Genomic DNA, 49,896 nt, shown 5'->3' on the forward strand with positions numbered 1-49,896 from the left:
CGCTCGGCAACAACGCCCAGCCCGAGGCAGGCACGCGCACGGGTGTCAGGCGCGGCGCCGGGCATATCGAGCGCCTGCCGATACCACTGCGCCGCCTCCGCCCACTGCTGCTGCCGCTCGGCGACAATGCCCAGCCCGAGGCAGGCAGCCGCACGGGTCGCGGGCGCGGCGCCGGGCATATCGAGCGCCTGCCGACGCCACCGCGCCGCCTCCGCCCACTGCCGCTGTGCTGCGGCGACATACCCCAGCTCGAGGCAGGCACGCGCACGGGTCGCGGGCGCGGCGCCGGGCATATCGAGCACCTGCTGATACCGCTGCGCCGCCTCCGCCCACTGCTGCTGGCTCTCGGCAACAATGGCGCGATGAAGCGCCAGCAGCAGCGCTTTGTTTGCGTCATCACCGCGCCGTTCCGCAGCGGCCAGCCCGGCTTCGAGCCATGTGAGCAAACAATAATCGTACATGATATACCAGTATGAGAAGTATGCATTGGCATAGATAACCAGTTCACGATCAAGATCCGGCGCCCTCTCCTGCGCTATTGCCTGGCTCTTGCGGATTGCCGCCCAATCACGCTCGAAGAGCGTCTGCGCTGTCACGTCTGATTCCTCGCTGTACTGCTGAGCCTTCTGCGCGTAGTGACGGGCGAAGGCGTCGCCGACCGCCTGTTGCTGATCGGGCGGCATTTGGCGGAAGGCATCCTGCGCGTGGGCGCGCACAATTGAGTAACGGACTTCGTAACGATGCGCCTCGACCTGGCGCAGGAGGCTCATCGCCAGGAAGTCAACAAGTTTCTTATCATCCACGGTGTCAACAATCGGTGCGAGGACCTGGCAAGCATCCGCTACATCGAACGAACCGGGAAAGATGCCGAGTCCGGCATACAGCGCCCGATCCTGCGCACTCAGACTCTCAATGATCTGCGCGAGGGCGCGCGTGGCCACAGGCTCCCATTCGTCAGAGGAGCCGAGGGAAGTATTATGATTGCCTGGAGTGTACTGAATAATTCCGAGGACAGAGGCGCTCAATCGCAAGAGCAGGACCGGCGCTTGTTCAGCAGTTGATTCGAGAAGCGCATCGCGGCAGCGACGCAGATGGATCGCCTCTGTCGCCAACGCGCTGACGATTGCCTGGCGCTCCGCCTGATCGCTCGCAGCACGGAAACGGGCTTCGGTCTGATCGGCAAGGTCGGCAAAGAAGGCGGCATACCGCGCAACGACCTCTTGCGGCTCATCGGGCGATTGATGCAGTAACGTGCGCGCGAATAATGCGATCGGGTCGTACAGGTAGAAGCGTTGGGAATCAGGCGCCCGCTCCACCAGACCACTCCGCAGGAGTTGCCTGAAGGTCTCGTCAGTTCCACTCCCAACGGTGACCGCCAGACGTTCGTCGAAATGAAGGCCGCTAAAGATAGCCAGCGACCGGAACATTCGTTGGGCATCCTCGGTCAACCGAACATAGCTGAGGCGAAAGACCTCTTCAACCGTTGCCCGGTTGGGTTCAGCACTATAGGGCAGCTGTAGCAGCCGGTTGAGAAACGCGCTGAATGTCCATGCGCCGGCCGCGTGGTCATGTTCCAGTTGAGAAAGATAACGTACAGCCGCTTCGAGACTCCCGCCATCTTCGGCTTCATTCTTCAACATCCGGCTGAGCACCAGCACCACAAGGGGAATGCCGCTGCCAAGCCGATGAATGCGCTGACAGACAGATCTGCCGTCGGGCGAGTCAGGATTCCATGAAATTGTCTGATCTGCTGGCCACTCCTTCTTGATGATGCGCTGTGACTCCGGCTCGTCCATCGGTTTCAGTCGAAGCTGAGGCATGCGCCGCAGTTTATAAAGCGGGTGTTCGGGCCGGGTAATGACTAGCAGCGCATTGCCCTCTGGTGGCTCAAATGCGCTTAAGTCCGCCGTATTAGGAGGATTGTCAATAATGATCAGTCGGTGTTGCCCGATCAGCGACCGGACGTATAACCTCTGTAAGAAATCTGTTACGTCAGGATCGTCTTTTTGAGCCGTCAGGCGCTCGAATTGCCTGGCTCGATCTTCTTCGCTGGCAGGCAGGCCAAGGCCCTGGTTGATCTGTTTGTTGTCAATCCCGGCGCCGACAAGGAAGCGAAACAAGACCTGGGCTGTTGTGTCACTGGCATGTTCAGGGTAGATGCCCGCAGCGTCAAAGTAGAAACGACCGCCAGGGTAAGCCTGTCTGATCCGCCGGTCATAACTGGTAAATAGTGCCAGCGACGTTTTCCCAATGCCGCCAATCCCGGTCACCACCGCAACTGGCACGCTCGCCGGACGAAACAGCCGCCGGAAGGTAATGGCATGGAGGAATGCCTTGAGCGCAGACTGTTTCGGCACGGTCAGGATCATGTCTGTCAGCGCCCGCTGCTCTTTCTGCCGGGTCGCCGGTATGAACTCACGAGCCTTCGGATCGTCACTGAGATTTTCAGGCAACTGCAAAAGACGGATGGTAGAGGCTTCCTTGAAACCGGATAGATCAGCATTCTCAGGCTGCTGTCCGCGATATTGCTGGTAGGCAATCCAGATCGCGCCCGCTGCCATAAAAGCGAAGATCAGGATGCTGGCGACGATAAAGCGAAGCGGATCGGCATTGTACATCTGCACGATCCAATCCCGAAGGGAATCGCCAAACAGTTGCACTGCGTTCGCAACGACGAAAGCTGTGATGGTAAGGATTGACGCCACTACCACATAAGGAGGAAACTTCTGTGCATTCATATCTGATCTTCGCGGGATTCATAACGAAAGCACAATCTTTCTTCCCTGTTTATTCTAGCATAGTCCATCCAAATAGCAATGGTCATTTCGACCAGACGCGAAACACAACTTATAACCAGCAGCCGTTTCATCGCGCTGTGCGAGCATGAACATACTAACATTGCCAAATCCGACCTAACGGGATACTAGGGTGTCGAAGGATACCCGATTCAAAGACAAATCTGTAGCATAGTTCAAGCAGCATCAGCTTGCTGTGTTGATATGTGAATCCCTATCGATACTGTACATCAGGGGTCTGAATAACGGCAAGCGAGGGCGTTCTCCAGCTATTCGGATAGGTTCTGAGTGCAGAAGCGCGGGCCTATAGCCCGCACTCCTAGACAAGAGACATTTTTCAGGCACACTTTCGTTTTTCCTCTTGACAGCACCCCGTTTTTCGTCGTACAGTAAAACACACGCGGAAAGGAGGCCGACGATGGCCATGGCACAACAACGTGCTCTTGAACCAGATGACCGTCGCTTAGCGTTGCTCTGTAAGGCGCTTAGCCATCCTGCGCGTATTCAGATTCTCCGCTACATCCTCCGACACCCCGGTTGTATCGGTAACCAGATTCTGCTTCACATGCCCGATGATGGCCCTCATGCCCAGTCAACAATCTCGCAACATCTGCGCGTCTTACGTGATGCCGGATTGATAGAGACGTATGATGATGGGGCGGCGGTCTGCCATTATGTCAATCCTGATAGTCTGGTCTGGTTACGAGCATATTTAGAGCAGTTGTGATCAGTGTTCTGCATACCACTTCTGGCGCGAGAAAGCAAGTATCATGGCGTCTGTGTACCGCACCGCTCCAATCTGTTTACCGCATTCCGCTCGCTAACCCATGAGGTTGCGCGCACGAGACCCGCTGGTCGCGACCTGGATAGAACGCAGCGTCACTGTAGCCCCCATTGTGGTAATCAGCGACTGACACGGGCCGTCGTGTCCTTTACAGGTTGACCCAACAGGCGAGTTAAGACTACAACGCTTTCAACGGTGTATTCGACCATCTTTAGCTCCTGCTACACCTCTCCACGCAATACCACAGCGTGACTGATGGTACAATACAGTGGTAAGGAATAACTGATCGGCAAAGGTGTAAAGCACTATGCCCATCTCGTACCGCGAGCAGGCCCAATTGACGTGTCCGCACTGTGGTGCTGATTTTGAAGCCGAGGTCTGGCTGATTATTGATACTGCTGAAGAGCCAGAAGCTGCCGCTGCTCTGCGGCGGGAAGAACTGAATCTAGTTGCATGCCCCCACTGTGGCAAGCAAGGTCCTGCTGGAGCACCGCTGCTGTACCACGATGCGCAGGCCCGACGGGTGATGTTTGCACCTGCTCCGGGTTCAAGCGATTACGAGATTCGCGAACAGGCTCGCGATCTACATGCCCTGCTGGTTGGTTCGATAGAACCCGAACAGCGACGCCCCTATCTGGCCGATGTCGATATTGCCCAAGATATGAGTGGTTTGGCGCTGCTGCTGCGCCGTCTTGACGCCCGCCGGTCGCCGCAACCGCCCTCAGCACCACCCTCGTCACCAGCACCACCAGCAGAACGTTCACCGCTAATGACGGCGATAGAGGCCCTGCTAGCCGCCGATTCCGACGCCGAGCTAGAACAAGTTCTGGCACAGCACCCCGAATTGCTCGATCCGGCAGCGTTAGCTACGCTCAATCAGTTGGCCGAGGTGGCCGTTGCTCAGGGTGAACGAGCCATTGCCCAGAGCTTACGCCAGGCCCGTGACATCCTGGCGCGGATGAGTCATTACGAGGTAGCCGAGCGATTAACGACGATTCCGCCAGCCGCGCTGCAAGAGTTGCTGAATGCCCACAGCGATACCGAACTCGAACAGGTGGTTGCTCGCCATCCGCTTCTGCTACGCCCTGAAGTTGATCAGTTGCTGGCAGAGGAGATTGAAGCGGCACTGGCTGCTGATGCCGAACGGCTCGCCCAGATGTTAGAAACACGCCGGGCAATGTTGGCAGCGCTGCGCAGTGCTCCTGCTGCAGAAGCTGAAACTGACCTGGAAGCAGCGATTGAAGCTCTGCTGGTCGCTGAAGATGAAGAGACGATTGCCCAAGTCCTGGACGATTACCCCGTCCTGCTGAGTGAAACTGCTGAACATGCCCTTTGGGAATTTGCAGCGGAAGCAAAAGCCGGTGGCGATGAAGAGTTGGCCCGCCACGCGATAGCTTGCCGTGAACTACTGCGCCGTGTGCGCACCGGATTGGAAGAAGACCGTTCATAATCGACGGGAACACGTATGTTGAAACGAACTCCGCTCTACAACGCGCACATAGCTATGGGTGCGCGCATGGTCGAATTTGGTGGTTGGGAGATGCCGGTACAATACCGTGGCATCATCGAAGAACACCACGCCGTTCGTAACCGGGCCGGATTGTTCGACATCAGTCATATGGGCCGGTTTATGGTACGTGGGCCACAAGCCGAACACTTCTTGCAGCGAATGGTTACCTGCGATGTACACGCAATTCCACTTGGCCAGGCAAGTTATGGTCTGCTTTGTCGCCCCGATGGTGGCATTATCGATGATGTCTTTCTCTATCACTTGCCCGATGAGTTTATGGTCGTGGTGAACGCTGCTAATCGGGCCAAAGACTGGGACTGGTTCCAGCAACATATCGATGGGTTTGAGGTGGAAATTGAAGATCGTTCCGACCGATGGGCGATGCTGGCGCTCCAGGGACCACAGGCTGAACATCTGTTGGCAGGAGCAGAGGACTCAACAACCGCCGATATTGGCTCGCTACCGTTTCACGGAGTAGCAATGACGACGATCTTCGGGCAGAATGCTTTGATCGCCCGTACCGGTTATACTGGTGAAGATGGTTTTGAAATCTTTTTTGAAGCCACCCACGCTGAACGTTTCTGGTATGGCCTATTGGCCCTCGGCGGAAACGCTGTACAGGCTTGTGGTCTTGGTGCGCGTGATAGTCTACGCTTTGAAGCCTGTCTTGCCCTCTATGGACACGAGATCGACGAGACGACGAACCCGTATGAAGCACGCCTGGGCTGGGTGGTCAAACTTGACAAAGGTGATTTTATCGGTCGCGAGGCGTTGCAGGCTATCAAGCAGACGGGCGTAAGCCGACGTCTGATCGGGTTTGAGATGGTTGGGAAAGGGATCGCCCGCGCCGGTTACCAGGTACAACGGCTAAACGGTGAGCCGGTTGGTTTTGTTACTAGCGGTATGCCCTCGCCGACATTGGGGCGTCCCCTGGGTATGGCATACGTTCCAACTGATCTCAGCAGTGAAGGAAGCGAATTTGATATTATCGTCCGTGAACGTCCAGTACGGGCACGTGTCGTCAAGATGCCTTTCTATAAGCCGCGCTACAAGCGCTAGAGGAGTTCACCATGGCTTACAAAACTCCAGCCGATTTACGGTATGCAAAAACTCATGAGTGGGTTCGGCAAGAGGGGGAAGAGGTTGTGATTGGGATTACTGATTACGCCCAACACGCACTCGGTGACGTGGTGTACATCGAATTGCCAGCCGTTGGCTCGACTATCACTGCCGGCGAGAGCTTCGGTATTGTTGAGTCGGTGAAGGCGAGTTCCGATTTGTATGCACCGGTCAGTGGTGAGGTCGTGGCAGTGAATACTGCCCTGGAGAGCGATCAAGCACCGATCAACAGCGATCCGTATGGTGCGGGCTGGATGTTGCGCGTGCGTCCGAGTGGTGAGAGTGTAGAATTGCTTGATGCTGAAGAGTATGCAGCATTTGTTGCTGAAATCGAACATTAGAAACTAGATGGAATGTCGTATGACTCACTATATTCCGATCACTGATGCTGATCGTCAAGAGATGTTGCGGGCAATCGGTGTTGAGAAGATAGAAGACCTCTTTACCGATGTACCGGCTGATTATCGCTTTCCACCGCTTGAGTTACCGCCACCATTATCAGAACCCGAACTGATGGCTGAACTCAACCGGCTGAGTGAAACAAATGCCCATACCCGTCGCTACAGCATCTTCCTTGGCGCTGGCGCATACAACCACTTTGTACCAGCCGCCGTCGACCAGATTCTGCGCCGTGGCGAGTATTACACAGCCTACACACCATACCAACCAGAGATCAGTCAGGGGACATTGCAGGCGATCTTTGAGTATCAGAGTTTGATCTGTGCCCTGACCGGGATGGAAATCGCCAACGCTTCGCACTATGATGGCGCAACAGCGCTGGCTGAGTCGGCCATCATGGCCCTCAACGTGGTACGAAACCGACGTAAGATTGTGGTTGCCCGTGGTGTCCATCCCCAGTATCGCGCCGTGCTACGCACCTACCTGCAAGGTCTGGATGTGACGATTGTCGGTGATGAGAACCCTAACGCGACCATCGCCGACGCTGTTGCGCAGGTCGATGAGCAGACGGCACTACTGATCGTACAGAACCCCGATTTCTTGGGAAGATTGCACGACTTACGTGGCCTGGGAGCGCAGGTACAGGCGCGAGGAGCACTGCTAGCCGTGCATTTTGATCCCATCGCATTGGGATTGTTCCAAACCCCTGCCGAAGCTGGCGCCGATATTGCTACCGGCGAGGGACAGCCGCTAGGGTTGGGATTGGCATTTGGTGGGCCGTATCTCGGTATCTTTACCACGCGCCAGAAATACGTACACAAGATCGCCGGTCGGATTGTAGGTGTCACGAAGGATGTCGATGGCCGAATGGCCTACGTACTCACACTGCGAGCACGCGAGCAGGATATTCGCCGCGAGCGGGCGACGAGCAATATCTGCACGAATCAGGGCTTGATGGCTCTGGCCTCAGCGGTGTATATGTCGCTCATGGGGAAACGCGGTATGCGCAAGGTGGCCGAGATCACGTATCACCGTGCTCATTACGCAGCACGCCGCATTGCCGATCTGCCTGATTACCGTGTGCTTACCGATCAGCCGTTCTTCCGCGAATTTGTAGTGCAATGCCCTCGTCCGGTAGCCGAGATCAACGCTGCATTGCGTGAACAGGGTATCATCGGTGGCTATGATTTGAGCAACGATGAACCACAACTGGGGAACGCGATGCTAGTAGCAGTGACCGAAATGAATACACCGGTGGAGATAGATCGCTTCGTCGCAGCACTGGCCGCAGCCGCTTGACGGTCTGCCGGCCTATGGTTAGGGGTATGATCGAAGACGTTTCATTGCTCCAAATCGAACGGATCGTTTCCCGCGCCCTACCGGGAACGCGGATACGTGACGTTGCGCCGCTTGGTACGCGCAGCCTGCTGGTTACGGCAAGTGACCGTCAGTTTGTGCTGCGATTGCCGGCTGGCGTCGATCGCTGGGCCGGTGAAGCGCTCCAGACCGAAGCCCTCGCCCTGCGCACGTTACAGGCTGAGATCGATCTACCACTGCCTTCGGTTTTAGGGGAAACCCCGGCAGTTGGCGATGATCCACCAGCATTAGCCTTAAGCTACCTGTCCGGTACTCCCCTATCAGAGATAATCACTGCCATCGACGAGGAATCGCGCTTTGCCATCGGTCAGGCGCTGGCAATGGTCATGGCGCGGGTTCACAGCTACCAGGCGCCATACTACGGTCCATTACAGCCCGATGCTCTCCCTACCCCGACGACCCAATCACCTGTTCCTGGCGCCGACATCACCTATCTTCAGCAACGGGTTGCATTGGCGGCCAGCGCAGCAGTTGACCAGAACCTAATGACAACCGAACAGCGCGATTGGCTGATGCGCCGTCTCGCCGAGTGGCTCACCACAACTGCCCGACCGGCATGCCTTGTCCACGGAGATCTGCATCCGCGCCGCCTCATTGTCCGTCGACGTGAACGAGACTGGCGATTAGTGGGGGTGGTTGGTTGGGGTTTCGCCCAGACCTGGCGACCAGGATGGGATCACGCAACACTTCAGATCAATTTTGCCGATCCCGACTATTTTGGTCTGCGGGTCGGCTATGGCACTACGTACAACGACACAACGGATCGTCGCTATGATCAGGTACGCGAGTTTGCCATCCTTCCGTACCGCATCACAATCTTGCTTGAGCGTGATGCGGTGGAACTGGCCCTGCACATTGCCACCGGCCTTGATGCAGTTCAGTCGCCGCCAATCGTAGCGACGCCTGATGAGAATGGAGCAAACAGCTATGAATAACGAAGAACCACCAATCTTTACCTATTCGCAGCCGGGAAAGATTGGCGTCAATCTGCCAGCAGTCGGTGTGGAACCGGCTCCCATCCCTGAACATCTGCTCCGCCAGGATGATCTGGCGGGTTTTCCCGAACTAACTGAACCAGAAGTCATTCGCCATTTCACCCGGATGAGCCAGCGCAACTATGCGATTGACACTGGGTTCTATCCGCTTGGTTCGTGCACGATGAAATACAACCCCAAACTGCACGAAGAAGCGGCTCGGCTGCCTGGCTTCGCCGCCGCGCATCCGCTGCAAGATGAAGAACTCAGTCAGGGTGCCCTGCAATTGATGTACGAATTGCAAAATTATCTTGCCGAGATCAGTGGGTTTGCTGCGGTCAGTCTACAACCAGCCGCTGGTGCTCAGGGAGAGCTGACCGGTATTCTGGTCTTTCGTGCCTACCACCTCGACCGTGGCGATACGCAGCGTACTGAAATCCTGGTGCCTGACTCGGCTCACGGTACTAACCCTGCCACGGCGGCAATGGCTGGGTTGAAGGTTGTTGAGCTGAAAAGTGATGCACGTGGCAACGTCGATCTCGACGATCTGAAAGCCAAACTATCACCGCGTACCGCCGGGATGATGCTTACCAATCCCAATACCCTCGGCCTGTTTGAAGAGCATATTGTCGAGATTTGCCGTCTGGTTCACGAGGCTGGCGGGTTGATGTATGGCGATGGTGCGAACTTTAATGCGATTCTAGGCATCGCCAAGCCAGGCGAACTAGGTTTTGACTTCATGCACTATAACCTGCACAAAACCTTCACGACTCCTCACGGCGGTGGCGGCCCTGGTTCAGGCGCTGTTGGTTGTACTGCTGAACTGGCCCCCTTCCTTCCCGGCCCGCGAGTACGGCAGCGGGATGATGGCCGCTACGAGTTCTTTACCCCTGAAAAGAGCATTGGCCGGATGAAGGCCTTTCACGGCAACTTTGGCATGTTGGTACGGGCCTGGGCTTATATCCGTTCGATGGGTGCCACCGGTTTGCGGGCAGTCAGTGAAACTGCGGTGCTCAATGCAAACTATGTACGGGTGATGCTCAAAGATATTTATCCACAGGCGATTGATCGCATCTGTATGCACGAAGTGGTGCTGCGCGGCCAGATCGCCGGTGCGCCTAAAGATGTACGAACGCTCGACATTGCCAAGCGGTTGATCGATTACGGATTCCATCCGCCGACGATCTACTTCCCGCTGATCGTCCCAGAAGCGTTGATGATCGAACCAACCGAGACCGAGAGTAAACAGACGCTCGATCGCTTTATCGCGACAATGCGTAAAATTGCCGGCGAAGCGGTCGAGACACCCGAAGTATTGCATGCCGCACCCACGAAAGCGCCAGTGCGACGTCTCGACGAAGTACGTGCTGCTCGTCAACCGATTTTGCGGTATGACGCTGCTGCGATTGCTCGCCTGCAAAGCGAATGATTGCGACTGTATAACAGGGGCGGATCTGGAGTCCGCCCCATAGTGGCTTACCATTTTGCAAGATACAAGATAGCGACGAAATACCAAACGTTTCCTGGGATAAGATGCCCTTGCGATTTGCAGAAACAATACTCTCGCCAGGAATGATAGCGGGTAGTATAATATCTAGTGATATCTGCGCATTTTATTTAGTACCGGCATTTCTCGTCGTCTGATGAAGAGGATGAGAGTACGAGAGGTATAGGGAAGGGGCTATGAGTCTCTACCGCAGCCGCCACATTGCGGCCCGTTTTGTGCCGACGCTGTTTAGAATGTTTGTGCGCCTATACGTGCGACCACGAGTTGAAGGGATTGAGCACGTTCCCCTGGAAGGCGCATGCATCATCGCAGCCAATCATACCAGCCATGCAGACACAGCGGTTATTTATTCGGTGCTACCCCGTGAAGTACGTGCCCGCTTTGTAGCCGCTGCCGCTCAAGATTACTTCTTCCAGGGTGGAATCATGCAGTTTCTCTCACGTATCCTATTTAACGCTATTCCCATAGCCCGTGATCGCCGTGGTGGACAAGACCCACTCCGTCATGCGGCTCGTGCTCTGCGTGAAGGATATGCGTTGTTGCTGTTTCCTGAAGGTACCCGCAGCAAAACCGGTGAAATTGGCCCATTTCGGAGTGGTATTGGTCGTCTCATTGCCGAATTTCCCGGTACACCAGTGATTCCGACCTATGTCGGAGGGACTCATCGGGTCATGCCGAAAGGAAAAGTGATTCCTCGTCCTTATCGCGTAACCGTTCGGTTTGGCGAACCGTTATACCTGAAGGCGCATCCCAAGCTGCGTGCAACCTGGCAGACTGCTGCTGATGAAGTGCGTGAAGCGATTATCCAGTTAAGTGGGGTAACCGTAGCCCACAGCATCGGCGCCGCACCCGATCAGGGTGAATAGCCCACTCTTTCACCTTCCTAGATCGGGGGCAGTCTGCGACGCGATAGTCATCAGTTCTCAGGGAGAAAGATGCATGACTGCTTTTCCCGATCCCCCTTCCGCAACGAAAGACTATCTACACCAGCATAGGTATCAACTTTTACGTGAGCTGATCGGGCTACTCCTGTTGATGGTGTTCAGCTATACGATTCTCGTACCTATCGATCCAACGCTGATCCCATTACGTCTGCTCATCGTTGTTCCACTTCTGGTTGTACTTCTTAGTTCATTACGATTGTTACAAAACAATTCTCTACGTGCTGCGGGTATCCTGGCTGTCGGCGCCCTCTGGCTAACGTTGATCGTCGCAGCGTTCATTGGTGGTGGGCTGCAATCACCAGCCTTTGTCGCTTTACCATTAGTTGTGATTATTTCCGGTATCTTGCTTGGTCAGCGTGGCGCCTGGCTGATAACAGTTCTCTCTATTGCGGTTAGTGCAGTGTTTGTCTATGCTGACGATCTTCTTCCACCCCATCCTGCTTCATCATCAGCGCTGTTTTGGTTCGTTACCTACATCTTCTACTTTCTCCTGGCGGCCCGTACTATCACGCATGTCATCAGTCATTTCTCCCGATCAATTCGGGAGGCGCAAAGAGAACTAAACGAACGTGAAATTGTTGAGCAACGGTTACGTATCTCGGAAGAAAAACTTGCCCGCCTGTTCGATTCCACACCGTTTGCGACGCTGATAGTACGTCTCGCCGATAACCTGATTCTGAACGCAAACGCGACCTGTCGTGAATTTTTTGAACTAAGCAGCGATCAGCTTATCAAGCAGCGGATCGATGAACTCGATTGGTCTCAATTACCTGCACAATGGTCAACCATTGTCAACACATTGCATCAGCAGGGAACGATCAGGGACGTGGAGTTCAGTTTTTGCCGTCAAGATGGAACAACGCATTTTGTGCAGTTGGCCGCCGAGATCGTTGAGTTGCCGGAAGGGTTATGCGCGGTCATTGCGTTTCAAGATGTTACGCCACTCCGCCGTGCGAATGAACGACTGGCCGAGCTGGCTGCCCAACAGGAACAGTTGGCGACCCTGGCTCGTGAAGCATTGGCTCATACGGATCTCGACACACTCTTTTCGGCTGCAATGAGTCAGACTGCGCAGACACTCCATCTCAGCGGGATTGCGTTGATCGACATCGATCCCGATGGTCTTGCTACGGTACGTCAGCGATGGGGTCAGGTACCTGACCAGCCGTTCCCAGATGATTTCTTCCGTCATTTACCCGCTGACCATCCTGGTTGGCGCCAATTACCCTCTGTCCTGGCCGAACGCTGTGCGCCAGAGACACCTCTGCACGGCGCGGTGATCTTTATTCGTGGGCAAGAACGGCGCTTCGGCGCGCTTATCGTGTATGCACCTGCACCGCTTGATACCGGCGCGATCTTCTTTTTGCAAAGTGTGGCAACAGTGTTAGCCGTCGCTATTGAACGCTTTTACACCGAACAGGAACGACGTCGCATCGAAAGTCAGATGCTCCAAACGCAGAAACTTGAGAGTCTTGGCTTACTGGCAGGTGGTATTGCTCACGATTTCAATAATTTGCTGACTGGCATCATCGGACATATCGGCCTGGCTTTACTCGATTTACCACCAAATCACCAGCTGCAGCCCCATCTGACTGCCATCGACCAGGCGGCACAACGGGCGGCTGAGCTGTGTAACCAATTATTGGTGTATGCCGGACGTGGACAACGCTCGTTAGAGATGGTCGATCTCTCAACGCTGGTGCGTGAGATGAGTGATATTTTGCGATTGCCAACCAATCGGAGTAGTAGTGGTCAGATCACCATTCACTACGAGCTTGACAGCAATCTCCCGCCAGTTGTGGTAGAAGCCAGCCAAATCCGGCAGATAGTGTTAAATTTGCTCACAAATGCAATTGAAGCGATCGGAGAGCGAGGTGGAACGGTCACGGTCCGTACTGGTGCGGTCATCCTCACGGCTGCCGATCTCCGTCGCTTGAATCTGATGCCGACCATTCAACCGGGTGAATATGTCACCCTTACCGTATGCGATACCGGTATCGGTATGGATGAAGCTACACAACGACGTATTTTTGATCCTTTCTTTAGCACGAAACCGAAGGGCCATGGGTTAGGACTGGCTGCTGTTCAGGGAATTGTTCGCCGACATCAAGGCGCCATTCAGGTCAATAGTGCGCCGGGGCTTGGTTCAACGTTTACCGTTTACTTACCCGCAACGCGCAAGGCCATATCACCTGCCGCCAAACCTCAAAGCATGCCTATTATTCTGCGCGGAACTGCACTCATTGTCGATGACGAAGCGGCAATCCGAACGACACTGAACCGCATTCTCGAACGAGCCGGTATGGTAACCATAGAGGCAGCGAACGGTCACGGTGCATTGACTCTGTTGACCGAAACAGCACTTGGGATTGATATTGTTCTGGTTGATCTGGCGATGCCGGGTATGAACGGGCTTGAGTTGCTGGCAGCAATTCGCCAACGCTATCCCAAACTACCGGTTTTGCTGATGAGTGGTAATCCCGGGCAAGTAACCGATGATAGCCTCCCGCTCGATCTGTATACTGACTTCATCCCCAAACCGTACCGCTCGCAAGACCTTCTGGAAAAGATGAGTCGTCTATTACAGCGGGTAACATCAGACTATACCAACTAGTCGCCGTATAATGTAAGAATGCTAGCACATATCTTGCAATTGGAGCTGTATGTTAATTCATTGGTTTCGGCGCGATTTACGGTTACGTGATAACACTGCACTGATAGCTGCTGCACACGCCGCTGGTGGGGCAGTCGTGCCGGTGTTTATCTTCGATGATGCAATCTTGAGTGGACGCTTTGCCAGTCCGGCACGTACTCAGTTCCTCCTCGATTGTCTGGCTGCGCTCGATGCCGAGCTACGCACACTTGGGCTGTATCTGGTGGTACGGCGCGGGGAACCGTTGTCTGAGCTAATCGCCCTGCTACGCGAAACCGGTGCAACGGGTGTGACCTGGAACCGCGATTATACCCCATACGCTATCCGTCGGGATCGTGCGATTAAGCAGTCACTACGTGCTGCCGGTTACAGCACGCACAGCTACAAGGATTTGGTCATCTTTGAGATGGATGAAGTGGTGACGGCTGAAGGTCGACCGTATACGGTCTATACACCATACGCAAAGCGCTGGCGAGCACGTTTGGCAACAGAACCGGTGCGCGTGCAAGAGATGTCAGGGTTAGCTACCATTCCTTTACCGCCCAGTAAACCGATTCCTCGACTCACCGAACTGTTTCCAGATGCTCCAGCGGAACTGCCGCGGTTTCCGGCTGGTGAAGCTGTAGCGCTTGCTGCTCTTGATCACTTTGTGCGCGGCCCGCTGATCGACTATGCTCAGGGCCGTGATCGGCTCGCCGCAGCCGGTACATCACGTCTGTCACCTTACCTGCGTATGGGTGTCTTGTCACCACGGCAGTGTCTTTCGGCAGCATTGAATGCGCCACCAGGGCCAGGCCCAGAGAGTTGGATCGGTGAACTGATCTGGCGTGATTTCTACATACAGGTGCTCTATCACTTTCCTCACGCACTCCGTGGGAGCTTCAAACCGGTGTATGATCGCATTGCCTGGCCGAATGATCCAACCCTCTTTGCGGCTTGGCAACAAGGTCAGACCGGCTACCCTATCGTTGATGCAGCGATGCGGCAATTGCAACGTGAAGGCTGGATGCACAATCGCGCTCGCATGATCGTCGCCTCTTTTCTGACCAAAGACCTGCTCGTTGATTGGCGTTGGGGCGAACGCCACTTCATGCACCTGCTGCTTGATGGCGATCCGGCAGCTAATAATGGTGGCTGGCAGTGGGCTGCCGGTACCGGTACCGATGCCCAACCCTACTTTCGCATCTTTAATCCGGTTAGTCAGGGGCAAAAGTTTGATCCCGACGGTGCGTATGTCCGACGTTATGTACCGGAACTGGCTCGTGTCCCAGCGCGTTACATTCACGAGCCACATACCATGCCGCTTGCCGAGCAGATAAGAGCCGGTGTGCAGATCGGACGTGACTATCCGGCGCCAATCGTTGATCATGCGACCCAGCGCAAACGTGCGCTTGAACTCTATCGGGCAGTAACGCACGATAATCCATCGGCAGAACGATATGCTTGACGATCTGACTCAACTCCATTTTCCGGCCAGTGGAATGACCGAGATACCGCTGATCTGGGAGCCGCAGGTGATACGCTGTCGAGCTGCCGGCCCCGGCGGGCGGCCACTCCTCGTCTTGCTTGACACCGGTACTGATCCTTCGGCCATCGACTTAGCGCTGGCACGTCGGCTTGATTTGCGCCTTGGTGATTTTGCCCTCGGCTCTGATGCAACTTCCGACGCGGTACCGTTCACCGAGACGGTTCTGCCGTGGCTGCGCCTCGGTGAGTTGACGCTGCGCAACCTCTACCTCATGGCAGTCGATCTGCAATCGGCGCCGTTCCCGGTTGATCTGGTATTGGGTTACAATGTCCTTCACCGGCTCAATCTGACCATTGACTATGTGAAACAAACAGCTCGGCTCTGTCACCCCGACCTGGCGCCATCACCACCGACAGCGAACGGTGCGACGTTACCACTACACTTCTTCGAGCACTTTCCGGCTCTAACCGCACAGATTATGTCCCCCGATACCGGTACAGCTCTCGATGTATTGCTTACAATAGACACCGGTTCAAACAGTGCGCTGACACTTAGCCCTGATCTTGCTGCCCGTCTTCACCTCAACGAACGACCGGTCCATGCAACTACCGGACACGGTTTCGCTGCCGCAACACCCGTGCTCTGCGGAACAACGGTTGAGATTCAGGTGGGACCGTTTCGCCTATCTGATGTCGAGGTTGATGTACCGGTAACAAATCACGGCGACCTTGGGCGACAGGGCCGGGCGAACATAGGAAACCGGTTCTTGAGTCGGTTTCGTCGGGTTACGCTCGATTATCGGCGAGAAGTTTGTATCCTGGATCGGTGAGCGATCATTATCTGAGCATCATGTATGCGCTTGTGGCTTGCTATCATATTGACAACGATTTTCCTTGTCATACCTAGATCACGGTTAGAGCTGGCAATTGCCCCTGCCCAGCCACCACCGATCCGCACGCCAGCCTGTCCGCAAGCAACCTACGCCAATACCGATGATCTACTGGCTGTATTGCGCCAGGCCAATTACGATTGTACCGAGCAAATCGCGATTGCGCTGCGACCGCGCATCAATCTGGATGATGTTGACCGATTGTTGGATATTGCCACCAGCAGCACCTTTGATACTCGCACCCGTCGTAATGCCCTTCGCATTTTGGGGCGTCTGGCAGAGAGCCAACGAGCAACACGCGCTGCAGAACTTATGAAACAGTTTCGTGCGTCGCAGACTCAGACGGTGGCGATAGAGCTGCTCGAGCGCGAGTACGATAACTTTCTCTTACAAGATGCTGTATGGTTACTCGACAGCATCTACTACCCGAGTCGGCAAGCTGCACCGGCACTGACTCACATCGCGCTTAGCGATACCTATGCGCCAGCACTGCGCTATCGGGCCGCTCGCGCCCGCGCCCGACTAATCGCTGCCGAGCGTGGTCTGATCAGCACAACATCACGACAGTTTCTGATCAATGCCCTTCACAGTGCTGATCCAGGCGTCCGCACTGCTGCCGCCGAAGCGCTTAGCTTTCTCCGCGATGATCAACTCGGCACCCTCGAACCCTGGCAGCAACTAGTAGCCGGTGTGATAGCTACCGCACCACCACTCGCGGTCGCCCAAGATGAGGGCGATCCGCGAGGAAAAGCACTTTTCACCTTCCTGGAGAGCAGCCCAACACCGCTGACTGCACACGCAGCACTGGCCCGCGCCGCCGATAGACTGGCCGGTGAATGGGCAACCGCACCCCGTTGGCATGCATTGAAAACCACTTATGAACAACTGGCCCTACCGGTTGAAGTTGCCACGACAACCGTCAAGCTACGCACCGGCCCAGCCGACACCACCGACAGCACAGAGCTGCTAACCATCGTCGCTCAGACCTATACACTGGCGCGGCAACTGCTTGGGACAGTCGGGGAAACTCCTATTCCTGGTGAGGAACAACAACCGCTACAGGTCTTGATCTTCCCCTCACAGGCAGCGTACCGCGACTATATGCGAGCCTTCACCCCTTTCACAGTCGATGTCGATGGCATCTACGATGCTGCCCAAGGCGTGCTCTACAGTTATCGACGCGGTGTCGGCCAGACTGCGAACTCACTATCTGAAACGCTGCGGCATGAGACGAGTCATGCAGTGACCGCCGCTTATGTCTTTCCTGGTCATTGGCGTAGTCCTGGTTATCACCAGGAACCTAAAGGCTGGTTCGACGAAGGATTTGCCGAAGTTCTTGCCATCCAATCACAGCACGCTAGCAAATTACAACCGCATCCGCGCCACCTCGCTACCATCTGTGGCTTATCCCTGAAACCAGTGTTGGCCGATCTGGTGGCACGTCGTGAAGGTTACGATCAATACGGAACGTTCGATTATCCGGCAGCGTGGGCGCTGGTCTATTTTCTGCTAACCGAACGACCAACAGCTATCACGAATATGACAACAGCCTGGCGCACCGGCAATTACCGTTTGGCCGATTGGCCGCGACTAGGTGGTTGGCGTGATTGGGAGGCTGCCGAAGCTGATTGGCATGCGGCTATAGAGCGCTGGTGCACAGCGTAGGGGAGTGGTAGCGCAGGGACGTATACCGTAAGCGTGTGACAGTGCCACGCCTATTCGTTCATCGTATCTTCCCCTTACCGCTATGTATAATGCGCAATAGCGATGGTATACTTTCCAAAAGAACGTCGTGCTCGCCTTCGACATTCAGACCGACGAATCCATCTGCACCACGTATTATTCCTTTACTGTCATTTTTGCACGGTGTCAGGCAGTGGGTGCAGTGAGGAAGTAAGGAAACGCTCATGCCAGCGCTAGATATTCAGCATTTGCAGCAGCAGATCGAAGCAATGATTCACACTCAACCAGATATTCGTCTTGTCTACCTCTTCGGGTCGCAGGTAAGCGGTGAGACCGGACCGCTGAGTGACGTTGATCTGGCGGTTCTGCTCAGGCACGGAGTGTCAGTAATACAAACAATATCACAGCTCGAATATCTCTTTTCGCAACTACTGGACGGGAAGAAGATAGATGTAATTATTCTTAATCAGGCACCAATCGAATTAGCCTATGCTGTCATTGCGCAAGGCAAGATCGTGTACCAACACTCAATTGCCGAACGAATCGAGTATGAAGCAGAGGTTATGAGTCGTTACGGAGATTATCTCCCTTTTTTGCGAGCACAGCGCCAGGAGATCGTGAAAGGGACAGGCAATGAGCGTCGAGTTCAGCGGTATCGAGAGGCGCTTGGACGAACTCTACGAGCGCTTGGCTCGTCTGACACCGCTACGCAGTCGACCACAAACTGAGTTTATGAGTGATCCATACTTGCGCGACATTGTGGAGCGCAATTTAGAGGTAGCAGCGCAATGCTGTATCGACATCTGTCACCGGATTATCGCACTGGAAGGCGCCCAGAAACCGAGTAGCTATTATGAGGCAATTCTTCGGATGGGAGAACTAGGGATAGTATCTCCAGCATTCGCCAGGCGTCTTGCACCAATTGCAGGTTTGCGGAATATCCTGGTTCACGAGTATCTCACCGTGGATTGGAATGAGGTGTACGCGAGTCTGGCGAAACTAGACGATCTGGCTCACTTTGCGGATTTGATCCGCACATGGTTGAGCAATCGCAGCTCGATAAACCCATGATACAACTGCTCAAGATGTCTTTTTGCGATGTTCAAATGTGATCAAAAAACCGGGTTATTGATCATGCTCGCAGTGCCTATCCGAAAATCGGAAACTGAGTCTCCCTACTGGAGCGAAACTGGTATTTCTTACCGCTCACTCCAGAAGGGTGTTTCGGATCAAACCAATAGAGGGGCAGTTTCCGCAACGCCCCCTACTAGACGATGGGTATCGGATGCACAGATCGGCAATGCAGGTGGTTCATCATCACCTATGCCGTTCGATTCTGTAGGGATACGGCGCTGCCGTGTCTCTACTCGTCGGCCCTCGGGTACTATCTATCGATCTGTCAACCCACTAATGCCCGATGGATCATACATTCCGTGGTAGCATAGCACTACCACGCTCCAGTGCCCCCATCACGGCGAGGAGTCTCCCCTGTCGGGTTCTACCTTTACACGCCAGCCTGAGCCGCACCGTGGCTGGTTATGTAGGCATACGCCATTCGTGACGTATTCCACGCCAGACCAACCTCACCATTCGGTGTCAAGACAATAACGCCCCCACGACCACCGGCAACTAGTTCGGCTAACAGATGAATCCCGCGCTCGGCAGCCACCTGCGGCGGCAAACCATCTTCAAGTAGCTCAACCACTCTTCGCGCCAAGGCCACTCGTGTGATCGACTCGCCCCAACCGGTACATACTGCTGCACCAACAGGAGTTGCGTACAATCCACACCCAACCAGGGGAGTATCGCCGACCCGACCCGGCAGCTTAAACGGCGTGCCACCGGTTGAATTAGCCGCCACCAGATTTCCTTCGCGGTCAAGGGCAATCGCGCCGACAGTATCGTGACCACTGGTAGGAGGGGGTGGCAGAGCGCCCTTTTCTTTCCATTCGAGCCACAAGCGCCGTTCACGTTCCACAATCAGCTCGGCATTCTCGCAAAGGGGAATGCCAACCGTTGCCGCAAACTCCTCGGCGCCCGTGCCAACCAGCATCGTTGCCGGCCCCTGCAACACATAGCGCGCCAGCGTGATCGGGTTGCGGATTCGGCGTAATCCGGCCACTGCACCGTAGCGCAGGGTTCGTCCATCCATCAGGGCAGCATCGAGTTCAACCGTACCGGCACTGGTCAATACTGATCCGGTACCGGCATCAAAGATCGGGTCATCCTCCATCACTCGTACTGCTGCTTCAACCGCCTCGAGTGCACTACCACCGTTCTGAAGAACCTGCCAGCCAGCGGTACGAGCAGCAACACAGCCAGCAATATGGGCTGTTACCTGATCATCAGGAATAGCCCACGCGCCACCATGCACAATGATCGCCTGTGATGATTCCATTGCCACCGGTTCACCTGCTATTTCCTTACAAGCTGAAAACAAAAGCGCCGCCACAAGGCGGCGAATTGATGGTGGTGGAGCCAAGGGGATTCGAACCCCTGACCTCAACACTGCCAGTGTTGCGCTCTTCCAACTGAGCTATGGCCCCTTACCCTGGTGGAGGTGAGGGGATTCGAACCCCTGACCTCGACAGTGCGATTGTCGCGCTCTTCCAACTGAGCTACACCCCCGCGCTCACGCCGTTTTATCTTACCACGACCGCAAGGGAATGTCAAACGACGCGATCAGGTTCGGGTAGCAGAGGGTTTCAGACATGCTCAGTTTTGGAGTACGTTCGATACGGTTCACCAGCAGAGCGATTCCAACACCCATCACCCTTCTGTTACCGATGACTCCCGCAGTGACCCGGGTGCGCGGGCCTCCGGCCCGCGTTATGTGACGAGAAGACATTGGCGCGCATAGGAGCACACCAGCGGGGGCGGGTTGGCCCCCTACCCTGCGCTAACGGATACCATCGGCATCCTCACGAGGATACTGGTCGCAACCACTTTTTGAATAGAAAGCTGCCGCTGCTGCGCATGTTTCTGCGCTCGTTTCACGTTCCGCTCCCTGCGCTCCAAACTGCTGCTGGGTGGTATGAAAACGTTGCAAATCCCTACTTCCGTATACCAGGGGGGGGCTTAACGGTGTACAAACCTTCTAACCGACGTATTATCTCTCCTATAAGGGACATAGAGGGACAGTTGCGGTGGGTTACAAATCCGTTTCCCTCATCCACTCCTATTCCCTCTCATACCTGTCACCGCATCGTAGAGTCGGGTTCCCAACCCGACCGCAATTGCGTACTGATTAACCGATGGGTTCTAGCCACGCACCCAGGTGATCGTATAGAAGTAGCGCACGTCTTATCATCACGCCTAGAGCATTGCTCACCTTTCCCCAACCCCCTTCTTTCCCTCCCACACGGGAATATGAAAGGGAAGTTCGCGACCACAACCGAACATCGAAAACTCTTACTCCCGTACCCGTTGATAGGTCGCCAATACCTGAGCAACCAACTGTTGAGGTGCGAAGCGCTCACGCATTGCCCGTTGACCACCGGCTATCAATCGAGTACGTAACGCGGCATCATCAAGCACCCGCAGCATGGCGTTCGCTAACGCAGCCGCGTCGTTATAGGGCACGAGTAGCCCATCTTCACCATCGCGAATGAGTTCATTAATCACCGGGATGTCAGTGCTGATAACCGGTACGCCGGCGGCCATACCCTCCAGGATGGGCAGACCGAACCCCTCGTAGCGTGATGGAAAAGGTAAGATAGCGCTGGCCCGCAAGAGCGCCAGCTTCTGTTCTTCACTCAGAGTACCAAGAAAGTGCAGATTAGCAGCCACACCAGCCTTCTCGGCAAGACGTTGTAATTCGGTGCGCTGAGCAGGATTATGAGTAACAAAGACAAAACTGGCTTGCGGGTAACGCGCAATCACTGCTGGCATCGCTGCCACCAGGAGATCGTAACCCTTACGCGGAGTTAGTTGTCCAATGTAAGGAATGATTGGTGGCGTTACATTCAACGCTAGCTCCGGTGATGGGCCGGTCATAAAATCCATGTCGAGCCAGAGCGGAATGACGGTCATTGGTTGCGTAAAACCGAGAGAACGCAGTACCTGCGCCTCATGATGTGAACAGGGAATGAAGGCAGTGACATCACGCAGGGGACGGTGAATGGCGTAGTTTCGCCAGTGATCACGCCAGTTTCCATCTTGCAATCCACGCCGGATGAGTTGCCGAAATGAGTAAATTAACCGTTCGGGGTGCACCGATGACTCATAAGGACGCTCACGGTCAGCAACCAGCCAACGATCATGATACGGGCCGAGCCAGGTCCACACTATCGGAATACCCCATCGGCGCAACCAACGCACCGCCTGCAAAGCCAATACGTTACGGGGGTGAATCACATGGGCAATGTCCGGGCGTGGTAGCGTCTCAAGGGCAGCAATGGTTTCATACCCAGGCCAGAGTTGCGGACGCACCCGTCGCACAATGATCCCGTCGATTTCCTCAACCCGTGCCGAAAGACCAAGATGTGGTTGATCGGGCTGCCAGTATGTGAGCGCCATCACTTCATGACCAGCAGCGACCAGAGCCTGACCTAACGTGCGTTCAGGCCAGTTCCGAAAATTGCGGCTGACGCCACCCAAACCAATAATCAGAATGCGCATACCGTGTTCACGAGATAGTCAATCCATTTGCGCCATCACGCATTCTGCCTGTAGAATCGGGAGCAGCGAATGCCGGTGCTCGTTCGCGTATCCGACTTCCGTACTTCCCCCGCTGGCAGAGAGGAATGTTGTTCTATTGTATCAAGCGTGTTGTTGTGCTGACTCTTGCAGCACTGCTCGATAGACTGCTTCAATCCGATCCACAATTGCCGGCCAGGCAAACTGTGCTGCCCAGACTGGTGCGGCGGCGGCAAGCGCTGCCCGTCGCACCGGATCGCTCAGTAACGAGTTTACCGCATTCGCCAGTGCTTCCGGATCACGCGGTGGGACCAGCAACCCGGTTTGACCATCGGCCACGACCTCAGGAAAGCCACCGAAACGAGTGGCCACAACCGGGAGACCACAGGCCTGTGCTTCAACCGGACCAATCCCAAAGGTTTCACTCGCGTGGCTAGTTGCTACCAGCAGATCAACCGAGGCATAGAACGTTGGCAGTTGCTGTCTGGGTACATTCCCCAGAAAGCGTACCCGATTGACCAGCCCAAGCTCATACGCAAGCGCTGACAGGCGTGGCCGGTCTTCACCATCACCGGCAATCAATAGAATCGCATCGTCGATCTGGGTCAATGCCCGGATCGCCGTCTCAACTCCTTTCCACGGCTGCAACCGACCGACGAACAGCAATAACGGCGCGGTCGGCGGCAAAGCGAGACGTGTCCGCAGCGTTGGATCGGGTGGTTGCGGGTGAAACAGACTCGTATCGATCCCGTTGAAAACCACTTCCGGCGTAAAACCGTAGCGACGAGCGATGGTTTGGGCGTTGAAGCGTGAACAAGAAACGGCACCATCAACCTGGCGGGCCAGCCATCGGTCGCCACGGTAGAAGTCTTCGCCATGGCAACCAAGAATCACCCGTGCCCCACTGAGCCGTCGCGCCAGCAAAGCAGGCGCCAGATCATACGGTTTTTGCAAGTGAATAATCTGATACTTCCCACGTACCAGTGTTGGCAACGCGGCAACCGCCATTGTCAACCGCTCGAGAAGCTTGGCTTCAGCGTAGGCACGTCGTAGCGGCGGCAACGCTTGCCAAATCCGCCGTGAAATGTAGGGAAAGGTGTAGACACGGACTCCAGGCGCGGCCTCACGTCGTTGCCCGACCCCACCCAAAATATCAACTGCATGGCCTCTTTTCGCCAGCTCACGGGCCAGATCCCAGACAAAGCTCTCAACTCCGCCAATTCTGGTGGTCGTTGTCAGATTGTAAAGGGCAATACGCATAGCTTACCAGATCGTGTAGAGCGTTAACTTCATAATGACGAAGAATGCCAGGGTTAGCCCCAGATAAACGATCAGACGCCGACGAAATTGCGTCACTGACCCGTCTCCAAGCTGACAGGCAACCAGTACGGCGACAAACGGATAGGTGAACATCCAGATTCGTTCGACCTCACGGTTAAACAGACCACTCAACCACATCCCAATGACTAACACGCCCAACGATCCCAATAATGCAGCCCATAACGGACGCCAGCCTACCGTACCCGCCTTCACATAAAGGCTACTCAGTGCCGCCAATACCCAAGGGGTAAGAAACGCCAGATATGCGACCAGATTAGCAGCGGCAAACCGTAGATAGTAGTCGTAACTCGGTGGCAGAAATGGTGTAGGCGGTGGCCCATATTCGCGAAAGCGACCCATCATTTCGCCGTTGATCTGGGTCGCAGTACGTGATGCACTGATCACGTTGAAACCGGTAGCGATGAAGAGGATGAGGTAGATACCGATAATGATCCCAGCAGTTATTGCTCCCTGGCGGACAACCCCGACCAATACAGTACGCCAACCCATGTGCGGAATATAACGGGCGAGGGCAAAGCTGGCTGCGGCTACACCAAAGAAGAAGAGTTGCGTGGTTGCATAGGTCATAAACAGAGCCGCTGCGATGCACAGACCGGCCACTACTGCGAGCCATACCCGGTACGGCGGTTCAAGCGCGAGGAAAAATGCGGCTGCGCCAGCAGCAATGAGCAGGCTGAAAACGCCATCGAGTGACGTGACACCGTAGATCATCTGACCAGGCAACACTACGGCCAACATCCCGGCAGCCAGAGCTAGACGACTGCCACCGATCTGCCAACCCAGCCAGACCGCAACCAGCGGGATGAGGGCTGTCAGTCCGATAGTGATCCAACTGGTAGCAACTGCTCCTGGTCCAAATATCTGTTCGATTAGCCACAAAAACAAGATAGCGCCTGGCGGATGGGTACTACCGTGCACTGACAGTCTCGGTGCAATCGTCTCAAAGTTTGCCAGAAATCTAAGTGGATCACCGGCGACCTGCGGAGTATCGCGCAGATATTCATAAGGACTGTCCCGAAAGAGCGCAATCGGTGCATCTACACCATGAACGGTTATGTCAAATAAAACCGGTAATGCCAGTGCTCCGCCCAGCGTATAGATAACAACCAACCCTGCCGAGAGCGGACGGGTCAGCCACCGTAATCCAAGTGCAAACCAGCCGATGGCTAGCACGATTGGGACGAATACCCACCAGGTAAACGACGGGTCGATCCGCGACTTAAGCGGCCAGACCCCACGATGACCGCTGATTTGTTGTAAGAGCCAGAATGTGACCAATATGACCACACCCCAGAAGAGAGTAGCCAGCAACTCGTTAAACCGGTTCTGGCGAAGACGGCGAGAGCGGGTGACCAGTAATCCAGCTCCACCGAGCCAGATACCAACAACGGTTGGTAATGACCAGCGTAGCGTACCAACCCCAAACGGCACCAGACCACTGATCAGACTATACCCAACCAGACCAATGCCGACAGCAACCATCGTCGTTGCTACCAGAAGCGGCACGCCACTCAGATGGAGAATGGTCAGCCATCCCAGCGCCAGAGCAAGACCGATCGCCAGTGAAATTGGATCAGGGATCACCGGCGCAGCCGCCGGTAGTGGCTGTACCTCCAAGCCGTAGAACGGTACACCCAACCAGCGGGGATTGTTCGGATCACGCACTGCATTGCTCTGAATAGTGAGGCAGACAGGCGTAGCCGATTGTTGATCAACGCCGGTTAAGAGCGTATAACGGCGCAATTCTGGCGCCAGCGCTACTGTTACCGGTACTGCACGACCGGCAATCAGTGTCACCGTTTCTGTCCCAAGTGAGCGTGCATACGCCCCCGCCAACCGCACACTTACCAGACTACGTGATGCGTAGCCAACACCTTCAATGCACAACCGACTCTCGCCAGTTGTCCAACGAAAATCGCCAAATTCACTCGGTTCAACCTGGTTTAATCCAACCATAAGCCAGCGGCTGACACTCGCCGGCGCCAGGGTTAATGGCCGAGCAACGTTCGCCATTAACCAATTGACACCAACAATCAGCAGGGCGATTGTCAGGTATGCCATGAATCCTTGCAGCAGAGCGATTCTTTGGGCATGGTTTAGCACAAGCCATGGACGGATGATCACCGTCATCAGGCGTTGGTCGCCGCGTATCATGGTCAATCCTCAAATCAGGCGTTGCAGCAATTGGCGGAAGGGGATGCGCCACTGGAGCACTTGCGTGCGATCAGCTTGCTCCAATCCACCGAACAGGCGCAGGGCAACGAGAAAGCACAATGCGCCGATACCCGCCAACAGTAATAATTGGATAGCCAGCCCCAGGCGTGCGATCAGATCAACTGTTCCGGTTGGTACAACGATCAGGTCACGCAAGACAGCAACCACGATAGTCATTAGCACAGTCGCCCCACTCACCCGCAAAGTAAAGCGCCACGGCCAACGCAGCCCTAGATAACGCATGCCAGCCAGTGTCACCCAGAGACCAGCGGCTATCCGTGCCAGCCCGAAGGTCAGCGCCATCCCGATTAGGCCAAACTGAGCCGGAAGCCAGAATGCAAGCACAATCACCGTGAGTAGCGCTGCCAGTCGAGCAGCAACCACCACTTTGAGACGTTCATTGACCATCAGCGCATTATGAGCAGTGGTCAGCATACTCTCGCCAAACAGACATGGGGTCAATACCCACACGATTGGCGCAGCGTCGAAATATTGCGGACTGATGACCAGTAACGCCGGTGCAGCTAACAAGATTAAACCAACACCTCCCGGTACCATCAACAACAACTGCAAGCGGATCAGCGACTGGTACGCGCCATTGGTAGTGCCACCTTCACCCTGACGTACCCGCGTAAAGAGTGGTACCTGCACGCCGACTAACGGCGTGTAGAGATAGCTGAGCGACATACGCACCAGCAATGCACCGGCGGCCAGTAACGAAACATCACGAATATCACGGTTGAAAAAATTGATAAACTCAAAACTGGCAATGAAATCGGTTGCTGTCATTAAATACGAGACACCGGCATAGCGGATGAAGCCAGGCGGCAGGGCTTGCCATAAATCACGTAATCCGTCACGCAGATCGGCAAGCAGGCTTGCACGAGGTTCGCCGGTTAGACCAGACTGTAAACGCCAGACTTGCCAGCCAGCCAGCATCACGGCAATGGCCGGTGCAACAATCATCGCGATCAACACACCTGGAATATCCCAGCGGTCAGGGAGAACCAGGATGGCGATCACAACCAGCACCTGCGGGAGCAATCCGGCTACCAACGTAATACTGTTCCAGGCCTTTTGGCGAAAGAAGCTACTCAGTACCGCCATGAGCAAGTCGTAGAGTGCTCCCAGCCCCAGCAAGATAACAATCGCTGCGATGATAAACCAGTGGAACTCGGCCACAAACTGGCTCAGCTCTGCTCGTGCAGCAGCTTCGACACTCACCTCACCGCGTAACAGACCCTGTAAATACGCTTCGATCTGACGGTGCGCCAGGGCTAAACCTGTGGCAATGATAACCAGAATCATCAACTGCAAGCTAGCGACCAGAAGAAACAGACGCCGTGCTGCCCGTGCGCCTCCGGTTCGTTCGGTTTCAGGAATATACTTCGGGAGAGCACGGGCAATCCCCAGATCGAGCGCAGTGCCGAACAGATTGCTGGCGCCACGTACCAGAGTAATGATACCGAAACCAGCCTGAGAAAGTTGATTGAGCTTAATCAGCGTGGCGATGACTTCAGCCAGTAATCGTAACGGTGCAAAGAGGGTATTCCACAACACCGCCTGCGACACCTGAGTCGCTAACGACGGACGCCGGATCGTCATACGCCCTCCTTGCGCAAATCTAGCTCGAACATACCGGCGTAGAAACGCCGTTGCCAGCGATAGGCAGTCTGCTCAAGCCCGATCCGGCGCAACACGCGCCGCATCGCCCGTCGTAGTGGTTTTCGACTCGGCAACTGACCGGCCAGCAACGCCTGTTCTCGTAAATCGGTCACGGTAAAGCCCAATTGATTGCACAGACGCACCAGATCGTGGTAGTGAAAGTAGTGCATTTCGCTCAGCCGCTGCATATCACGAAAGGCAGCCCCTCGTTTCGTGCGGCCACGCAGCTCGATCACCAATTCAGCCAGTGGTCTAGGCAACCAGTTGATCCCTCGCATGTGGTAATGCGGATCGATCCAGGCCCGGCGATTAATTGCCGTTATCAACGCATGACCACCTGGCCGCAACACGCGGGCCAGTTCGCGTAAGACCGCAACGGGATCATTGACATGCTCGAGCACATCCCACGCGACTGCCAGATCAAACGCCGCATGGGGCAATGGTAAGGCTTCGCCGGCAGCATTGATAATCGGTAGAGACAACCGGTAACGCGCCGCCCGCAGCCGAATAATTCGACAATAGTCAGGGTTGTACTCGCACGCTGTAACCCGCGCCCCGGCCAGGGATGCGGCAACGGCAAAGCCGCCCATGCCGGCTCCCAGATCGAGGATACGTAGCGATTGCACTTCACCCATCACCCGCCGAACCTGGGCCAGGCGTTCGGTTTGATAACGCTCTTGATGTAACCGACGCTCACGCCACGCGCTAAAGTCACGGCGCCAGGTCATATGTTGGAGCCACGGATCAATCGCCGCAGCCAGTTGTTCATCGATCGTTTGACTTGGATCGCTCATACCGTCAAGACCCTAATTCTGTACCGGTGAAATACTGATTCGCATGATCCACAACCAGAGCGCACTTCCCAGCGAAAGCAAGAGCGTCGCAAGTACAAACAGTCGGCTCGCCTGGCGCTCCCACAGGCGTTCGGCAATAATCGCCCATGCCAGACAGATCAGGGGAATGAGATAGAACAGTTGCTTATCAACCATTGAAATGCGATAACCGGCCAGCAAGAAGAGCAGCGCAACCGTGCCCCAGGTTGAAGCAACCAGCCAGAGCAGCGGTCGTGAACGCATCGCCCAATAGCCCGGCAAGAAGAAGATCAGTGGAATAGCCAGGCCATAATACAGGTAGTGATTCGGCCAGATATGATAGCCAAGATGTGGCACAAATGACCACAGATATTCGAGGAATGGCGGTCGTGAAACACCAACCGTCTCCGGCCCACGGGTAAAGACCGTTGCCAGGTACGGCACTGTTCGCTCAACAATAGGAAGAAAATACTGTCCGTAGTAGATCGCGATTGCCAGCCCAAGAGCAGCGGCTGTCGCAACCCAGAGTGGAGGCAACCCTACCAACAACGCCCGCCACTCGGCGCCGCGTCGCGCATTCAGCCAGACCAACAGCGTCAGAATGACCAGGAAGACACCAGTAAAGACACCGGTGACCGTGTAGACGAGAAAGGTAAGAACGAGCAGTGGAACAAACCAAACCTGGACTCGCCATTCACCGAGACGATCCCATGCCAGTAGAATCGCCGTCTGCACAAGCAGATTGAGCCACAGACCGGCCGAAGTCGGTACATTCCCCCAAATATGGAGCAAAAAGGTTACCGGTAGCACTGCATAGGTCACTCCGGCCAGCAGTGCCGTTCGCTGCGAAAAACCACCCTTGAGCGCAATTGCTGCGATCAGCACTACGCGCGACATATCCATCAGCAGGCTAACGAAATTCGCCGTCGTCTCCATCGGCCAGGGAAAGATCACGTAGCTTGTTGCCAGGATATGAAACCAGGGTGAATATGGAATCACCGGCGGGTTGCGTCCCCACTCGGCTACCGGCATTGTGGTCTCATTGAGCGGGCTATTCACACCATAGTAGAGCGGCAGCGCACCATCGAATATGATGCGGCGTGCTTTATCCATATGCCAGAAGACATCGATCCCGACAAAATAGGGGTAGAGCATGCCAATGCCTTTGAGCCAGAATCCGATCAGGAAGACGATCAACAGTGCGGCGGTAAACTCAGACGATACCGCCACCCCCGTCTGTCGAAACAACCAGTGCGTAAGTGGACGCATTAATAGCATTAATCCCAGACTCAGTACCGTCAATGCGGCTAGACGGTCGATCATTTGCCCACTGGGAAAACGATAACTGACGATTGCCCACCCTGCCATTGCGACAACCAGTGTCAGGCCGGCTGTTGCCCAACCGGTTGCATCGAGCCACCAACGGCGCTTGATGTCAACGGTCAGTAAGGCGAAACAGCCAAACAGACCGATAACGGTAAATAGTGCCAGGCCGAGGGCGGCTGGAGGTGGGATCAAGATTGTCAACCACGAGCTATCGGCAGGAACAATCGCCAGATCGGCAATCAACACCCCTAACGGTCGCGGATCGCGGTACGGATTAGCCTGTAACGAGATCCGCAGGTCGCCGCTCCCCATCAATGACGCTGGGATCAGGAGTTGTAATCGTCGCATCTGCGGTTGTTCAGGCAAACGGGCCAGTTCAACCCCGTTTACTTGCAGCCGCGCATTCACCGGCGAACCATCAGGGTGGGCAACGACCGCATCGAGTCGCAAAATCCAGCTTCCCTGCCCTAGACGCGGAAACAATATCTCGCTCTGGTCGGTGCTCCAGCGATAAGTACGGGCAGGTGCCAATTCAACCGCTAACGGCACACCAGCAGGCGGTGTTTCGCCACCGACCAATGCTGAAACCAATTCAAAGGTCAGGGTCGGCGCTGCCGCAATATGGGCTGGAATCTTTACGAACATCTCACGCCCGTTCCGGCGCGGCATCTCGACACGCACGCCATTCACTGCTGCTGCCGACTCACGTTGTAAGATGATCGGGTCAGCCTCCGGCCGTGCCTCAATCCGCGCCAGCCATACCCCTTTGCGCTGACCAGGGATCGTTACCGTTGCCGCACCTGCCGGCCATTCAAATCGCTCAAATGGACCAGCCGCATCAATTTCACGGGCGTTAAATCGCACTAAAAACGCGCTATCACGGTTATCCCCAACATCAACAAACACCGCTGGACGCACTGCGTAGCTCACGACGAGTACAGCAACCGTAACGATTGCCAGCCAGAGCATCGGCAGCACAACACCGGATACACGATGGGTCTGGAGATTGGTTGTAATCTCAGTTCGTCGTTTTAAGAGTGAAGGTGTCATCGCATCGCCCAATATGTGCAGATAGCGCACATTCCTTGTTTTTCTCACCGCCGCATTGTACCACGTTCGTTGCCACGGCCGTGCGGTTCTATTCTAACCCGGCAGAAATGCAGGATAGAGGAGCGAGCGGTAGGTGCGAGTTCCTATCCCGCTACGATCTTCCTCACACCGTGAGAGCAGAAGCAGAGCGCCAGGAGAAAGGTGAGGCAATCTAGCGCTCCCCAGCGCGAACCTCGAACTGTTCACGGATGATGAGCAATGTAAAGTGGGGATAACAAGGTTTACCGATCTTCCTCGTCAACTTACCGGTCAGGGTGGGTTCCTCGACGGTAGATTGATGTGGCGGCTGTCCCTTCCACGTACCCGTAGAAGCGACGGTCATGGAGTCGCACAGCGACGTGCTCATCCTCAAGTAGGAGAAGCCTGTCCATACCAGCCCTATCTGGGCGAACTGTCTATCATCCTGCTACTCTGGAATGTTATACCAGTTCTGTCAAGCTGAACCGCAGACAAGAGAGGAAGGGTTCAGCGTTCTCTGCTGGGTGTCACCGACGCACCAGAGGCAAAACTCTGACGAAGATCATGTCTACCAGATGCACAGGCCGCTGTCCCGCAGATGCAGTGGACGACTGTGATTTGAAAAGCATGACAGACAAAGAAAGGAGCAGTTAGATAGAGTGGTACCACCATAACATTTTCAGGTAAGTGATCCATACGCTTTGCAAAGCACAAAAAACAATGAAAACAGCGGCAGGTATAGTAGTACCACTATGCCGCTGTATCGTTGAGAATCTTGTCCTTCACCACTCCTCAGCGTACTGTTAGTGGGATGTAAAGACTAAAAGGAAGTGTGAGCTTGCTAATAAATACATCAGACGCCGTATTATACGTCGGGTCATATACCTCTGAAGTCGTCTGGAAATCTGCCGATGACGTCATTCCTACTACATATAAGTTCTGTTGAGTATCCAATGCAATACTCGTAACAGTTTCCTGATTACTCCCACCGATGAAAGTAGCAGCGGACAGTTTTCTCAGATCGCTACTTAACCTGACAATGAACCCATCAACATTGCCGTTGTAGGTTGGATCGATTGTCCCTCCTGAAATTGGAAAGTCTGGCGAAGAAGTATAACCTGCCACATAGATATTGTTTTGATTATCAAGTACAAGTGCCATAGCAAAATCACTACCAGTCCCACCGAGAAAGGTTGCAGCAGTCAGGGCACTCAAATCATTACTTAACTTGGCAATGAATGCGTCTCTAAAGCTATTCTTGAAGGGAGCAACCACGCCTAAAGTTGTTGGGAAATTACTGAATTGCCTGCAATGTAGATACCACCTTGATCGTCTAAAGTAATAGTGGTAGCCTCATCCCAATCGCTTCCACCGATGAAAGTGACAGCAATACGATTGCTTAGATCATTGCTTAATTTGGCAATGAACGCATCTCGATCGCCATTGTACCCTGTGTCCACTGCATTTGAAGTTACCGGAAAGTCAGCAGAATAGGTATCACCTGCTACATATACATACCCACTACTATCCAAGACAACAGTAGTAATTCCTCCGTCATCTACACTCCCACCAAGCAGGGTAACAGCGATAAGGGTGCTCAGATCGCTGTTCAATTTGGCGATAAACGCATCAGTTTCCCCATAATGAGTCGTGCTTGTCGTGGTTGGAAAGTTGGTAGATCTAGTATAGTCTGCTACATAAATGTTACTCTGAGCGTCAAAGTAGAGATCTGTGACCGCTTCATTGCTGTCGCCTCCGATGAAAGTAGCAGTGATTAGTGTGCTTAAATCACTGCTCAACTTCGCAACAAACGCATCTTCTGAACCATTATGGCTCGCATCTATTGAGATTGCAGTCATTGGGAAATTAACAGATTCGGTGTAACCAGCCACATAGACATTACCCTGTGAATCTATACCGATCGTATTACTTTTTTCAGAATTATTTCCGCCAAGAAAAGTAGCAGCAATAAGTGTAGTTAGATCACTACTTAACTTAGCAATAAAAACATCACGATCACCACCATTGTAGCTGGTGTATGCTGATCCCATAGTCGTTGGGAAAGAAGCAGAATCGGTTTCTCCAGCAACATAAACATTACCCTGCGAATCCAACGCAACGGCACTGGCAAGTTCATCAGCGGGCCCGCTTCCTGGACTCCCTAAAAATGTACTTGCTCCCAACAAATGTGACACACTGACTGGTGATGTTGTCCGATGTACAGGCCTCGCTGCGTCTGACAATATGAATGGAGCATTCATCTCGTGTGCATCTGTCACTGTTGGCGCTAGAAATCGTACTGCGCGACCTAATCTTTTATCTACCACCGGTAGCGGTAAATTCACAAGATGTTCGCCTACCTTCACAGCTAGTTCGCCACCAGTAACTCCAATTATTGTACCTCCTGTAATATGCAAACGTACCGTGTTCAAGTTAGGAGTGCCATCAGGAATTGCCTCTATCTGGAAGCGTCGCTCTTCAAAAGATAGAAGAAGCGTGAGTTGGGGTAGCAACCCTGTAATCCGAACACGCGACCACACCGAAACATTCGATTGCCATTGGTTGGGATTGTTGCCTCTAAGGAACGAAATCTTGGTTGAAAGTGGGTCGATGAGTGTAACTTCGGCTTGAGCAGTAAACCCATCGCTGTAGAAGCTCATTGTCAGCGGTGGTGCACCTTTTACTGTGAAGTGGAGCCGACCATCTCGACTAACGCCTAATAGAGCATCCTTTGCTAATACTACTGCTGCAAAATCATTAGGAAAATAACCATGATTCTCAATAAAGAAATTACTGTCGCTACGAGCAAATAACGGTTCTTTAGATGTTGGTAAAACTAGGTTGGGTATTGAGAATAAACGTACCTGACTTGCAATAATAAGGAACAGACCGACCAACCAAAGCAAAGGACTAGGGCGAACAAACGGAACAGTGTACCGCATACAATTACCTCTGTATCGTTCATGGTTTGGTTGGAGAAACGAAAATAGTATACACCATTTTGGACAAAGAGATTCCATACCGCTTTCCCTATACACCTAACCATCCTCCACTTCCTGTTACCGATTTGTTACCGCCGCGCAACCCGCACCTGCTACCCTTAACGGCAAATCCCCGGCTGTAAGCTGCGCATCTGCGCTATCGCGGCGGTGACGCCGCAGTTGACACATGGAAGTGATGAATCTTGGCGATTGGCTCGGTCGACGCGCCCAACTGTCACCGACCAGTGTGGCGTTGTTCGATGCCCAGCACGGTATGCGACCGATTACGTACCGTGAGTGGAATGAGACGGCAAATCGTACCGCTCATCTGCTGCGCGAGTTGGGAGTTTCGCGTGGTGATCGGGTGGCAACGCTGGCCCAAAATTGTGTTGATCTGCTCGATCTCTGGTTTGCATGCGCAAAACTGGGCGCAATTCTGCAACCACTGAACTGGCGGCTTACCATCCCTGAGTTGCGCGATCTGATTGCCGACGGCGAACCAAAAGTACTGGCGTATGGGCCTGAATACGTTGCAACAACGCTGGCCCTACGCATTCAGACACCGTTCGTTGCCCATTGGCTGGCGATTGATGCGGCACCGCCGGCCAATCCGTCCGATCCGACCATCGATCAACGTGCCGGGTTGCCAGCTCAGTTCACGCCAGTTCCCCTCAGTTGGGACGATCCGTGGGTGATTTGTTACACGGGTGGCAGCACCGGTACTCCTAAAGGCGCAATTCTCACCTACCGCAGTATTACTGCGAATGCCGTCAATACCGTTATGAGTTGGGGTCTTCGCCCTGATGATGTCGCGATCCTCAATGCACCCCTCTTTCATACCGGTGGGCTGAATGTCTTTACAGCGCCATTGGTTCAGATTGGCGGCGCCTCGATTGTGTGCCGTACCTTCAATGTCGATCAGGTTTTTGATCTAATTGACCACGGACCGGCAACGCTCTTTTTTGGTGTGCCAACCATGTTTATCGCTATGCAGCAGCATCCGCGCTGGCCGACAGTTGATTTTAGCCGGATGCGGATCGTGATCAGCGGTGGCGCACCATGCCCTGAACCGGTCTTCCATGCCTTCTGGGAGCGCGGCATTGATTTCAAGACCGGTTATGGTCTGACGGAGGCAGGGCCAAATACCTTTTGGCTGCCGCCTGAACTGGTGCGGGTGAAGCCAGGAGCCGTTGGCTATCCATTGATGTTTATCGATCTGCGCGTCGTTGCCGCCGATGGCCGTGAGTGTGGGCCTGATGAAATCGGTGAGTTGCAAATCCGTGGCCCGCATGTCTGCGCTGGTTACTGGCGTAAGCCGGCTGAAACAGCGGCGGCCTTCGTCGATGGCTGGCTGCGGACTGGCGATCTAGCTTGCTTTGATGCTGATGGTTGCTATCGGATTGTCGGGCGGTTGAAAGATGTGATTATCTCCGGCGGTGAAAACATCTATCCGGCAGAGGTGGAGAGTGTTCTGGCCGCCCATCCGGCCGTTGCCGAAGTTGCATTGGTTGGCATGCCCGATCCGCACTGGGGTGAAGTTGGCTGGGCGGCGGTGGTCGTGCGTCCTGATCGGGACTTTTCTGACCAGGAATTGCTGAGTTTCGCAGGTCTGCGCCTGGCCCGGTATAAGCTACCGAAACGGATTGTGACCTTACCCGAATTACCCAAGACCGGTGCCGGTAAGATCGATAAGCAGGCTCTGAAGCGGATGTTTCAACAGTTGCAATAACAGAGCGGAGATACATATGAGTAAGATTCCCACCTTGCCCGGTATTACGTCAACAATGGTCGCGACCAGCCGTATCCAAATGCACGTTTTGAGCAGTGGCCCTGAGACTGGTGAACCGGTGCTCTTTATTCATGGTAATGCTTCGTCGGCCACCTTCTGGGAAGAGACGATGCTCGCATTACCAGATGGTTTTCGGGCGATTGCACCCGATCTGCGGGGCTATGGAGAAACCGAAGACCTACTCATTGACGCGACTCGTGGCTGCGGTGATTGGGTCGATGATTTGCTTGCGTTACTCGACACCCTAGGGATCAACCGTTGTCATGCGGTTGGTCATTCGCTAGGTGGAGTTGTGCTCTTCAATCTGATCGCCACAGCGCCCCAGCGGATCAAAACGGCTACGCTGGTTGCAACCGGTTCACCCTACGGTTTCGGGGGGTGTAAAGGGTTGAACGGCGAACTTTGCTGGCCAGATGGTGCCGGATCAGGTGGTGGCACAGTCAATCAGACATTTGTTGAACGGATGGCTGCCGGTGATACAACCGAAGAAGCAGGGCCGGCAGCGCCACGGGTGGTGATGAACACGTACTACTGGAAACCGCCGTTCCGTCCGGCCCGCGAAGAGGCGCTGTTGGCCGCGATGTTGAGCGAGAAGGTTGGCCCCCAACGGTACCCTGGCGATTTCAAACCCTCACCAAACTGGCCAGGAGTCGCACCAGGGGTCTGGGGACCGATCAATGCGATCTCGCCACTCTACGTCGGTGATGCGGTTGAACGCTTTATCGCTGCTCATCCCAAGCCGCCGATTCTCTGGATACGCGGCGCCGATGATCAGATCGTCAGCGATATGTCGTTGTTCGATGTTGGCACACTCGGTCAACTCGGCGTCTTACCGAACTGGCCCGGCGCAGAACTCCATCCACCACAGCCGATGATCGGTCAGACGCGGGCAGTGCTCGAGCGCTATACCGCAGCCGGTGGCCGATTCCGCGAACTGGTCTTCGCCGAGTGTGGTCATACACCGTATATCGAGCATCCTGATCAGTTCAATGCTGCGTTCCACGAGCATCTCCGTCATAGGTAGGAATAGGTTTCGCAGTGGCGTGCTGGGAAACAGCAGCACGCCACAAAGTCGGGCAAACGTGTGAAAGGGTTTGCTATGCCAACAATACAGGCCGGAGACCTTAACGTACACTATCTCGACGTCGGTGATGGCGAGCCGATTATCTTCGTCCATGGAAACTGGGCCAGTAGTGGCTGGTGGCTGCGTGTGCTCGAACGGCTGCCTGCCGGCTACCGGGGCCTGGCCCCTGACCTACGTGGTCGTGGGGCGACGCAAGGACCAGATAGCGACTATCGGATGTCATCAATGGCTGCCGATCTATGGCGATTTGCCGATGCACTTGGGATCGAGCGCTGCCATCTGGTCGGTCACTCGCTAGGTGCAGCTATTGTCTTGCAGGCGGCTCTCGATCAACCCGACCGAGTCATCACACTTGCCGTGCTCGCACCGCCGTGGGTTGATGGTATGCCAGATGAGGTCTATCAACCTGACCGACAGCAATTGTTGAAAGATAACCCCGACTTTTTCGCGCAGGCGATTAAAGCAATGGCACCCACCGCGCCCGAAGACGACCTGTGGCGTGAATTGGTCATGATCGGCCACAGTCAGCGGCTCAGCGCCGCCAACGGCGCTATCGATGCCCTGCGCGAGTGGAAACCGGGTGATCGGTTACGCACGATCGGGGTACCAGCGTTGGTGATGGGTGGCGAACTTGATCCACTGGTCACCACTGAAACGGTACGTCGGGCGGCTGAAGCGCTTGGAGTTGAAGCGCAGATTATTCCAGGCGTTGGTCATTCGGCTAATCTGGAAGCGCCTGATCGCTTTCTCGCCTTGCTCTTGCCGCATCTGGCGCAGGCTCGTTCTTCCTGAAGGGAATACTGACAATGGATATGCTCCCGGTAGGTACACGCTATCAGCGCACACACACGATCACACAGGCGGAAATCAATCGCTTTGCAGTGATCAGTGGTGATACGAACCCGATCCATATCGATCCGGTCGTGGCAGCTACCAGCCGTTTCGGTCGCACGATCGCCCACGGTATGCTGCTATACGGCTATATACGGGCAGCGCTGCGGACGCTGGCCCCACAGGCAGTGCAGCGGACGCAAACGCTAAGCTTTACGCATCCGGTCTTTGCTGACGATCGGGTAACGGTTGAGGTAGAAGTGATAGAACGACAGGCAACTACGATCCGCTGTGCGGTGAGTGTTGCCCGTCAAGATGGAAAAGTGGCCTGTGGCGGGGAGACAGAACTAGAGATAAGGGCATGAATGACGCAGTTACCATGGTTGCCCATAGCCCGATTATGACACTCACGCTCAACCAACCCGAACAGCAGAACCGGCTCAATCCGGATTTGTTGACAATCCTGTTACGCCGACTCACCGAAGTACGCCAGCATCACGGTTTACGAGCTGTTGTGTTACAGGCGAACGGTGAGTCTTTTTCAGAAGGCACCGATCTGGCTGAACTGGTTGCTCAGATCGATCGCGTTGCCTATGCCGACCACGTGCTTAGGCTGTTGCATCAGGTTATGCTTGCGTGCATCGAGCTGCCGGTTCCGCTGATTGCCGCTGTACAAGGGCCGGTTAGTGGGAGTGCTATCGGGTTAGTGCTAGTAGCCGATGTCGTTCTGGTAACGCCAAAAACCTGTTTTACTTCTCGTGCAACGACCTTTGGTCTGTGCCCGGAAGGCGGTTGGACAGTCCTTTTACCCCGCCTGATCGGCTATCGCCGCACAACCGAAATTCTCCTGCTCGAACGTCCGATCACGGCTGAAGAAGCAGTCACGTGGGGATTAGCCAATCGGCTTGTGGCCAGTGGTCATCTTACAGAAGAGGCACAGGCCCTGGCCCACCAGATCGCTACGCAGATGCCGGGAAGTGTGGCATGGACGCGCCGCTTGCTTTGGGCCGAGCGCGATCAGATCATCGCCGAGCTACATCGTGAACGGGAACTTTTTTGTACGCACGTTCGGTCGATTGAGGCCGACATTGGCTTAAAGGCCTTCCTGGATCGCCAACGGGCGATCGTAACTACGGAGAGAGAATTATGACGTCACTGGCAGTAGGAATGCAGGCGAGTGTGCAGCGGGTTATTGATCAGCAACTGGTAGCCGAATATGCAGCCCTCTGTGGCGATCAGCCTCAGCATACCGTTCCCGAACCACTTATTGGCGCACTCTTTTCGCAAGTGTTGGGAGTTGAACTTCCCGGCGCCGGATCAGTCTATCTCCGACAGTTGTTCACTTTTATTGATGTTGCGCAGATTGGTGAGACCTTGACCGCTACGGTCACCATCACCCACATTCGACCCGATAAACCACTGGTCACGCTACGTACTACCTGTACCGGTAGCGACAATCGCCTCATCGTTGATGGCGAGGCGCTGGTGATGGTACCACAATCGTGAATCGTCACTATGTTCGGGCAACTGCCCGCCGGAATAATGCAGATGTCTATCAAAAAGGAGTTTCACCAATGCAAACTGTCCGTCTCGTCCGTCAACTGACTATCACCCTGCTGATAGTCTTCGTCCTCGCCTTGAGTGCGTGTGGCGGTGGATCAACCGCGCAGCCAACGACAGCGCCTGCGCCAACTGCTGCACCAACCGCCGCACCCGAACCAACTGCCGTACCAACCACAGCACCTGAGCCAACCGCAGCCCCGACCACGGCGGTATCGACCGGTGAACCGATTGTGGTCGGTCTGCTGACCGACAACTCCGGGCTGCTGGCAATTTACGGCCCAATGCTCGAACGCGGCTTTACGCTTGGGCTGGAGTATGCGACCAACGGCACCAATCAGGTTGCCGGACGCCCAATCAAGGTCGTGGTAAAAGATACTGCCAGCAACCCGGAAACCGGCGTTTCGCTGGCACGCGAGGCGATTGAGAGTGATGGAGCCGATGTGCTGGTTGGTTCACCCAGCTCGCCGGTGGCCCTGGCCGTCTCGGCAGTTGCTGCGGAAAACAAGATTGTTTACATTGCCGCACCGGCAGCAACACCAGCACTTACCGGCGAAAACTTCAACATCTATACCTTCCGCGCCGGCCGCACGAGTGTGCAAGACGCATTGACGATGAGTGCTGCGCTCTTGCAAACCGGTAAAAAATTCGTGCAGATTGCGCAGGATAACGCCTTTGGGCGCGGTTCAGCCGGTGCATTCTATCTGACGGTGAAGGCGCTAGGTGGCGAATTTGTGCTCAACGATACGCCTGAAGGTGTCGGTACCGTCTTTGCCCCACCGGATACCACCGACTTTACGCCATACATCAATCAGTTGCTCGACTCAGGGGCAGAAGTCTTAATCGTCACCTGGTCGGGTACCGGCTTCGTGCCAATGTTCCAACAAATGCAACAACTGGGCGTCTTCGATGTCATGACCGTAGCAACCGGTTTTGGCGATAACCAGACGATGGTGAACGGCTACGCTGATGCGATCGGTTCTGTGGGAGTGAGTGTTTATCACTATAGCCTGTTTGATAATCCGGTGAATAACTGGCTGGTTGAGCGTCACAAGGCCGTATACGGCGTGCCACCTGATCTGTTCACCGAGAGCGGTTTCAATGCGGCGATAATGCTGGTGAAGGCGCTTGAGAAGACCAACGGCGATCCGACTGCCGACGGATTGATCGCTGCTCTGGAAGGGATGACGTTCGATGGTCCGAAGGGTAAGTACACGGTACGGCCAGAAGACCACGTCCTATTACAGCCGATGACGCTGGTACGTCTGCTCAACACGACCGATCCCGATTTCAAGTTCTTTGAGCTGGTCACGCTCTTTACCCCAGAACAGACCGCACCACCTTGCGCAGTACCGGCAGCATTAGGACGCTGCAAGTAACAATGTGAGCACACCGCGCACACGTATTGGTGTGCGCGGTGCTGGTTGGCAATGAAGGAGTGTTCGTGAGCGAGTGGATCATTCAAACCCATGCGCTAACCCGCGATTTTGGCAGCTTACGTGCCGTTGATCACGTTGATCTGAAGGTGCGTAGCGGTAGTGTGCACGCCATTATCGGGCCGAATGGCGCCGGGAAGACAACGTTGTTCAATCTGATCAGCGGCTACCTGAAACCAACAAGTGGGCGGGTGATATTTCGTGATCGCGATATTACCCACCTCCCACTGCACAAGATGGCACATCTCGGCATCGGTCGTTCGTTTCAGATCACCAACATCTTTCCAACGTTGACCGTCCTGGAAAATGTGCGACTGGCTGCTCAGGCGCGTGGTGGCGACAACTTTCGTTTGTGGAAACCGGCAACACATTTGCGCCGATATACCGAGCAAGCCTACACAGCTCTGCAACAGGTCGGATTGCACGAGCGAGCATTACAGATCGCTGCCACCCTACCTCACGGCGATAAACGCCGTCTCGAACTGGCAATTTTGCTGGCCGGCGATGCCGAAGTGCTGCTCCTCGATGAACCAACCGCCGGGATGGCGACTGAACAGGTGCCGATCTTGCTCGATTTGCTGCGGCAGATTCGGCGAGGAACGAACAAAACCATCTTAATCGTCGAACACAATATGTCAGTGGTGATGAGTCTGGCCGAAACAATAACAGTTATGCATCAGGGGCGTGTGTTGGCTGAGGGTAGTCCGGCTGAGATCACTGCCAATCAGGTAGTACGCGAAGCCTATCTGGGAACGACCTTCACCGGAGGTCGGCAATGAGCGATGTACTATTGGAAGTTGAACATATTCACACCTTTATCGGGCAATTCCATATCCTGGAAGGGGTTTCGCTAAAGGTGCGTGCCGGGAGTATTACTGCCTTACTGGGTCGCAACGGCGCCGGGAAAACGACGACGTTGCGTTCCATCATGGGCCTGAACCCACCGCGTAGTGGACAAATCCGCCTGGCCGGTGAACCGATCCATGGGAAGCCAGCTTACGCCATTGCCCAACTCGGGGTTGGCTACGTTCCTGAACATCGCGCCATTTTTCGCGATCTAACTGTCGAAGAGAATCTTCGCCTGGCCGAACGACGACGCGGCGATCTGAGGCGACGCAGTGATTTTATTATGACCCTCTTCCCTGACCTAAAGCGGTTTTACCGCCACCCCGGCGGTAAACTTTCCGGCGGTCAACAGCAGATGCTGGCAATCGCACGAGCATTAGTAGCCGATAACCGTCTGCTGCTTATCGATGAACCAAGCGAAGGGCTGGCGCCGATTATTGTCGAGCAGATTATGGCCGCACTCCGGCAGATGGCGACCGAAACGACCATTTTGCTTGTCGAGCAAAACTTTGCGATGGCCGCCCAACTGGCCGACGAATACTATATCCTCGATGATGGTCGAAACGTTCAACATGGTCGGATGGCCGATCTGATACACGATCACGCTACGATCAACCGCTATCTGGGAGCAGGGTAGTGGTACATCCTGAGCGTATGGCGTGTGATCGCGGTCGGATTCGGTGTGTGTCAGGTAGAGAAGAAGTTAGTGCGATGGGTGAACTATTTGCCAATCATAGCCCGGATTGAAACGATAAAAACCTGACACCTGTGCTACCGAGGGGGAGACGGTCATTGGCTGAAAAAAACGAACAAAGCAATGCTGCAAGAATGAGGGTTGGCATGATCGAATGGATCAAGTATCGTCGTGGACTGATAATCGGGATTGGGGCAATAATTCTTTTTGCGTATTGGGCAACCACAACTTACGAGCCTAGGGTCCTTGCCAGTATTCTTCTTTCCGGGTTAACGCTAGGCGCGCTCTACTTTCTGGTCACATCTGGCCTCTCGCTCATTTTTGGCCTGATGGATGTGCTCAACTTTGCCCACGGCACGCTCTTTATGATCGGGGCGTATGTTGGCTTTACCCTTTACGCCAATCCACGCCTGCTGTTGAATACGGTGCCGTTCGTTATCGCAGTTGTCGCCGGTTGGTTGCTGGCTGGCTGGCTACCGGTGAAGCGAATCAGGACGCCAGGCTGGTTGTTCTGGATCGGTGCCGTTATCGTGGCAATGATGGCAGTCTGGGGCTTCGAGCTAGCGCCACTGGCAACCACAGCGCTTAGTTCTGGCGGACGGATACCAACCGAGCAGGCTCAGGCGCCGACCGCTATCTTCGTGATTCGCACATTGGGTCTGGCAGTGGCCGGTCTTATCGCTGGTATAGCGTTTCTTGTCGGTAAAGAGCACGCTCAACAACCATTGTCAGCAAAACTCCTCGTACCGCTTGGCATGCTTACCCTAGCACTTATCATTGCTCCAATCCGGCTGAGTGCCGAGGGCTGGCTCCTAAGCCTTAACTCGAACACTCGCTTCTTGTTAGCTCTCCTGGTTGGCGCCAGTAGTGGTGCAGCACTGGGGGGCCTCATGGAATGGAGCCTGATTCGCCCACTGTATAGCCGTCCGATCTATCAGGTCCTGGTTACGCTGGGCCTCGTCTTCGTGGGTACCGAACTGGTCAAAGCGATCTGGGGACCGGGTGGCTATTTTATGGAACTCCCTGAATGGTTTAGCCGACGCGGGCCAGGCTGTCCATCGCCAAACCTGATCGCCTGGCTACAAGATAACTGTGCGAGTATTGATGTGCTTGGACGTCCCTTTCCCAGCTATCGAGTATTCATCATTGCGCTTGGTCTCGTCATGTTCATCGGCACTGCCATTCTCTTGCAGCGTACTCGGCTGGGGATGATCATTCGTGCCGGCGTTCAGGACAGTGAAATGGTTCAAGCACTGGGGATCAATGTCCGTCGCGTCTTTACCCTCGTCTTTGCTCTCGGCGCCGGCCTGGCAGCACTCGGCGGGGTCGCTGCGGCGCCGTTTCTTGGCATCAGCCCCGGTCTCGGTCAGGAATTTCAATTACAGGCATTCATTGCCGTCGTGATCGGTGGCATGGGGAGCTTCACCGGTGCAGCGCTCGGTGCATTGCTCGTTGGCCTATCCCGCGCCTTTGGCGACCAGATTGTTCTGACCGGCATTCAACTGCCGTGGATGAGTGAAGCAATGTCTTTTTCACCCTCCATTGCCCGCGCATCCACCGTCTTAATCATGGCACTAGTGCTCCTGCTGCGTCCAGCAGGTCTGTTTGGCAAGAAGGAGTAGTTGATGCTGGCACGTCTCAAAGCACCACAATGGGCAGGCCTAAGCCTGATCGGTGGCCTGGTTATCTTTCCATATGTGATTGCCATGCTCACCGGTCAACCGGTTGACAGCGGCGTCCCCAAATTCTGGCAGGGTATGCTCATCCAGGTCTTCATCCTGGCCGTCTTCGCAATGAGCTACGACATCCTTATGGGCTACACCGGTATTCTCTCGTTCGGGCATGCGCTTTTCTTCGGTACCGGCGCCTATACGATTGGGATCCTGCTTAAGCACGCCGGCTGGGACCTCGGTTCGGCATTCGTGGCCGTTATTGTCATCGCCATTGTGCAGAGTCTGATCGTTGGTCTCCTCTCGTTGCGTGTGAGTGGCGTCTACTTCGCAATGGTCACGCTCGCATTTGCCCAGATGTTCTTTCTGCTGGCAGAGGCGACCGACTTTCGCCAATGGACGGGCGCCGAAGATGGGTTACAGAGTATCCCGGTTCCGGCGTGGATCAGCCCAACGACTGAACGGCTGCGCTTTTATTATCTCGCATTGGGGTTCGCGATTGCTATGTACCTCGTCGCACGGCAAATCGTTAACTCGCCGACCGGTCGGGTGATGATGGCGATCCGCGATAACGAAGTGCGAGCGAAGGTGCTGGGCTACAACACGTTGATCTTTAAGCTTATCGCTATTACGGTGAGTGGGATCATGGCTGCGCTTGCCGGTGCGCTCAATGCGCTGTGGAACCTCAATGCCAATCCCGCAGTGCTCAGTGTTGCCACCACTATCAATGCCCTGCTCATGACTATCATCGGCGGGGTTGGTTCGTTGATCGGGCCAATGCTCGGTGCCGGTGTTATCCAGTTGTTGGGGTACTGGCTTAATGTGCTCTTCGGCCCAAGCTGGCCGCTACTCTTCGGAATTGTTTACATTCTGATTGTGCTCTTCCTGCCTTACGGGATCGTCGGCACGTGGCGACTTCGCGGTACAAGCTGGCTTGAGCAGTGGCGTCGCCGCTGGCAGGAATTAACGGTACGGTCGTGAAGGCAGTCCATTGCAGCGATCACGAATGGATTACCACCGAGAGCACAGAGGGCACAGAGGTTTGATAAAACCCTCCGCACCTCTCCGTGCTCTCTGTGCTCGCTGTGGTGCATTCTCCTTGTAGCATTCGCAGCCGACGCTGGAAAGGTACCATTACGGGTCGTTTCAAACGTCGATGCGCTACGAAGTTCGAAACGGAGCGGCACTGATTTTACGCTTCTTCGGCTCGTAAATGTAGAAGTTCCGATACGTACCAGGGCGATACGTTTCGTTACGCAGCTCGTCTTGCAAGCGGAACAACTCATCTTCAACTCTAACCTCAAAACGGGCAACTTCTGCCCGCCCACGCTTTGCGCGCCGGGCGGCGCGGTAGGAAGCGTAGAGATTTTCAAAATCGTACACCTGCGGATACAACTGCCGATACGTCTTCATCACTGCACACTCACTTCATACCTTCCATTGCGGGTGGGGGACTAGCCGTCCCCCACACCCCCTGCTTACGATCGCATCGATCTAGTGAGGAGCAAAAACTCTTTACACTGTATCATGACAAAAAGTCAAAAAGACATAAAGACTCAGGAGAATAAACGGGCGAGACGAAAACCCCAATGGACGAGGCCGTAATCAGGGTTGTGGTAGAGGCGGTAGGCGCAACGCGCATTCGCAGCAGTGTAGTACCACGAGCCGCCGCGCAGCACAAATGCTCTATACCGTGTCAGATTGTAAAAACTTTCTGGTTCAATATCTGCTCCTAATGGATACGGAACATACCACGTACTACACCACTCCCAAACATTCCCCGCCATGTCTTCGGCGCCACAGGCTGCCGCACCGTGTGGGAAGATGCCAACGACCGAGGATTGGCCAATCTCACTGTGCGCAACATTTGCTTCGATACTTGATACAATACTCGATGCAGGCGTTCTTGTCAACTGCTCGCCCCATGGATAGGTGCGACGCCCGGCCCGCGGTGCACCTGCCGGTAAGACGACCGGATAGGCCGCCGCTCGCTCCCACTCGGCTTCGCTGGGCAAGCGCACTTCTTCACCTGTACTCAGCACCCCAATCGTATGGAGCCAGATGTCTACCCAGCGGGCAAAAGCGCTGGCCGCGTACCAGGTGACGCCCGCCACTGGCAGATTCCCCTCACCCGACCGGTAGCGGGCGCCAGACCAGACACTCGGGCGTAGCATGTCATCTGACAACTTAGTCCGCTGCCATTCTGCCAATACCTGCCGGGCAGCGTTTACCTCCGCCCGATCGCCGTGCCCCGCCAAGGCCTCAACGAAGCGCAGGTACTGCCGGTTGGTGACCGGAAAGCGGGCCAGGGCAAAGGGGCGGTTGATGCGGTAGATGAATTGCGGTTTTTCACCACCATGCAGACCCTCGTCATCGCCCATGCTGAACTCACCCGCTTCGATACGTTCGGCCCAGTAGTCGGCTCTGGTTGGATCGAGGCCGGGGCGGTCGTCATCCTCGCCGAGCCGGTCAAGGATCAGCGCGGCGCGGTTACGCACCACCGGATCGGGATGGGCAACCTCTCGCCAGGTCGGGGTGAGCGCGGCAAGCTCGCGGAGGCGGTTGGCTACCTCAACTCGCTGGGGGGTTAGCTCACCCACAGTACGCGCATTCGCTTCGTCCAAACCATCACCGGCCAGGATGATGGCTTCAGGATGGCCGGTTGCAAGCAATTGCCTAATCATGTGCTGCGCCGTCTCACGCGAGCCGCTGGTCGCTTCGTGACCAATCGCCAGCAGAATCGTCTCGCGCCAGCGCGGTTCTGCCCAGCGCTCGACCAGGCGGCGGACTTTCTCTTCCTTGTCACGCCCTTGCTCGGTGTAATAACGAGCAGCTAGGTATTCCTGTAGCGTGAAATGGGCAAAACTGAAGAGCGAGTCGATGTCACGGGCTTGCAGTAACCCGCTATGCAAGGCAAGCTGTGCGAGCAGCTCGCGGATATACGCATCACACCGCTCGTCATTCCAATCGGGGTTATTTGCCCGATAGACCGGCCGCAGCACCTCGCGGGCCTGAGTTAAGGTCACTTCACGCTGCTCCTTTTCGAGCATCGCCGCCGCCAACAACTGCAAGCGCAGACGCACACTGTCGTCACTCTCCTCGAACAGTCTGACCACGACCCCCGGCCGGTCGCGACTCAGTTGCGCCTTGCGCCAAGCTTCAATCGTCAGCCGTACCAGCTTTTCGTAGATTTTGGCCCGCTCTACCGGCAGCGGCTCACGCCCTTCGACCAACACCGCCATACTGGTCAATAGCAGGGGATTGGTCGCCATATCGAACAGCCGCGGATTACGTTCGAGACTCTGCCACAGTTCGGCAGCTTCCGGCACGAGAGTGGTGGGATCGTGATACTCATCTGCGGCTTGCTCTGCCGGTAAGCGTAGTGCCCGAAAGAGATTGTTCAGGAGACGCTTAATATCGTCTGCATCTAACGGACGCAAATGACGCTCGACGAATCCCGATAGCCGCTCACTCAACCCTTCAAACGGGCGACTGGCCAGCAGATAGCGATTATGCGGATATTCCCGCACCAGACTGTTGATCAGGTCGATGGTATGGCCGCGCTCCTCGGCATCGCCGGTCTCATCCAGACCATCGAGCATTAGCACACACCCACCCTCTTTGACCCAATCGCTCACCATGTTGGTCGGCAAGTCAGGTACATCGCGCCGCACCAGCTCGTCGAGGGCATCGAGCAATACCGAAGCCGGTGCACCGACCAGGTCCTGAGCCTGATACCGGTCGCGCACATACGTCATCAGTTCGGTCAGACGGGCGTAGATCGGGAAGGGGCAGCGGTCGGTGAAGAGTTCCAACCGTTGGCGGATGAGGTGCAGCCCTCGTTTGTCACGCCATGCCTGTGCCAGCACCAGCGCCCCGTAATGGAGCGTTGTCGTCTTACCACTACCGGCCCGCCCCACCAGCAGCAGCCGGGTGGTGGTCTGTTCAGGGTCTGCCGGTTTTTCGGATTTCGTCTTCGGCAAAAGGTTTGGTTCACTCAACAGGCGGAACACCGGCCGGCTGGTATCCACCGCTTTGTATGCTTCACGGCGCGAGTCATCTTTACCAAGCAAATAGGCCTGAAAGCGCTCGATCTGCTTGCGTTCAACCACGTACAGCGGAATATAGACCTGCTCGAGGTTCAATTCGCGCTGTTCACGACCCAAAGCCGGAATCTTCGCCATCCGGCGCATATCACGCTCCAGCCGCTGCAAGTAGCGCTCGCGGCCCGCAGGCGCCTGCCGTCGCCGCTTCTGATCTGTGAGCTGCCTTACAATCTCTTCCCTCTCCCATTCACGCTTTGCATCATATCGGATGTCTTGCTTCTGCCCGCCGATCAGCCGGTCAAACCAACGCACAAACCGCGTGCGCCAGGGTTCGATTACGGCAAGCGCAATCACAACGCCGATCAACACAACCGCTAGCCATGGATTCCCAGTAACAACCAGGTTGATCAGACATACGAGCGGTTCGTTGAAGCACCTGCCCAGCTCATCGGCAGACAACGCGCCAGTCTGGGGTGTTGCTGAAACAACCGGCGTCGGTGTGGAAGGCAGCGGTGTGGTCGCAGGCGGGGAAGGGGTTTGGGCGGCGGTCGGATACACGATGATTCCCGACCCCAACAACAACGTGCTCACCAACATGATCAGGATGGTACGTACAGGCATAGATGTCTCACCGTCGAGAATGAGTGATCAGCGACTATTGACGTTATTATACGCCAGGAATGCGGCAAAGCGGGTAGCAGACGTACCTCTAGTTCTGCCCCTCCTCTCCGCCAAAGGAGAACGGAAAGGAGAGAGTAGACGGGTTGGGGACCCGCTCCTACCGGTATTGTCGCGATCTTTGTTCTCTGACGATCTACCTTTGGCGTAATGGTATAATAGTTGAGATAGTATCTCAATAACCACGCAATAAGGCTTCACACGACAACGTAAGGCGAAATAGGTATTTGTCCGTGCAGTTGACTGTTCCATACGGAGGAATGGGTAATGAAACAAAACCGTTATGAACACACACAGCGCACCCGAAAAAACCTGATCCTTCGGGTTATTCTGCTGACCGTTGGCTCATTGGCGCTGCTTATCGGAACACTAGGCATTGTGGTTCCAGGTATTCCAACCACCCCATTCATCTTGATCGCGGCCGCTTGCTACATCCGCAGCTCAGAACGGCTCTATCGCTGGTTGATAGCAAACCGCTTTTTCGGACCGGTGATCACCACTTGGCGGGAAAAGCGTGGACTGACGCTTCAGACCAAAATCGTTACCTTCCTCCTTGTCTGGGGTTTGTTAGGCGGAGCAGCGCTGTTTCTGGTAGAAAGTATCTTTATGCGGGGTCTCCTGATCGGGCTGGCAATGGTGAAGACACTTGTCCTGCTTCGTTTGCGTACTGTTCAATGACCGGACAACGAACATCACGTACCCGCCGCCGATGCCTCCCAACCGCTGCGCCTACCTAGCGCGGCCCTCCGGTCTGTGTTCTAGGGCGAGTGCAGTGGAAGCCACGCCTATTTCAAATGTATGCCATAAGGGTGTGCAACATTTGCAGTTTCTGCTCTGTTCGACGAACGACCTGCCCAAGAACAGAGCGACACAGATGAGCATAATGCCTCCACTTGAAGCATAGCGTTTTTCATAATACGAAAATTAATTTCAATTATGGTACACAGAATACCGAAAGCGACCGCAATTGTCAAGAGGTAAGGAGACTATCCCTCACTGCTATCAAGAAAGTGCGCAAAAGTGCGCACAGTTCTCTTCCTGCCCCGACGTGTCTTGTTGACCACCGTCGTCTCTGACAGGCGTGACTTTCCCGACTACGGCGGGGGCCATCCCCG

Annotated in this window: 38 protein-coding genes and 2 tRNA genes; 26 read left to right on the forward strand and 14 right to left on the reverse strand. The window is 55.0% G+C overall.

The features are described 5' to 3' along the window. A partial coding sequence (locus JE47_RS0105430; RefSeq protein ID WP_031458778.1) for a hypothetical protein occupies positions 1 to 2,738 on the reverse strand: 2,738 nt, incomplete at its 3' end. Positions 2,739 to 3,213: 475 nt separating this feature from the next. On the opposite strand from JE47_RS0105430, the gene JE47_RS0105435 reads away from it, so the two are divergent. The 14 genes from JE47_RS0105435 to hepT all read left to right on the forward strand — a co-directional run bounded on the left by JE47_RS0105435 (position 3,214) and on the right by hepT (position 19,173). Continuing rightward, on the forward strand, positions 3,214 to 3,522 hold the full coding sequence (locus tag JE47_RS0105435; protein ID WP_031458779.1) for an ArsR/SmtB family transcription factor: 309 nt from the start codon (positions 3,214 to 3,216) through the stop codon (positions 3,520 to 3,522). A gap of 364 nt (positions 3,523 to 3,886) precedes the next feature. Continuing rightward, complete coding sequence (locus JE47_RS0105440; protein ID WP_031458780.1) at positions 3,887 to 5,029, forward strand: CpXC domain-containing protein; 1,143 nt, start codon at positions 3,887 to 3,889, stop codon at positions 5,027 to 5,029. Between the two features lie 15 nt (positions 5,030 to 5,044). Continuing rightward, positions 5,045 to 6,148 carry a glycine cleavage system aminomethyltransferase GcvT gene (gcvT, locus tag JE47_RS0105445; protein WP_031458781.1) on the forward strand — a complete coding sequence of 368 codons (1,104 nt, stop codon included), beginning with the start codon at positions 5,045 to 5,047 and terminating at the stop codon, positions 6,146 to 6,148. Positions 6,149 to 6,159: 11 nt separating this feature from the next. Continuing rightward, entirely contained in the window at positions 6,160 to 6,549 is a 390-nt protein-coding gene (gene gcvH / locus JE47_RS0105450) for a glycine cleavage system protein GcvH (RefSeq protein ID WP_031458782.1), read from the forward strand. Positions 6,550 to 6,568: 19 nt separating this feature from the next. Then, the gene (gene gcvPA, locus JE47_RS0105455) at positions 6,569 to 7,906 is read left to right on the forward strand and encodes an aminomethyl-transferring glycine dehydrogenase subunit GcvPA (RefSeq protein ID WP_031458783.1); all 1,338 of its coding nucleotides are present in this window, start codon (positions 6,569 to 6,571) and stop codon (positions 7,904 to 7,906) included. Positions 7,907 to 7,932: 26 nt separating this feature from the next. Then, positions 7,933 to 8,919 carry a phosphotransferase family protein gene (locus JE47_RS0105460; protein WP_031458784.1) on the forward strand — a complete coding sequence of 329 codons (987 nt, stop codon included), beginning with the start codon at positions 7,933 to 7,935 and terminating at the stop codon, positions 8,917 to 8,919. Next, complete coding sequence (gcvPB, locus tag JE47_RS0105465) at positions 8,912 to 10,387, forward strand: aminomethyl-transferring glycine dehydrogenase subunit GcvPB (RefSeq protein WP_031458785.1); 1,476 nt, start codon at positions 8,912 to 8,914, stop codon at positions 10,385 to 10,387. Before JE47_RS0105460 ends, gcvPB begins: the two co-directional genes overlap by 8 nt. A gap of 254 nt (positions 10,388 to 10,641) precedes the next feature. Continuing rightward, positions 10,642 to 11,331, forward strand: a complete 690-nt coding sequence (locus JE47_RS0105470; protein ID WP_031458786.1) for a lysophospholipid acyltransferase family protein — start codon at positions 10,642 to 10,644, stop codon at positions 11,329 to 11,331. Positions 11,332 to 11,404: 73 nt separating this feature from the next. After that, a complete protein-coding gene (locus JE47_RS0105475) occupies positions 11,405 to 14,023 on the forward strand; it encodes a hybrid sensor histidine kinase/response regulator (RefSeq protein WP_031458787.1) in 2,619 nt (872 codons plus the stop codon). A 49-nt stretch (positions 14,024 to 14,072) separates the two neighbouring features. Continuing rightward, positions 14,073 to 15,509, forward strand: a complete 1,437-nt coding sequence (locus JE47_RS0105480; RefSeq protein ID WP_031458788.1) for a cryptochrome/photolyase family protein — start codon at positions 14,073 to 14,075, stop codon at positions 15,507 to 15,509. Then, a complete protein-coding gene (locus JE47_RS0105485; RefSeq protein ID WP_031458789.1) occupies positions 15,502 to 16,359 on the forward strand; it encodes a retropepsin-like aspartic protease in 858 nt (285 codons plus the stop codon). The genes JE47_RS0105480 and JE47_RS0105485 overlap by 8 nt, the downstream gene beginning before the upstream one ends. A 24-nt stretch (positions 16,360 to 16,383) precedes the next feature. Further along, the gene (locus JE47_RS0105490) at positions 16,384 to 18,084 is read left to right on the forward strand and encodes a collagenase (protein ID WP_031458790.1); all 1,701 of its coding nucleotides are present in this window, start codon (positions 16,384 to 16,386) and stop codon (positions 18,082 to 18,084) included. Positions 18,085 to 18,326: 242 nt separating this feature from the next. Then, entirely contained in the window at positions 18,327 to 18,830 is a 504-nt protein-coding gene (gene mntA / locus JE47_RS0105495) for a type VII toxin-antitoxin system MntA family adenylyltransferase antitoxin (RefSeq protein WP_236631142.1), read from the forward strand. Beyond that, the gene (hepT, locus tag JE47_RS20365; RefSeq protein WP_035419056.1) at positions 18,736 to 19,173 is read left to right on the forward strand and encodes a type VII toxin-antitoxin system HepT family RNase toxin; all 438 of its coding nucleotides are present in this window, start codon (positions 18,736 to 18,738) and stop codon (positions 19,171 to 19,173) included. The genes mntA and hepT overlap by 95 nt, the downstream gene beginning before the upstream one ends. A gap of 433 nt (positions 19,174 to 19,606) precedes the next feature. Here hepT and JE47_RS0105505 read toward each other — a convergent pair whose 3' ends face one another. The 11 genes from JE47_RS0105505 to JE47_RS20950 form a co-directional block, all read right to left on the reverse strand. Continuing rightward, positions 19,607 to 20,500, reverse strand: a complete 894-nt coding sequence (locus JE47_RS0105505; protein ID WP_031458793.1) for an isoaspartyl peptidase/L-asparaginase family protein — start codon at positions 20,498 to 20,500, stop codon at positions 19,607 to 19,609. 72 nt (positions 20,501 to 20,572) lie between these two features. Continuing rightward, positions 20,573 to 20,648: transfer RNA gene (locus tag JE47_RS0105510), tRNA-Ala, on the reverse strand. A 6-nt stretch (positions 20,649 to 20,654) separates the two neighbouring features. After that, positions 20,655 to 20,730: transfer RNA gene (locus tag JE47_RS0105515), tRNA-Ala, on the reverse strand. Positions 20,731 to 21,513: 783 nt separating this feature from the next. Continuing rightward, positions 21,514 to 22,722, reverse strand: a complete 1,209-nt coding sequence (locus tag JE47_RS0105520) for a glycosyltransferase family 4 protein (protein ID WP_031458794.1) — start codon at positions 22,720 to 22,722, stop codon at positions 21,514 to 21,516. Positions 22,723 to 22,863: 141 nt separating this feature from the next. Continuing rightward, positions 22,864 to 24,000 carry a glycosyltransferase family 4 protein gene (locus tag JE47_RS0105525; RefSeq protein ID WP_031458795.1) on the reverse strand — a complete coding sequence of 379 codons (1,137 nt, stop codon included), beginning with the start codon at positions 23,998 to 24,000 and terminating at the stop codon, positions 22,864 to 22,866. A 3-nt stretch (positions 24,001 to 24,003) separates the two neighbouring features. Further along, a complete protein-coding gene (locus JE47_RS0105530; protein ID WP_236631143.1) occupies positions 24,004 to 26,235 on the reverse strand; it encodes a hypothetical protein in 2,232 nt (743 codons plus the stop codon). A gap of 9 nt (positions 26,236 to 26,244) precedes the next feature. Next, positions 26,245 to 27,900 (reverse strand): polysaccharide biosynthesis C-terminal domain-containing protein, encoded by a 1,656-nt coding sequence (locus JE47_RS0105535; protein ID WP_031458797.1) that lies wholly within the window; start codon positions 27,898 to 27,900, stop codon positions 26,245 to 26,247. Further along, the gene (locus tag JE47_RS0105540) at positions 27,897 to 28,754 is read right to left on the reverse strand and encodes a class I SAM-dependent methyltransferase (protein ID WP_031458798.1); all 858 of its coding nucleotides are present in this window, start codon (positions 28,752 to 28,754) and stop codon (positions 27,897 to 27,899) included. Before JE47_RS0105540 ends, JE47_RS0105535 begins: the two co-directional genes overlap by 4 nt. A gap of 12 nt (positions 28,755 to 28,766) precedes the next feature. After that, positions 28,767 to 31,178 carry a hypothetical protein gene (locus JE47_RS0105545; RefSeq protein WP_236631144.1) on the reverse strand — a complete coding sequence of 804 codons (2,412 nt, stop codon included), beginning with the start codon at positions 31,176 to 31,178 and terminating at the stop codon, positions 28,767 to 28,769. A gap of 780 nt (positions 31,179 to 31,958) precedes the next feature. Next, complete coding sequence (locus tag JE47_RS20945) at positions 31,959 to 32,441, reverse strand: SBBP repeat-containing protein (RefSeq protein WP_051871071.1); 483 nt, start codon at positions 32,439 to 32,441, stop codon at positions 31,959 to 31,961. 2 nt (positions 32,442 to 32,443) lie between these two features. Then, positions 32,444 to 34,108, reverse strand: a complete 1,665-nt coding sequence (locus tag JE47_RS20950; protein ID WP_051871072.1) for an SBBP repeat-containing protein — start codon at positions 34,106 to 34,108, stop codon at positions 32,444 to 32,446. Positions 34,109 to 34,334: 226 nt separating this feature from the next. Between JE47_RS20950 and JE47_RS0105560 the strand changes: the two genes are divergently transcribed. The 11 genes from JE47_RS0105560 (at position 34,335) to JE47_RS0105610 (ending at position 45,038) form a co-directional block, all read left to right on the forward strand. Beyond that, the gene (locus tag JE47_RS0105560; RefSeq protein ID WP_031458800.1) at positions 34,335 to 35,876 is read left to right on the forward strand and encodes an acyl-CoA synthetase; all 1,542 of its coding nucleotides are present in this window, start codon (positions 34,335 to 34,337) and stop codon (positions 35,874 to 35,876) included. A 16-nt stretch (positions 35,877 to 35,892) separates the two neighbouring features. After that, on the forward strand, positions 35,893 to 36,960 hold the full coding sequence (locus tag JE47_RS0105565) for an alpha/beta hydrolase (protein WP_031458801.1): 1,068 nt from the start codon (positions 35,893 to 35,895) through the stop codon (positions 36,958 to 36,960). Between the two features lie 75 nt (positions 36,961 to 37,035). After that, positions 37,036 to 37,812, forward strand: coding sequence for an alpha/beta fold hydrolase (locus JE47_RS0105570; protein WP_031458802.1), 777 nt, complete (start codon positions 37,036 to 37,038; stop codon positions 37,810 to 37,812). A gap of 14 nt (positions 37,813 to 37,826) precedes the next feature. Then, entirely contained in the window at positions 37,827 to 38,216 is a 390-nt protein-coding gene (locus JE47_RS0105575; RefSeq protein WP_031458803.1) for a MaoC family dehydratase, read from the forward strand. Then, entirely contained in the window at positions 38,213 to 39,001 is a 789-nt protein-coding gene (locus JE47_RS0105580) for an enoyl-CoA hydratase/isomerase family protein (RefSeq protein WP_031458804.1), read from the forward strand. Before JE47_RS0105575 ends, JE47_RS0105580 begins: the two co-directional genes overlap by 4 nt. After that, complete coding sequence (locus JE47_RS0105585) at positions 38,998 to 39,357, forward strand: dehydratase (protein WP_028459662.1); 360 nt, start codon at positions 38,998 to 39,000, stop codon at positions 39,355 to 39,357. Before JE47_RS0105580 ends, JE47_RS0105585 begins: the two co-directional genes overlap by 4 nt. 68 nt (positions 39,358 to 39,425) lie before the next feature. Further along, complete coding sequence (locus tag JE47_RS0105590; RefSeq protein ID WP_031458805.1) at positions 39,426 to 40,790, forward strand: substrate-binding domain-containing protein; 1,365 nt, start codon at positions 39,426 to 39,428, stop codon at positions 40,788 to 40,790. A 65-nt stretch (positions 40,791 to 40,855) separates the two neighbouring features. Continuing rightward, positions 40,856 to 41,626: an ABC transporter ATP-binding protein gene (locus tag JE47_RS0105595; RefSeq protein ID WP_031458806.1), complete on the forward strand. Its 771-nt coding sequence runs from the start codon at positions 40,856 to 40,858 to the stop codon at positions 41,624 to 41,626. After that, a complete protein-coding gene (locus JE47_RS0105600) occupies positions 41,623 to 42,330 on the forward strand; it encodes an ABC transporter ATP-binding protein (RefSeq protein WP_031458807.1) in 708 nt (235 codons plus the stop codon). Before JE47_RS0105595 ends, JE47_RS0105600 begins: the two co-directional genes overlap by 4 nt. Positions 42,331 to 42,533: 203 nt before the next feature. Next, on the forward strand, positions 42,534 to 44,009 hold the full coding sequence (locus tag JE47_RS0105605) for a branched-chain amino acid ABC transporter permease (protein WP_031458808.1): 1,476 nt from the start codon (positions 42,534 to 42,536) through the stop codon (positions 44,007 to 44,009). 3 nt (positions 44,010 to 44,012) lie between these two features. Continuing rightward, positions 44,013 to 45,038: a branched-chain amino acid ABC transporter permease gene (locus tag JE47_RS0105610; RefSeq protein ID WP_031458809.1), complete on the forward strand. Its 1,026-nt coding sequence runs from the start codon at positions 44,013 to 44,015 to the stop codon at positions 45,036 to 45,038. Positions 45,039 to 45,218: 180 nt separating this feature from the next. Here the strand turns inward: JE47_RS0105610 and JE47_RS0105615 are convergent, their stop codons facing one another. Both JE47_RS0105615 and JE47_RS0105620 read right to left on the reverse strand, forming a co-directional pair. Then, positions 45,219 to 45,470 (reverse strand): hypothetical protein, encoded by a 252-nt coding sequence (locus JE47_RS0105615; RefSeq protein WP_031458810.1) that lies wholly within the window; start codon positions 45,468 to 45,470, stop codon positions 45,219 to 45,221. Positions 45,471 to 45,613: 143 nt separating this feature from the next. Then, positions 45,614 to 48,724 carry an SUMF1/EgtB/PvdO family nonheme iron enzyme gene (locus JE47_RS0105620; RefSeq protein ID WP_236631145.1) on the reverse strand — a complete coding sequence of 1,037 codons (3,111 nt, stop codon included), beginning with the start codon at positions 48,722 to 48,724 and terminating at the stop codon, positions 45,614 to 45,616. Positions 48,725 to 49,048: 324 nt separating this feature from the next. Here JE47_RS0105620 and JE47_RS0105625 point away from each other — a divergent pair, with 324 nt between their 5' ends. Further along, positions 49,049 to 49,459 (forward strand): YbaN family protein, encoded by a 411-nt coding sequence (locus tag JE47_RS0105625; RefSeq protein WP_051871073.1) that lies wholly within the window; start codon positions 49,049 to 49,051, stop codon positions 49,457 to 49,459. Positions 49,460 to 49,896: the final 437 nt, after the last annotated feature.

The organism is Chloroflexus sp. MS-G (assembly GCF_000735195.1).
In the GTDB taxonomy this organism is placed as follows: domain Bacteria; phylum Chloroflexota; class Chloroflexia; order Chloroflexales; family Chloroflexaceae; genus Chloroflexus.

Excerpts from the sequence above, each read along its gene's own strand:
- JE47_RS0105435 (WP_031458779.1), top strand. The coding sequence starts at position 3,214 with ATGGCCATGGCACAACAACGTGCTCTTGAACCAGATGACCGTCGCTTA.
- JE47_RS0105440 (WP_031458780.1), top strand. The coding sequence starts at position 3,887 with ATGCCCATCTCGTACCGCGAGCAGGCCCAATTGACGTGTCCGCACTGT.
- gcvT (WP_031458781.1), top strand. The coding sequence starts at position 5,045 with ATGTTGAAACGAACTCCGCTCTACAACGCGCACATAGCTATGGGTGCG.
- gcvH (WP_031458782.1), top strand. The coding sequence starts at position 6,160 with ATGGCTTACAAAACTCCAGCCGATTTACGGTATGCAAAAACTCATGAG.
- gcvPA (WP_031458783.1), top strand. The coding sequence starts at position 6,569 with ATGACTCACTATATTCCGATCACTGATGCTGATCGTCAAGAGATGTTG.
- JE47_RS0105460 (WP_031458784.1), top strand. The coding sequence starts at position 7,933 with ATGATCGAAGACGTTTCATTGCTCCAAATCGAACGGATCGTTTCCCGC.
- gcvPB (WP_031458785.1), top strand. The coding sequence starts at position 8,912 with ATGAATAACGAAGAACCACCAATCTTTACCTATTCGCAGCCGGGAAAG.
- JE47_RS0105470 (WP_031458786.1), top strand. The coding sequence starts at position 10,642 with ATGAGTCTCTACCGCAGCCGCCACATTGCGGCCCGTTTTGTGCCGACG.
- JE47_RS0105475 (WP_031458787.1), top strand. The coding sequence starts at position 11,405 with ATGACTGCTTTTCCCGATCCCCCTTCCGCAACGAAAGACTATCTACAC.
- JE47_RS0105480 (WP_031458788.1), top strand. The coding sequence starts at position 14,073 with ATGTTAATTCATTGGTTTCGGCGCGATTTACGGTTACGTGATAACACT.
- JE47_RS0105485 (WP_031458789.1), top strand. The coding sequence starts at position 15,502 with ATGCTTGACGATCTGACTCAACTCCATTTTCCGGCCAGTGGAATGACC.
- JE47_RS0105490 (WP_031458790.1), top strand. The coding sequence starts at position 16,384 with ATGCGCTTGTGGCTTGCTATCATATTGACAACGATTTTCCTTGTCATA.
- mntA (WP_236631142.1), top strand. The coding sequence starts at position 18,327 with ATGCCAGCGCTAGATATTCAGCATTTGCAGCAGCAGATCGAAGCAATG.
- hepT (WP_035419056.1), top strand. The coding sequence starts at position 18,736 with ATGAGCGTCGAGTTCAGCGGTATCGAGAGGCGCTTGGACGAACTCTAC.
- JE47_RS0105505 (WP_031458793.1), bottom strand. The coding sequence starts at position 20,500 with ATGGAATCATCACAGGCGATCATTGTGCATGGTGGCGCGTGGGCTATT.
- JE47_RS0105520 (WP_031458794.1), bottom strand. The coding sequence starts at position 22,722 with ATGCGCATTCTGATTATTGGTTTGGGTGGCGTCAGCCGCAATTTTCGG.
- JE47_RS0105525 (WP_031458795.1), bottom strand. The coding sequence starts at position 24,000 with ATGCGTATTGCCCTTTACAATCTGACAACGACCACCAGAATTGGCGGA.
- JE47_RS0105530 (WP_236631143.1), bottom strand. The coding sequence starts at position 26,235 with ATGATACGCGGCGACCAACGCCTGATGACGGTGATCATCCGTCCATGG.
- JE47_RS0105535 (WP_031458797.1), bottom strand. The coding sequence starts at position 27,900 with ATGACGATCCGGCGTCCGTCGTTAGCGACTCAGGTGTCGCAGGCGGTG.
- JE47_RS0105540 (WP_031458798.1), bottom strand. The coding sequence starts at position 28,754 with ATGAGCGATCCAAGTCAAACGATCGATGAACAACTGGCTGCGGCGATT.
- JE47_RS20950 (WP_051871072.1), bottom strand. The coding sequence starts at position 34,108 with ATGCGGTACACTGTTCCGTTTGTTCGCCCTAGTCCTTTGCTTTGGTTG.
- JE47_RS0105560 (WP_031458800.1), top strand. The coding sequence starts at position 34,335 with ATGGAAGTGATGAATCTTGGCGATTGGCTCGGTCGACGCGCCCAACTG.
- JE47_RS0105565 (WP_031458801.1), top strand. The coding sequence starts at position 35,893 with ATGAGTAAGATTCCCACCTTGCCCGGTATTACGTCAACAATGGTCGCG.
- JE47_RS0105570 (WP_031458802.1), top strand. The coding sequence starts at position 37,036 with ATGCCAACAATACAGGCCGGAGACCTTAACGTACACTATCTCGACGTC.
- JE47_RS0105575 (WP_031458803.1), top strand. The coding sequence starts at position 37,827 with ATGGATATGCTCCCGGTAGGTACACGCTATCAGCGCACACACACGATC.
- JE47_RS0105580 (WP_031458804.1), top strand. The coding sequence starts at position 38,213 with ATGAATGACGCAGTTACCATGGTTGCCCATAGCCCGATTATGACACTC.
- JE47_RS0105585 (WP_028459662.1), top strand. The coding sequence starts at position 38,998 with ATGACGTCACTGGCAGTAGGAATGCAGGCGAGTGTGCAGCGGGTTATT.
- JE47_RS0105590 (WP_031458805.1), top strand. The coding sequence starts at position 39,426 with ATGCAAACTGTCCGTCTCGTCCGTCAACTGACTATCACCCTGCTGATA.
- JE47_RS0105600 (WP_031458807.1), top strand. The coding sequence starts at position 41,623 with ATGAGCGATGTACTATTGGAAGTTGAACATATTCACACCTTTATCGGG.
- JE47_RS0105605 (WP_031458808.1), top strand. The coding sequence starts at position 42,534 with ATGATCGAATGGATCAAGTATCGTCGTGGACTGATAATCGGGATTGGG.
- JE47_RS0105610 (WP_031458809.1), top strand. The coding sequence starts at position 44,013 with ATGCTGGCACGTCTCAAAGCACCACAATGGGCAGGCCTAAGCCTGATC.
- JE47_RS0105615 (WP_031458810.1), bottom strand. The coding sequence starts at position 45,470 with ATGAAGACGTATCGGCAGTTGTATCCGCAGGTGTACGATTTTGAAAAT.
- JE47_RS0105620 (WP_236631145.1), bottom strand. The coding sequence starts at position 48,724 with ATGCCTGTACGTACCATCCTGATCATGTTGGTGAGCACGTTGTTGTTG.
- JE47_RS0105625 (WP_051871073.1), top strand. The coding sequence starts at position 49,049 with ATGAAACAAAACCGTTATGAACACACACAGCGCACCCGAAAAAACCTG.